Source organism: Burkholderia sp. 22PA0106 (assembly GCF_047497155.1).
Classification (GTDB): Bacteria; Pseudomonadota; Gammaproteobacteria; order Burkholderiales; family Burkholderiaceae; genus Burkholderia.
Genome location: NZ_CP163163.1, coordinates 3,084,460 through 3,141,560 on the forward strand (window position 1 = coordinate 3,084,460; position 57,101 = coordinate 3,141,560).

The window sequence follows — 57,101 nt, forward strand, 5'->3', positions numbered from 1 at the left end:
GTCGCGATTGACCGTGAGCCGCGACATCAGCTTCTTGCTGACGAGCGAGAACAGGCCGTTCTTATGGACGGTGTCGCCGCTTTCCTCGATCGTTCCACTCAGCGGCTTGCCTTCGGCATCGGTCAGGAAGCCGCTGTAGATCATGCTGATATCGACACGCGCCGATGCCGAATAGAGCTGCCCGGGATGCGCGCGCACCACGTTCGCAGGCACCTCGATATTCATGTCGAGATCCTGGCTGTTGCTGAACACCCGCGCGAACGGGACGTCCTGGTAAGCGGGCAGCGGCACCGCGTAGGTACCGTTGCCGGCCACCGGGTTGCCTTCGACATTGAAGCCGTATTTCGTGCCTTCGATATCGGGTGTTTTCAGCAACATCGCGCTGCCGCTGCCGCTGTACCGGCCGAGTGCAGCGCCATGCCGGTTCGCGGCCGACATGCCCCGGTAATTGAAATCGACATTGGTGGTGCCCGCCGCGTGGCCGATGTTCAGCGACGCGTCGCCCCGCGTGCCCGACCGGCTGCCATAGACGTTGGCGCCGAAATCGTTGCCCACGCGATTGGCGTTCATCCCGATCGTGGAGGTGCCGAACCCGTCCTGGAAATCCTTGCGTACGTCGGCGTTCAACTGGGTCTGCCCGCCGGAATGCGCGGCCCCGAAGCTCGCCTGCACCTTTTCCAGCGTCATCGTCATGTTCAGATAAACACCGTAGCCTTTTCGATCACGCTGGAAGCCGCCCTTCTGCACGCCCAGCGCAAAGGTGGCCCACAGGCCGTTCGGGCGATAGTTCCAGCGCACCTCGGCCTGGTGAGAACGGCCGAAGTTCGATTGCTGATAGGTGTAGCCGAAGCTGGCCTTGCGGAGGTTCCGGCTGTACGAGGCCGCCATGCTCGGTTGCCCGCGATAGAAACGCGAGACATCGGTGTTCTGATAGCGGCTGAACGACAGCGTGCCGAGCGTTTCGTGCGACACGCCGATATTCGCGTAGGCGCCCGCGCCGCGTTCGCCGGCCAGGATGCCCAACGTGGGCGTCACCTCGGCACCGGCAATTTGCGTCGGACGCGTCACGTTCACTTCGGCGGCCCACTTGCCGCCCTGTCCGCCCAATACGGTCGTGTTCAGATAGAACTGCTTAAGGTTGCGGCTCATCGCCGCCTCGAGCAGATATCCTCCGAATTGCTGCTCCTTGCCGGCCGTCACGTGCCAGGCATTGCCGCCCGACTGGCCGAAGCTCAGATTGTTGATCTCGCGCGTCTCGCGGCTCACGATGTTGCCGTTGCGGTCGACCAGCCGCACTTCCATCGTGTAATAGCCGCCCGGGAGATCGGCGAAACTGATTTCGTTGCGTCCGATCACGGCCGGCCGCTTGGTCAGGAGACGGCCGCCCCGATAGAACTCGTAATTGCCGTCCGCCGTGGCGTAGAGGATCATCGATCCCGTATTGCTGCTGACTTTCAGATGCGACTGGCTTCCCACCGTCACGAACTGGTCGAAACTCGGCGACAGCAGCGTGCCCACCGATCCCGACGCGTAATCGATGCTGTTCTGCCGGCCCGCCCGGACATAGGTGTTCGCGAAGTTTTTCTGCAAGTAGTACGACGACACGCCGCGCGTGCCGCCGCGATAATCGCGAGACCACGTATTGTTCACATACCAGCTCGCATAGCCGAAGCTCTGCGACGGCAAACCCACCCAGGTATTGCCGTTGATGTTCGCCGCGCGATAACCGTCGGAGGCCGCGCGCAAATCCACCGCATGGTTGTTGACGATGCCGAGGTGCGTGGGCGGGGCGATGTAATCGTTGCGTGAATCGCGGATGACGATCGACCGCCTGAGCTTGTCGACGCTCACGAAATAACCGTCGACCTGCGTGTCGCAGCCGTCGCGGCAACGCTTGTAATCCAGTTGCGAAACGATCCGTTTCAGCGTCTCCACGTCATTCGCCGAAATCCCGTTTGCCCGATATTTTTCTTCGTCGAATTCAAGCGCGTTCGTCACGGACGAATAGGAGACGAAACCCGGCAGGGTGCGACCATCGAATGTCGCCACATAATGCGCGCGATCGTCGAGTTCGGCCTCGCTAAATCCTTCCGGAACGCCATAGGAAACCTTCAGGTTCCCGAATGCGCTCGACGAAATGAAAATGAAGGCCCCGACCCAAATCGTATTGAGCCGAAACGGAACGGAATTGGAAAGCACTTGGATTTATCGGACGGTCACGGTCTGGAGAATGACGGGAACCTCGCGAGCGCGAGATTCCCGTGCTAATGGACGATTTACTCGGACGGCGAAGCCGCTGCCACCGGCTCGAACACCATCACGAGATCGCCGCTGTAACTGCCGTTCGTGCTCGTGTTGCCAATTTGCGTCGGTGCGTCGACGTTGATCGCCAGGTTGTGGATTTCGTCGAAACCGCCATTGCCCGCCGTCGTCTGCGTGATTTTCTGCTGTGCACCGAACTTCACTTCGCTGTCACCGGCATTGCTCGACAGCATGACCGAGGGATTCGCCATTTCATAGCGCCCGCTCGCCAGCTTCAGCGGTTGCGCGAGCGAGATGTTGAAATCCTTGTTCTTCGACCAAACGCGCACGGGCAGCGTCTTGGTGAACTTGGCCTGCGTGTAGTCGGTCGCCTCCAGCTCTTCGGTGCTGTACCACGTCGAACCATCCGGCTTCGAAACGAAAATGCCATCGTTGATCTGTGCAGTCAGCGTGATTTTTTTCTGGATCGTATCGGCCTGAGCCACATTTACCGCGCCCAAAAACAACATTGCCACACCAACCGCCACGCCCATCTTTTCAATCTTCATGATTCATCCCTTAGATAATTAAATTACTGCAAATAAAATATTTTGCACAACACCGCATATCGAATTGATGTTTTGCAAATTTGCAGCAGACCGAATCATCGATGAAACAGGGTAGTTACATCAATCAGATAATTCTGATTATTTAAAAAATATCCCTTATTAACAACATAAGGGATAAATATCTCAATTACAACTCGGCGCGGTCGAATGCGGTCTGATATTCGACCCAGCCGCCGGATGGCATCGATCGTCTGCGCTGATTCGCTTGGCCCAAGCATCGAGCGTGAACGAGCCGTTTAGGAAAGCGTCGCGCTTTTTCTGGGAACCGGCTCGAAACGCCGCGCCGCCCGCGCGCCCATGAAAAAACCGCGCGGCCCCGATACGAGGCACGCGCGGTTTCGCACGGCAGGCCGGCACGCTCGCGCGCGCCGGCGGGACAGGCTTACTTGGCCGCGTTCGCGACGCCTTCCGTGATTTCCTTGTGGGCGGCGTCGATGTCGGCCCAGCCTTCGACCTTGACCCACTTGCCCTTTTCGAGCGCCTTGTATTGCTCGAAGAAGTGCTTGATCTGGTCCTTCAGGTAGGCCGGCACGTCGTCGAGCGACTTGAGGCTGGCCGTCATCGGGCAGACCTTGTCGTGCGGCACGGCGATCAGCTTCGCGTCGACGCCCGATTCGTCGGTCATCTGCAACATGCCCAGCGCGCGCGAACGCACCACCGAGCCGGCCAGCAGCGGGAACGGCGTGATCACCAGCACGTCGACCGGGTCGCCATCGCCCGACAGCGTCTGCGGAATGAAGCCGTAGTTGACCGGGTAGCGCATGCCGGTGCCGACGAAACGGTCGACCACGAGCAGGCCGAGATCCTTGTCGGCTTCGTACTTGACCGGATCGCTTTGCGCCGGGATTTCGATGATCACGTTGAAGTCGTGCGGCAGATCCTTGCCGGCGGGAACATTGCTGAAGCTCATGAGCGCTCTCTGCTTGACGATGGGAAATCGGGACGGGGCGCGGCAACCGACCGGGCGGGCGCGCCTTCGCGAGGAGCCGCCATTATAGCCAATCACCCGATGGCGCTCCGGTGAAGTTCGGCGCACACTTGCCCGTCGCGCGATCCAATCGGCGCGCGCCGCCATCGCCGTGGGCAGCATCCGCAACACCTGAATCACGCATCGATACCAACGAGCCGGGAGCAGGCATGGAAGAGGCAAGGCACTTCATCGCGGGCGAATGGGTCGCGCCCGCGAACGGCGAGACGCTCGCCGTCATCGATCCGTCCGACGGCGCGCCGTTCGCGCGCCTGGCACGCGGCACCGCTGCCGACATCGACGCCGCGGTGCAGGCCGCCCGCGCCGCCTGCGAAGGCGCCTGGGGCGCCACCAGCGCAGCCGAACGCGGCCGGCTGCTGTACCGGCTCTCGCAACGCGTGGCCGACCACCAGGAAGCGCTCGCGCAGCTCGAATGCCGCGATACCGGCAAGCCGCTCAAGCAGGCCCGCGCCGACGCCGCCGCGCTCGCGCGCTATTTCGAGTTCTATGCCGGCGCGGCCGACAAGCTCCACGGCGAAACGCTGCCCTATCAGGCCGGCTACACCGTGCTGACCGTGCGCGAGCCGCACGGCGTGACCGGCCACATCGTGCCGTGGAACTACCCGATGCAGATCTTCGGCCGCAGCGTGGGCGCGGCGCTCGCCACCGGCAACGCCTGCGTCGTCAAGCCGGCCGAGGATGCCTGCCTGTCGCTGCTCTACGTGGCGCGGCTGGCGGCGGAGGCCGGGCTGCCGGCCGGCGCGCTGAACATCGTCACCGGCTACGGCCACGAGGCCGGCGCCGCGCTGTCGGCCCATCCGGGCATCGATCACATCTCGTTTACCGGCTCGCCCGACACCGGCCGGCTCGTCGCGCTGGCCGCCGCCGAGCGGCATGTGCCGGTCACGCTCGAACTGGGCGGCAAGTCGCCGCAAATCGTGTTCGCGGATGCCGATCTCGACGCTGCGCTGCCGGTGCTGGTGTCCGCGATCATCCAGAATGGCGGGCAGACGTGCTCGGCCGGCAGCCGCGTGCTGATCGAGCGCGGCATCTACGAGCCGCTGCTCGACCGGCTCGCCGGCGCGTTCGCCGCGCTGCGCGTCGGCCCCGGCCGCGCCGATCTCGATTGCGGGCCGCTGATCAACGCCAAGCAGCAGCAGCGCGTCTGGGATTTCCTGTCCGACGCGCAGCACGACGGCATCGCGATGGCCGCGCAGGGCGAGGTGGTGCCGGACGCGCCCGAAAGCGGCTTCTATCAGGCGCCCACGCTGCTGCGCGACGTCCCGCCCGACCACCGCCTCGCGCAGGAAGAAGTGTTCGGCCCGGTGCTGGCCGCGATGCGCTTCCACGACGAGGACGAGGCGCTCGCGCTCGCCAACGGCACCGCCTACGGGCTGGTGGCGGGCGTCTGGACTCGCGACGGCGCGCGCCAGATGCGGCTCGCGCGGCGCGTGCGGGCCGGCCAGGTGTTCGTCAACAACTACGGCGCGGGCGGCGGTGTCGAACTGCCGTTCGGCGGCAGCGGCCGCTCGGGGCATGGCCGCGAGAAGGGCTTCGAGGCGCTGTACGGCTTCACGGTGCTCAAGACCATCGCATTCAGGCACGGCTAGCCAAGCCGGCGCCTACCACGCAAAAAGCACGCAGCAACACGCAGCAACCACGCGACGCGCGGGCCGGATTCGCGCGCCAGGCGCAGGATCATCCATCATCGGAGACACTTCATGCGGCTTGCAGGCAAGACAGCCATCGTCACGGGCGGCGGCTCGGGGTTCGGCGAAGGCATTGCGAAAACCTACGCGCGCGAGGGCGCGAACGTGGTCGTCAACGATCTGAACGGCGCGGCCGCCGAGCGCGTGGCCAGCGAGATCGCGGTGGCCGGCGGCAAGGCGATCGCGATCGCCGGCGACGTGTCGAAGGGCGAGGACTGGCAGGCGCTGCTGGCCGCCGCGCTGGCGGATTTCCAGCGCGTCCACGTGATCGTCAACAACGCCGGCACCACTCACCGCAACAAGCCGGTGCTGGAAGTGACCGAAGCCGAGTACGACCGCGTCTACGCCGTCAACATGAAAAGCCTGTTCTGGAGCGTGCAAACACTGGTGCCGTATTTCCGCCAGGCCGGCGGCGGCGTGTTCGTCAACATCGCCTCGACGGCCGGCATCCGGCCGCGCCCCGGGCTCGTCTGGTACAACAGCACGAAGGGCGCGATGATCACCGCCAGCAAGACGCTGGCCGCCGAACTCGGCGCCGACCGCATCCGCGTGAACTGCATCAATCCGGTGCTCGGCGAAACCGGGCTGATGACCGAATTCATGGGCGTGGCCGATACCCCCGAGAACCGCCAGCGCTTTCTCGCGACGATCCCGCTCGGCCGGCTCTCGACGCCGCAGGACATCGCCAATGCGGCGCTCTACCTGGCCTCGGACGAGGCGGAATTCATCACCGGCGTGTGCCTGGAGGTGGACGGCGGCCGCTGCATCTGAAGCGTCGCAAAACTACACAAACAGACAGACAGTCATCTGGCAGGATGCGAGCCGCCGTCCGATACATGATCGGCAGCGGCTCAGAGACACAGCGCGCGACAGCGTGCACAATAAAAAGGAGAACGAAGCAAATGACCATTGCCGCACGCACTGCCTCCGGCCAGCCGTCCGCTTTCGAGGCGGCCACCTATCGCAAGGTCACCCTGCGGCTCGCGCCGCTGTTGATGCTCTGCTACGTGGTCGCCTATCTCGACCGCGTCAACGTCGGCTTCGCCAAGCTGCAGATGGCGACCGCACTGAACCTCTCGGACACCGTCTACGGCCTCGGCGCCGGGATCTTCTTCTTCGGCTATTTCCTGTTCGAGGTGCCGAGCAACATCATCCTGCACCGCCTCGGCGCGCGGGTCTGGATCGCGCGGATCATGATCACCTGGGGCGTGATTTCCGCGGCGATGATGTTCGTCACCACGCCCGCCATGTTCTACGTGATGCGCTTTTTGCTCGGCATTGCCGAAGCGGGCTTCTTCCCCGGCGTGATCCTCTACCTGACGTATTGGTATCCGGCCAACCGGCGCGGGCGCATGACCACCTTCTTCATGACGGCGATCGCGCTGTCGGGCGTGATCGGCGGCCCGGTGTCGGGCTACATCCTGAAGAGCTTCCACGGCCTGAACGGCTGGGCCGGCTGGCAGTGGCTGTTCCTGATCGAAGGCATTCCGTCGATCATCGTCGGCGTGCTGGTGCTGATCTGGCTGGAAGACCGGATCGCCGGCGCGCGCTGGCTGACCGACGAGGAGAAGGCGCTGCTGTCGCGCAACGTGCAGGCCGAGGAGGCGCTCAAGGACGACGCCCCGATCGGCCGCGTGCTGGCCAGCCCGCGCGTCTGGCTGATGGCGCTGATCTACTTCTCGTTCGTGATGGGGCTGTACGGCGTGGGCTTCTGGCTGCCGACCATCATCAAGTCCACCGGCGTGACCGATTCGTTCACGATCGGGCTGCTGTCGTCGATCCCGTACGCGGCGGCCGTGGTCGGCATGATCCTGATCTCGCGCAGCGCCGATCGCCGCCGCGAGCGCCGCTGGCACGTGGCGATTCCGGCCGCGCTCGGAGCGATCGGGCTGCTGCTGTCGGTAGCCTGGGCCGACCAGACGGCGCTCGCGATGGTGGGCCTGACGCTCGCGACGATCGGCATCCTGACCACGCTGCCGCTGTTCTGGAGCCTGCCGACCGCCTTCCTCGGCGGCACCGCGGCCGCGGCCGGCATCGCGCTGGTCAATTCGATCGGCAACCTGGCCGGCTTCCTGAGCCCGTACATGATCGGCTGGCTCAAACAGGCCACGGGCAGCAACAACGCGGGGATGTTCATGCTGGCGGGGTTCTGCGTGCTCGGCGGCCTGCTGGCGCTGTCGGTGCCGAAGGCGCTGGTCAATCGCTGAACTGAACTGAACGCGCGAGGGCACGGCCGCCTTTCGGGTCGCCCCTCCATGCGAAACGGCAGCCCGAGGGCTGCCGTTTCGCATGGATGCCGCGCTTAACGTAGCGCGGTGTGTCAACCGACCTGCATCGCCAGCGCGCTTTCGCGATAGTGGCGCGCGGCTTTTTCCTGGTCGCCGAGATTCTCGAACAGGCGCGCCAGCGCACGGTGCGCACGCACCTTCAGCGCGTCGTTGTCGGACAGCTTGAGCGCCGCTTCGAGGAACGACTGCGACTTGCCCCACAGCTGTTGCTTCTCGCAGAGCCGGCCCAATGCGACCAGCAGGTCGGCGTCGTCGGGGTGATCGCGCTTCCAGCCCTCGGCCTTCTGGATCAGCGGCAGCGCATCGACGCCAGCCGTATCGGGATAGCGGCGCAGCAGGCGCGCATCCCAGTGATGGGCCAGCGCATCCTCGACGATGCGGCGCGCTTCGGGCAGGCGCTCCAGCGCCACCAGCAGCTCGGCGGCCAGATCGGCCAGGCGCGGCGACTGCCGCTCCACGGCCGACAGCGATTGCCAGACTTCGAGCAGCGCGTCGGCATCGTGGCGACGGTCGCGCAGCAGATGCTCGGCGGCCTGCTGGCGCATCCGCACCGCGGCGGCCGGGTGCAGCGCATCGCGCTTTTCGAGCACCTTGGCGAGCTTCAGCACCTCGGCCCAGTTCTTCAGTTGCTGTTGGGCGCGCAGCGCGACCTGCTGCGCATGAATGCGCTTGCCGCCCGAGGCCTGCATTTCGGCCAGCGCGGCCAGCGCGCCCTCGGCATCGCGCGCTTCGGCGCGCATGTCGGCAGTGGCCAGCAGCCGCGCCTCCTGCCATTCGTTCGCATCGACCTTCGCGAGCCATTCGTCGCGGCGCGCGTATTCGTGCATCCGGTGCGCGGCCACCGCGCCCACCAGGCCGGCGGCGCTCTGGTTGGCATCGACGGCCAGCGCGTCGCGCGCGGCCTTCTCGGCGCGCGAGAAGCGGCCGGCATACAGGTTGGAGATCGCGTCGCGCAGCGAGCCCTGCGCCTTCTCGTTGCGCATGCGTGCACGGTAGGCCGCCACGCGATGCGGCATGCGCCAGATGTTGCGCACGATGCGCAGCACGGCGTAGATCACGATGAACAGCACGACGATCGCGACGATGAACAGGTTCAGCGATACGTCCACGCGATACGGCGGATAGACGATCAGCACCTGCCCGCCGTCGAAGCGGCCGACCGTGGCCAGCGCCACGGCGATCGCGAACAGCACGGCCAACCAGAGGATTCCTCGCAACGTCATGTCACCCCCGGCTCTTGAACTGTTGGATCGCGGACAGGCTGGTGTTCAGGTTCGGCACCGCCACCGCCAGCGACGCGCCATCGACCTGCTTGAGCAGATCCTCGACCGTGTGCGTGTCCTTCGACGACGCATCGAAGTAGCGCGCGAGCGCCGCTTGCGCCGCGTGCAGATCCGACTTCATGGCCGGCTCGTTGCGCGCGAGCAGCGACAGGCGCGCGGTCAGCAGGCGCAGCTTGATGTTCTCGCGCAGGAAATAGCCCTGCTGGGGCGAATTGAGCATCGCGTCGGCGTTGTCGATGCGGCGCACCTGCACGAGGCTGGTGAGTTGCGCGCCGATGCCGGCCGTGATGTCGTGCCACCAGATCTTCCAGCTCGGCTGGCCGGTGGCGGCGGCTTCGCTCGCCACGTCGCCAGGATGCGCGGTGCGCGGCTGCGCGCGCGCGATCGGCGCTTCGCCCGACAGCGGCAGCGCGTCGATGCGGCCGATTGCGTCGTCGAGCTTGATCGCCATGCCGGTGAGATCGACCGACGGCGCGGCCTTGAGCTTGTCGATGTCTTGTGCGATGGCCTTGCGCACGGCGATCGCCTGCGCACCCTGCGACGTCGCCAGTTGCGAATCGGCGTTTTGCAGCGCCACCAGCGCGAGTTGGGTGTCGCCGGTCAGTTGCAGTTGCTGGCTCGCGCCCTGCAGGGTTTGCTCGACCTGATCGAGCAGCCAGGCGTCGCGGTTGCGCGACAGGTCCTGATATTGCTGTTGCAGCGCGTCCTGGTGCGCCTGCGCGTCGGCGAGCTTGCCCGCGAACTGCGCGACCTGCTCGTCAACCTGATGCGCCTGCGCCAGCGCCTGGGCCGACTGCGTGCGCACATCGGCGGTGGCGGCGTCGGCGGCCTTCTGACGAGCCAGCGTGGCCTGATCGAGCTTCTCGATCTTGCGGTTCAGCACGAAGCCGCCCGCGCCGGCGCCGCAGGCGAGCACCACCACGAGGCACCACAGCAGCACGCCGGCAGCGCCACCGCCGGAACGTCGCGCGGATTTCGCCTCGAACGGCGTGAACGGTTGATTGGGGGGCGTGACCGGTGCGGCAGGACGCGCGGCGGCGCTGCCGGTACCCGGCGAGGAAGCCTTGCTGGAATCGTTGGTATCTGTCATGCGGGAGGGCACCGATGCGGCTTGCGCCGCGTGAGCGGCCGAGTCGGCCAACGTTCGGAATGCGCGGACGATGCGTTCGTCGCCCGCGCCGGACAGCGTAATCGTATCAAAACCGAGTGCCCGAGCCGTGTCCGCGATCCGCGGGTGCGGCGTTACGACCGGGGCATGCTTGAGCGCTTCGGTTTCGGTGGAAGTGAGGTGATCGACGGCCAGTTCGTGCAGGTTGCGCACGCCTTCCGAGCTGGTGACGAGCCACGCGTGCGGCGCACCGGCCAGCAGCGTATGCACGCGCTCCCAGGCGCCGATCGACGGCTCCGGCGCGATGCGGCGGTAGGCAGCCACCCGGTCGACTTCGGCGCCGGCGTCGCGCAGCGCCGTCGACAGCCATTCGCGGCCGCCGTCGCCGCGCACGATCAGCACACGCTTGCCGGCCAGCGGGCCGGAGGCGGGCGTGGAAGCGGCCGGGGCCGGCGTTTCGTCGGATGATTGATGCGGCGATTCTTGATCCGGCGATTCGAGGGAATCCGAAGCAATCGCGGCGGCAGCCGAAGCGCCCGGTGCGCGGCCGCTCGCGGCGAACGCGCGCTCGATCTGCGCGAACAGGCTTTCGGAGTCGTAGCGCGGGGCATCGTCGGTGCCGCTCTCGTCGTCCGGCCCGGCAACGGGTGCGATCACGCGATGCGCGGGCGCCGCGATGCCGTGCCGCGCCAGCGCGGCCACGCTGCCCGGCCCGACCACGCCGATCGGCAGCGAATGCGGCCAGATCGCGTTGTAGCGGGCGAGCGCGCGATCGATCGCGTTCGGCGAGACGAACACCACCAGCGCATACGCATCGAGCCGCGCGAACGCCGCGTCGAGCGGCGCCGGATCGGCCACGGGGGCGATGTCGATCAGCGGGAAATCGAAGGCTTCGATGCCGGCGGCCGCGAGTTGCGCGGCGAGCGCCGCCGATTGCCCTTCGGGCTTCGTCAGCACCGCCGTGAACGCGCGGGCGGCCATCAGGTTTGCGCTCCGGTCAGCGCTTCGATGATTTCGAAGGCGCCTTGCTGCACGAGGTCGTCGGACACCTCGCGGCCAAGCGCGAGCGCCTGCTCCGGCGTGCCGATCGCCGCACGGCGGCGGGCGTTCAACACGCGTGCGCCGTTGACCGACGACACCCGGCCGGTCAGTTCGAGCTGATCGCCGTGCCAGACGGCGTGCGCCGCGAGCGGCACCGAGCAACTGCCGCCCAGCGCGCGCGACACCATCCGTTCGGCTTCGGCGGCCAGCGCCGTGGGCGTGTCGTGCAGCGGCGCGAGCCAGCGCGCGACATCGGCGCGGTTCGCGGCGGTCTCGATGCCGAGCGCGCCCTGGCCGGCGGCGGGCGGGCTGGTCTCCACGTCGATCAGCGAGCGGATCCGGTCGCCGAGGCCGAGCCGCTTGAGGCCGGCGGCGGCCAGGATGATCCCCGCGTATTCGCCGCGATCGAGCTTGGCGAGCCGCGTGTCGAGATTGCCGCGCAGCGCACGCACGTCGAAATCGAGGTAGCGGGCGCGCAGCATCGCCTCGCGGCGCAGGCTGGAGGTGCCGACGATTGCGCCCGTGGGCAGCTCGTCGAGCGAGGCGTAGTGATTGGAGACGAAGGCGTCGCGCGGATCTTCGCGGCTCATCACGGCTGTCAGCGCGAAGCCCTCGGGCAGCGACATCGGCACGTCCTTCAGCGAATGCACGGCCAGATCGGCGCGGCCGTCGGCCAGCGCATTCTCCAGCTCTTTGACGAACAGGCCCTTGCCGCCGACCTTCGACAAGGTGCGATCGAGAATCTGATCGCCTCGTGTCGTCATGCCGAGGATTTTCACGTCGCAAGCTGGATATAATTTGCGCAGCGCATCACGCACATGTTCAGCCTGCCACATCGCCAGGCGGCTCTCCCGCGAAGCGATCGTGAGGGTCGCCGGCGCGTCGGCCGTAAGAGTCTCGGAATTCATTGCAGCGGCATCGAAGGACGGGAACCAGGATCGGACAATGGTAGCACGCACGCCCGTCCCCCTTTTACGGGCGGCGCGGCGCGCGAGCACGGCCGCCCGCCGGCGGCCGACGTGATGCGCGGCGGTCCGCCGCCCGCAATCGTCAGTACCGCAGTCAGTGCCCGAAATCCCTGCTCACTCGTGCTTTCCCAAGGAAACCCATCGTGAAGTCCTCCGGATCGGCGCGCACCGCGCGCCGCAATACTGCCTCGTCCACCGCCGACACCGAAACTGCCGCCCCCGCCCGCGGCGCATCGGCCACCCAGAAAGCCACGAAGACGGTCGCCACGAAAGCCGCCAAGACCACGGCCACGACCGCCGCGACGAAGCCGGCCGCCACGAAGCCCCGGACCGCCCGCACCGCAGTCAAGCCGGATGCGAAGGCCGCCGACGCCGCCGTGAAACCGGCCGCCGCACAGCGCGCCACCGCCAAGACCGCAGCCCGGGCCGCCGTCGAAAAGGCGGCAGCAGCGCCGGCTCGCGCCGCAGGCAAGACCAAGGCCGCGCCGAAAACGAACGGCCGTACGCGCGACGACAAGGATCAGCCGCTGTTCGAGGACATCCGCTATCTGGGACGCCTGCTGGGCGACGTGGTGCGCGAGCAGGAAGGCGACGCCGTGTTCGACGTGGTCGAGACGATCCGCCAGCACGCCGTGAAATTCCGCCGCGAGGACGACCGCGAGGCCGCCACCACGCTCGACCGCATGCTGCGCAAGCTCACGCCCGAGCAAACGGTCAGCGTGGTGCGCGCGTTCAGCTACTTCTCGCACCTGGCCAATATCGCCGAGGATCGCCATCACAACCGCCGCCGCCGCATCCACGCGCTGGCCGGCTCGGCGCCGCAGGCCGGCACGGTGGCGTTCGCGCTGCAATCGCTGAAGGCGGCGGGCGACGCGTCCGCCGAGGTGGTCCGCCGCTTCTTCGACGAGGCGCTGATCGTGCCGGTGCTGACCGCGCACCCGACCGAAGTGCAGCGCAAGAGCATTCTCGATGCGCAGCACGACATCGCGCGCCTGCTGGCCCAGCGCGATCAGGAACTGACCGCCCGCGAGCGTTCGCACAACGAAGCGCTGCTGCGCGCCCGCGTCACGACGCTGTGGCAAACCCGCATGCTGCGCGACGCGCGCCTGACGGTCGGCGACGAAATCGACAACGCCCTCTCCTATTACCGCGCGACCTTCCTCGACGAGCTGCCGGCGCTCTACGCCGACATCGAGGAAGCGCTGGCCGAGCACGGCCTCGACGCGCGCGTGCCGGCGTTCTTCCAGATGGGCAGCTGGATCGGCGGCGACCGCGACGGCAATCCGAACGTGACGGCCGCCACGCTCGAAGAGGCGATCCATCGCCAGGGCACGGTGATCCTCGAGCACTACCTGGAACAGGTGCACAAGCTCGGCGCCGAGCTGTCGGTCTCGCATCTGCTGGTGGGCGCGAGCGACGACGTCAAGGCGCTGGCCGCCGCCTCGCCCGACCAGTCGCCGCACCGCGTCGACGAGCCGTACCGCCGCGCGCTGATCGGCATCTACACGCGCGTCGCCGCGAGCGCGCGCGTGCGCCTCGGCGAAGGCGCGGTGGCCGTGCGCAGCGCGGGCCGCGGCGCGCCGCCCGTGCGGGCCACGCCGTACCCCGATTCGGAAGCGTTCGCGCGCGACCTGCGCGTGCTGCACGAATCGCTGATCGCCCACCACGGCGCCTCGCTCGCCACGCCGCGCCTCGCGCCGCTGGTGCGGGCCGCCGAGGTGTTCGGCTTCCATCTCGCCAGCATCGACCTGCGCCAGAGCTCGGACATCCACGAAGCGGTGATCGCCGAACTGTTCGCGCGCGCCGGCGTGGAGGCCGATTACGCCGCGCTGGCCGAAGCCGACAAGCTGCGCGTGCTGCTGGCGGCCCTGGCCGACCCGCGCCCGTTGCGCATTCCTTATCTCGATTACTCGGCACTGGCGACCAGCGAACTCGGCGTGCTGGAGAAGGCGCGCGAGGTGCGCGCGATGTTCGGCGCGCGCGCCGTGCGCAACTACATCATCTCGCACACCGAAACGGTGTCGGATCTGGTCGAGGTGCTGCTGCTGCAGAAGGAAACCGGCCTGCTCGACGGCACCTTCGGCGCGAACGGCAACGCGAAGCACGGCCTGATGGTGATTCCGCTGTTCGAAACCATTGCCGACCTGCGCAACGCCGCGGACATCATGCGCGACTACTTCGCGCTGCCGGGCGCCGGGGCGATGGTGGCCCACCAGGGCGGCGAGCAGGAAGTCATGCTCGGCTACTCGGACAGCAACAAGGACGGCGGCTTCCTGACCTCGAACTGGGAGCTGTACCACGCCGAACTCGCGCTGGTCGAACTGTTCAGCGGGCACGACATCAAGCTGCGCCTGTTCCACGGCCGGGGCGGCACGGTCGGCCGCGGCGGCGGCCCGACCTATCAGGCGATCCTGTCGCAGCCGCCGGGCACGGTGAACGGCCAGATCCGCCTGACCGAGCAGGGCGAGGTGATCGCCAGCAAGTTCGCGAACCCGGAAATCGGCCGCCGCAACCTCGAAACGGTGGTGGCCGCCACGCTGGAGGCCTCGCTGCTGCCGCGCAACAACGCCCCGGCGCAGTTGCCGGCGTTCGAGGCGGCGATGCAGACGCTGTCGGACGCGGCGATGGCCGCGTATCGCGCGCTCGTCTACGAAACCCCGGGCTTCAAGGATTACTTCTTCGCCTCCACGCCAATCAGCGAAATCGCCGAGCTGAACATCGGCAGCCGCCCGGCCTCGCGCAAGCTGCAGGACCCGAAGAACCGCAAGATCGAGGACCTGCGCGCGATTCCGTGGGGCTTCTCGTGGGGCCAGTGCCGCCTGCTGCTGACGGGCTGGTACGGCTTCGGCAGCGCGTTCGCCGCCTATCTGGACGGCGCCGCGAACGAGGCCGAGCGCGCCAAGCGCCTCGCGCTGCTGCAGAAGATGAACAAGACCTGGCCGTTCTTCTCGCACCTGCTGTCGAACATGGACATGGTGCTGGCCAAGACCGACCTGGCCGTGGCCTCGCGCTACGCCGAGCTGGTGGCGGACCGCAAGCTGCGCAAGCAGGTGTTCGGGCGGATCGTGGCCGAATGGGAACGCACGGCGGCGGCGCTGGCCCAGATCACCGGGCACGAGGTGCGGCTCGCGGCCAACCCGCTGCTGGCGCGCTCGATCCAGAACCGCTTCCCGTACCTCGACCCGCTCAACCACTTGCAGGTCGAACTGCTCAAGCGCCACCGCGCCGGCGACACCAACGCGCGCGTGCGCCGCGGGATTCACCTGAGCATCAACGGGATCGCGGCCGGCCTGCGCAACACCGGCTAAGCCGATCCGGGCGTGCAGTGGTTCGCACGCCCCGGTTTCGGCCCCGGCCCGCCACGGCGCGGACATCGGCAACGGTGTCCGCGCCGTGTTCTTTTGCCGCGCCGGTTGCCGCGCCGGTTGCCGCGCCGGTTGCAGGCCCGCTTGCAGCCCCGGTTGCAGCCCGTTCGCTGCCCCGGTTCGCGGCATCGCACCCGGCGATCCGCTACAATCGCGCTCGCACGGGTACCAGTACCAGGGCCGGCACTATCCCGGTATCGACAGCACCCGTTTCCGTCGCTTTCCAAGTTTTCGAGTTTCCGATCCCCCGCCGCATCGCGATCCGATGAGCCCGTCCCGTTCCGCCCCGCCCCCGCTCGACGCCACGCCCGCCCGCGCGCTCGGCGATTTCATCCGCGCCCACCGCGAGCGCCTCACGCCCGAAGCCGTCGGCCTGCCGCCCGGCCCGCGCCGCCGCACGCCGGGCCTGCGCCGCGAGGAAGTCGCGCAACTCTGCGGCGTCAGCCCGACCTGGTACACCTGGATCGAGCAAGGCCGGCAGGTCTCGGCCTCCGCCGACGCGCTGGCGCGCATCGCCGTGGCGCTGCGCCTGTCGCGCGCCGAACGCGCCTACCTGTTCGAACTGGCCGCCCAGCGCGATCCGGCCGAGCCGGAGCTGGCCACCGCCGACGTGCCCGACACGCTGGTGGCGGCTGTCCGGCTGGTCGCCGCACCGGCCTACGTGCTCGATCGCCAATGGAACGCACTGGCCTGGAACGAGCCGGCCGCCGCGCTGTTTACGGGCTGGCTCGACCAGCCGGGCGACCTTGGCAACGGCGGAGGACCGGATCGCAACCTGCTGCGCTTCACGTTCATGTCGCCGGCCGCACGTACGCTGATCGTCGATTGGAATACGCGCGCGCGCCGGCTGGTGGCCGAATTCCGCGCCGATTCGATCCGCCACCTGAACGACGCGCCCACCCGCACGCTGATCGATTCGCTGGTGGCCGGCAGCGAAGCGTTCGCGCACTACTGGGCTTCGCAGGACGTGGTCGAGCGCGAGGGCGGCGAGCGGGCATTCGACCATCCGCGCGACGGCCGCGTCGTCTATCAGCAGACCACGCTGAAGCCCGCCCATCGTGAAGATCTGAAATTCGTCATGCTGATTCCCGGCACGCCGCAGGCCACCGTAAAACCGCCCACACCGTAGGCAACCGCACGCGCCAACCGCCCGCTGCGGGCCGGCCCGCGCACCGCCGAATGCTAGAATCCGCATCTGCTCTGCGGCTCGCGCCGCTCCACTCTCCTTACGAATCGCCATGACGTCCCAATTGCACAAAAAGGGCGAGGCCTGGTCGGCCCGCTTCTCGGAACCGATGTCGGAGCTGGTCAAGCGCTACACGTCGTCGGTGTTCTTCGACAAGCGCCTGGCCCTCGTCGACATCGCCGGCTCGCTCGCGCACGCGAAGATGCTCGCCGCGCAGAAGATCATCCACGCCGACGACTTCGCCGCGATCGAGCGCGGCATGACGCAGATCCAGGGCGAAATCGAGCGTGGCGAATTCGAATGGCAGCTCGACCTCGAAGACGTCCACCTCAACATCGAAGCGCGCCTGACCGCGCTGATCGGCGACGCCGGCAAGCGCCTGCACACGGGCCGTTCGCGCAACGACCAGGTGGCCACCGACATCCGCCTGTGGCTGCGCGGCGAAATCGACCGCATCGGCGGCCTGCTGAGCGACCTGCGCGGCGCCCTGCTCGACCTCGCCGAGCAACACGCCGCCACGATCATGCCGGGCTTCACGCACCTGCAGGTCGCGCAGCCGGTCACGTTCGGCCATCACCTGCTCGCCTACGTGGAAATGTTCACGCGCGACGCCGGCCGCATGCGCGACTGCCGCGCCCGCGTGAACCGCCTGCCGCTGGGCGCCGCCGCGCTGGCCGGCACCAGCTACCCGATCGATCGTCACGCCGTGGCCGCCACGCTCGGCTTCGACGGCATCTGCACGAACTCGCTCGACGCCGTGTCGGATCGCGATTTCGCGATCGAATTCACGGCCGCGGCCGCACTCGTCATGACGCACGTCTCGCGCTTCTCGGAAGAACTCGTGCTGTGGATGAGCCCGCGCGTCGGCTTCATCGACATCGCCGACCGCTTCTGCACCGGCTCGTCGATCATGCCGCAGAAGAAGAACCCGGACGTGCCCGAACTCGCGCGCGGCAAGACCGGCCGCGTGAACGGCCACCTGATGGCGCTGCTGACGCTGATGAAGGGCCAGCCGCTCGCGTACAACAAGGACAACCAGGAAGACAAGGAACCGCTGTTCGACACGGTCGATACCGTTGCCGACACGCTGCGGATCTTCGCCGAAATGGTGGCCGGCATCACGGTCAAGGCCGAGGCGATGCGCGCCGCCGCGCTGCAGGGCTTCTCGACCGCCACCGATCTCGCCGACTACCTCGTCAAGCGCGGCCTGCCGTTCCGCGATGCGCACGAAGCCGTCGCGCACGCCGTGAAGATCTGCGACGACCGCGGCATCGACCTGGCCGACCTGACGCTCGAACAGATGAAGCAGGATCTGCCGAACGTCGCGCCTCTGCTCGGCGACGACGTGTTTGGCTACCTGACCCTCGAAGGCTCGGTGGCAAGCCGCAATCATCCGGGGGGCACCGCGCCCGACCAGGTGCGCGCGGCCATCGCCGCGGCGCGCGCTGCGCTCGCCTGAACCGGCAGCCACGCGCACCGGTTTCGACCCCACGTTCTGCGGAACGTGGGGTTTTGTTTTTTGCGCCGGCGTTTTGCACGAGGCATAACGGCAACGCCCTCATCAATTGCGAACGCAATTGATTACGCAAAAACCCTCTCCTGCCAGAACTGACAGTTATTGCCCGCGCGCCGATGTGTTTACATGGTCGCGAATTTAGTTGGCAATCCAAATCATCCTTATCGGAAAATCGACGAACCTTATATCGAATATGCACGTCATCTCGCAGAACCGCATGCCGAACGACGGCTATGTCCGGCTTCCCCGGCATCAATTGCGGGTGCTCAGCTTCGCGCACCGCGCGACCGAACTCGACCGCAGCCTGCTCGACGAACTGAACGTCGGCAACATCATGGCGCGCTGCGCCGGCATCACGGAATGGGAATGCCGCAGCGACACCTGCCGCTACATCACGGTGGGCTGGGACTGGTTCGTCGACGAATGCGGGCGCACCGCGCTGGCCGACGACGACGTGCGCAGCAACGTGATGCTGCTCGATGAAACGGGTCGCGATCTCGGCATGCGTCAGACGGCCAACGCGTTCCGCGACGTGATCGAGCGGCTCGACTGGCAACGCGTGGTGGGGGAATTCGCCGCCGACAGCGCGGTGGGGCGCCCGGGCTGAAGCGAAAGCAGGCGCATGACGCGCCCGCCGTCACTTGTTGTTGACCGTCTCGGACAGACGCTTGAGCGTGGCCACGCGCGCGCCGATCAGATCGACGCGCTGCTGCTCGCTGATCATCGGCGTGGTGCCGTCACGGAAGCTGACCCAGGCGCGCTGCGCCCGCACCAGCACCGGCCGGCCGCGCGCCGGCATGCGCTTTTGCAGCTTCACGTAATAGCGGTTCAGGTCGAACAGCGCGTGCTCGCAAGCGGCATCGTCCGAACAGGCGCGCACGCGATGCACGGCGTCGGCGCCGCCGTTCGGCTTGCTGTAGCGATCGGCCGCGTCGCGCAGCGACAGCGCGCGATCGCGCACCGGCTGGATGCGCATGTCGGCGCTGGCCAGCGCATACATCGTGCCGGAGGTGGTGGCATACACCGCCTGCGTCAGCAGCGTCTCGTCATTGCGCCACAGCAGCCAGCGCCGCTGGCTTTCCTGCCAGCCCCGCCTGGCGCTGGCCGGCTCCACCGTGCCCAATTGCTTGAACGCGTCGTCCACGGCACTCAGCCACTGCGCGCGGGCCTCGTCCATGCACTGGATCTGGCCGACCGTCGAGGAACGGTCGCGCCGTGCCAGACACTGGCGCATCGCGACATCGATCGGATCGGCGGCCGCCACCTCGGCATGCGCCGGCACCGGCGCCGCCGCGCCGAGCCAGCCGGCCAGGGCCAGCGCCGCCGCGGCCACCGCCCGCGCACGCAGCGCGCGGCGGCCCGGACTGAAGATCGCGAAGCCGCTCATCGTCAGTCGCGCACGCAATCGACGTAGTACTCGACGCGCCCGTTCACTTCCTCGGCCACCAGCCCGTGCACATCGGTATGGAAGCCCGGGAAGCGCTCGTTGAAGTCGCGCGCGAACCGCAGGTAGCTGACGATGGTCGCGTTGAAGCGCTCGCCCGGGATCAGCAGCGGAATGCCCGGCGGGTACGGCGTCAGCAGGATGCTGGTGACGCGGCCTTCGAGTTCGTCGAGCGGCACGCGGTCGATCTCGCGGTGCGCGAGCTTGGCGAACGCGTCGGACGCCTTCATCGCCGGCTCCATGTCCGACAGGTACATCTCGGTCGTCAGGCGGGCGATGTCGTTGGCGCGGTACACGTCGTGGATCTGCGCGCACAGGTCGCGCAGGCCCACGCGCTCGTAGATCGGATACTGCGCGACGAATTCCGGCAGCACGCGCCACAGCGGCTGGTTGTTGTCGTAATCGTCCTTGAACTGCTGCAGCTCGGTCACCATCGAGTTCCAGCGGCCCTTCGTGATGCCGATCGTGAACATGATGAAGAACGAGTACAGGCCGGTTTTCTCGACGATGATGCCGTGCTCGGCCAGATACTTCGTGACGATCGCGGCCGGGATGCCCGTTTCGCCGAATTCGCCATCCACGTCGAGCCCCGGCGTGATGATCGTCGCCTTGATCGGGTCGAGCATGTTGAAGCCTTCGGCCAGATTGCCGAAGCCGTGCCAGCGGTCGTTCGGGCGCAGGATCCAGTCCTCGCGCGAGCCGATGCCTTCGTCCGGCAGCGTGTCCGGGCCCCACACCGAGAAGAACCAGTCGTCGCCGTATTCGGCATCGACCTTGCGCATCGCACGGCGGAAATCGATCGCCTCGGCGATCGACTCCTCCACCAGCGCCGGGCCGCCGGGCGCCTCCATCATCGCGGCCGCGACGTCGCACGAGGCGATGATCGCGTACTGCGGGCTGGTGGAGGTGTGCATCAGGTAAGCCTCGTTGAAGCGATGCTTGTCGAACGTGCGGTTTTCCGAATCCTGCACGACGATCTGCGAGGCCTGCGAGATGCCGGCCAGCAGCTTGTGCGTGGAGTGCGTCGCGAACACCAGCGAACCGGTGCGCGGGCGGCCCGCGCCGATCGCGTGCATGTCCTGGTAGAACTCGTGGAATTCGGCGTGCGGCAGCCACGCTTCGTCGAAGTGCAGCGTGTCGAGCAGATCGCCGAGCAGATCCTTGATCTGTTCGACGTTGTAGATCACGCCGTCGTACGTGCTCTGCGTGATCGTCAGGATGCGCGGCTTCGCGTTCGGGTTCTTCTTCAGCGCCTCGCGCGCGAACGGGTTCGCCTCGATCTTCTTGCGGATGTTTTCCGGCTTGAATTCGTCGCGCGGAATCGGGCCGATGATGCCGAAGTGATTGCGCGTGGGCGTCAGGAACACGGGAATCGCGTGCGTCATGGTGATCGCATGCAGGATCGACTTGTGACAGTTGCGGTCGACCAGCACGATGTCGCCCGGCGCCACGGTGGCGTGCCAGACGATCTTGTTCGAGGTGGACGTGCCGTTGGTCACGAAGAACAGGTGATCGGCGCTGAAGATGCGCGCGGCGTTGCGCTCGGACGCAGCCACCGGCCCGGTGTGGTCGAGCAGCTGGCCGAGTTCGTCCACGGCGTTGCACACGTCGGCGCGCAGCATGTTCTCGCCGAAGAACTGGTGGAACATCTGGCCGAGCGGGTTCTTCAGGAACGCCACGCCGCCCGAGTGCCCCGGGCAGTGCCACGAGTACGAACCTTCGTCGGCGTACTTGACCAGTTCCTTGAAGAACGGCGGCGCCAGCGAATCGAGGTACACCTTGGTTTCGCGGATGATGTGGCGCGCGACGAACTCGGGCGTGTCCTCGAACATGTGGATGAAGCCGTGCAGCTCGCGCAGCACGTCGTTCGGGATATGGCGCGAGGTGCGCGTCTCGCCGTACAGGAAAATCGGAATGTCGGCATTGCGGCGGCGCACTTCGGTCACGAACGCGCGCAGCTCGATGATCGCCGTGGCCAGTTCGGGCAGCTCGCCGTCCGGGCCGGTTTCGCCGAGCATCAGCTCGTCGTCGTCGATCGACAGGATGAAGCACGACGCCCGGCTCGACTGTTGCGCGAACGACGTCAGATCGCCATAGCTCGTCAGACCGTTGACCTCGACGCCCTCTTTTTCGAGCGCTTCGGCCAATGCGCGAATGCCGGAGCCCGAAATGTTCTCGGAGCGGAAGTCTTCATCGATGATGACGACGGGGAAGCGAAACTTCATGGGCGAATCTCCAAAAAGAACGACCGCGGCGCGTCAAGCGCAGCGGTCACCCGGTAACCGGTTGGCAAAACGTGTATCCAACCAGATCAGGTTTTCGGCAGCGTGACACCACGCTGGCCCTGGTATTTGCCGCCGCGATCGGCGTAGGACACTTCGCACACTTCGTCGCTCTCGAAGAACAGCACCTGCGCGACGCCTTCGTTCGCGTAGATCTTCGCCGGCAGCGGCGTGGTGTTCGAGAATTCGAGCGTCACGTAGCCTTCCCATTCGGGCTCGAACGGCGTGACGTTGACGATGATGCCGCAACGCGCGTAGGTCGACTTGCCGAGGCAGACGGTCAGCACCGTGCGCGGAATGCGGAAATATTCGACGGTGCGGGCCAGCGCGAACGAATTCGGCGGGATGATGCACACATCGCCCTTGAAGTCGACGAACGAGCCTTCGTCGAAGTTCTTCGGGTCGACGATGGTCGAATTGATGTTGGTGAAGATCTTGAATTCGTCCGCGCAGCGGATGTCGTAGCCGTAGCTCGAGGTGCCGTAGCTGACGATCCTGCGGCCGTCCTCGGACTCGCGCACCTGACCGGGCACGAACGGCTCGATCATCTTGTGTTGTTCGGCCATGCGCCGAATCCACTTGTCGGACTTGATGCTCATAAGAAGGCGCCAGATAAGGCTACAGATCGGGGTCGCGCCACCGGGCATGCCCGGTGGCAAGGAAAGGCGCACATTTTACGCGATCACGGCCGGCGCGCGAGCTTGCGTCACGGCCTGACGACGCCACACGCCAGGCCGGGGCCGGGGCCGTGCTGCGGGAAGGCGGGGTCGCCCGCGTCGCGGTGGATCAGCACCGAGCGGCCGAACACCGAGCGCACGCCGTCGAGCGCCACGTCGGGCGCGACGATGAAGCCGGCGGCGACGCCGTTGGAATCCGCGTGGATATTGCCGAGATCGCCCGCCACCCGCGCGCCGGCGCGCAGCCGGTCGGCCGAGGGCGCGAACACCGGGCCGGCGCTGGCGCCGTCCACGGCGTTGCAGTCGCCGCGGTCGTGCACCTGCAGCGCGTGATCGGTATCGGGCGGCAAGCCGACGAAGTTGTAGGACACCTGCACGCCGTCGGGGCGCTCGACGAAGGTCAGCGCGCCGCGCGTCTGGCTGCCGAACGTGGGTTGCAGCAGCGCGGTGGCGCGCTTTTCGTGGGTCGACGCGAAGGACGTGCAGCCGTTCAGCACGACCATCGCGGCCAGGACGGCGAGCGCGGTAGCGCAGGCCGTCCCGTCGAATCGTTGTTTCATGCGATCCTCACGCCGGCGCACGCGCCGGATAAGCGCGCCCGCAGGCCTGAAAAAAGGGGGACCAGGGGAAAGTCGCCATCATACCCCGGGTTCCGGCGCGCGAAACAGCGTGGCGGCCCGGGTTTTACGTATTCTGAACCACGATCGACGGAAATTTCGACGTCATGTCCTTCGAACGCTCCGCGATCGCGATCGCCACCTTGCGCGCGATCTCGCGATAACGCGCCGCCACGGCCGAATCGGGCGCGGCCACCACGGTGGGCGTGCCGCTGTCGGCCTGCTGGCGGATCGCGATGTCGAGCGGCAGGCTGCCGAGCACCGGCGCGCCGTATTCGGTCGCCATCTGTGCCGCGCCGCCCGAGCCGAAGATGTGCTCTTCGTGCCCGCAGTTCGAGCACACGTGAATGCTCATGTTCTCGACCAGCCCGAGGATCGGGATGCCGACCTTCTCGAACATCTTCAAGCCCTTCTTGGCGTCGAGCAACGCGATGTCCTGCGGCGTGGTGACGATCACCGCGCCCGTCACCGGCACGCGCTGGGCCAGCGTCAACTGGATGTCGCCGGTGCCCGGCGGCATGTCGACGATCAGGTAATCGAGGTCGCGCCAGTTGGTCTGTCGCAGCAATTGTTCCAGCGCCGAGGTGGCCATCGGGCCGCGCCAGACCATCGGGTTGTCCTCGTCGATCAGGAAGCCGATCGAGTTGGCCTGCAGGCCGTGGCCCATCATCGGGTTCATCGACTGGTTGTCGGGCGACTCGGGGCGGCCCTGCACGCCGAGCATGGTCGGCAGCGACGGGCCGTAGATGTCCGCATCGAGGATGCCGACCGTGGCGCCTTCCTGGGCCAGCGCGAGCGCCAGGTTGACGGCGGTGGTGCTCTTGCCCACGCCGCCCTTGCCCGAGGCCACCGCGACGATGTTCTTGACGTTCGGCAGCAACTTCACGCCGCGCTGCACGGTGTGCGTCACGATGTCCTGCTCGACCGCCACGCGCGCCGCGCGCACGCCCGGCACCCGAGCCAGCGCCTCGGCCATGCACTGGCGCACCGCCTCGTGCTGGCTGCGCGCCGGATAGCCGAGCACCACCGTCAGCGTGACGGTGTCGCCATCGATCGCGACGTCGCGAATACCCTTGCCCGCCGCGTAGGGGCGGTTCGTGTTGGGATCGACGAGCGCCGCGAGCGCGGCGTCGACAGTGGCCCGTTCAATACTCATCGAAACTCCGTGGAATCGTGGTTCACCATGCCGCGCGAGGCGTGCCGCGCAGCCGGCGATGCTGCCGTCGCCACGCCGTCAATCCTCTGACGAGAGCGCGGCAGGCAAGAAAAGTGAAAGAATTTATTGCACGTCATTGCGCGAAAACGGCCGGGGCGCAATGATCGCCAGCGGTGCACCTCGGGGCCACATCGGCCCCGCAACGCCTATATTGTAGAGGCTGGACGCTGCTTCGTCCGAACAGCCTTGGTCTCGAACGGGGCATGCAGCCTGCCGGCGGCGTCTCGTTGCCGAGGCGTCGCACCGCGTAGTGACCGACTCGTTCAATTCAGAGAGGAACTCGACATGAATACCAAAATCGCGACGCGCTTGTCCGTCTTCGCTATTGCCGGCGCGCTGCTCGCCGGTTGCGCCTCCCCGCAGGGCAACAACACCGCGGTCGGCACCGGTGCCGGCGCCGCGCTCGGCGCCGGCATCGGCGCGCTGGCGGGCGGCGGCAAGGGCGCGGCGATCGGCGCCGGCATCGGCGCGCTGGCAGGCGGCGTGACCGGCTACAACTGGCAGGCGATCAAGAACCGCATCGCCCCGTCGGCGCAACGCACCGGCACGCAAGTGACGGAACAGCCGGACGGCTCGCTGAAGCTGAACGTGCCGAGCTCGGTGACGTTCGCAACCGATCAATACGCGATCACGCCGGCCTTCGCGCCGCTGCTCAACGATCTGTCTTCCTCGCTGAACCAGAACCCGCAGATCACCGCGGCGGTGGTGGGCTACACCGACAGCACCGGCTCGGCCGCGCATAACCAGACGCTGTCGCAGAACCGCGCGCAAAGCGTCGTGACGGCGATGGTGCAGCGCGGCGTTAACGGTGGCCGCCTGTCGGCCCAGGGCATGGGTGCCTCGAACCCGGTGGCCGACAACGCCACCGAAGCCGGCCGCGCCCAGAACCGCCGCGTCGAAATCTACCTGCGCGCGCCGCAGCAACCGCAACAGTAACGACACGCGAGGCACACCGGGCAAGGACTTTGGGCTAATCGGCGCCGATTCGAAGAAATTTCGAACTTATTGATTTTGCCTTGGTCTTTCCTTACGGTACGCGTCTGTTGCATTGCAGATGCGTCACCATTCTCCTCTTGTCGTTGTTGCTCCGGGGCACCAGTCGCCCCGGTTTTTTTTGCCTGAAATTCGGCTGCTGCCCTGCAACAATTTCCGCGTCGCGCGCATACGGAAAGCCATTCGAAAGACTGTTGCGGCGATGTCCGCGCGATGCACGAATTCAACCGATTTCGGTTTGAATCGCACCGAATCCAGCGAAAAATCCACGACACGATGGCGGCGGCACCGTTCGGGCCACCCGCGCCACGATCGATTGTGTCGTGCCTGCTAGAATCGCAGGTTCCAACGCGTTTCCCCCCGTACCATGCCGCGCCCGCCGCGGCTTTCCTGACGACCCTATGTCCGCATCCGATCTCAATACCGTGCCGGCCGGCGCTCCCGCGAGCCGCCGCCAGATCCTCGTCACGTCCGCCCTGCCCTACGCCAACGGGCAAATCCACATCGGCCATCTGGTCGAGTACATCCAGACGGACATCTGGGTGCGGACGATGCGAATGCACGGTCACGAGATCTATTACATCGGCGCCGACGACACGCACGGCACGCCGATCATGCTGCGCGCCGAACAGGAAGGCCTGACGCCGCGGCAGCTGATCGAGCGCGTCTGGGGCGAGCACAAGCGCGATTTCGACAGCTTCGGCGTGTCGTTCGACAATTTCTATTCGACCGATTCCGAGGAAAACCGCGTCCTCAGCGAGAACATCTACCTGGCGCTGAAGCAGGCCGGGCTGATCGCCGAGCGCGACATCGAGCAGGCCTACGATCCGGTCAAGGAAATGTTCCTGCCGGACCGCTTCATCAAGGGCGAGTGCCCGAAGTGCCACGCCAAGGATCAATACGGCGACAACTGCGAAGTGTGCGGCTCGACCTACCTGCCGACCGATCTGCTGAATCCGTACTCGGTGGTGTCGGGCGCCAAGCCGATCCGCAAGACTTCCACGCACCACTTCTTCAAGCTGTCCGATCCGCGCTGCGAATCGTTCCTGCGCGGCTGGGTGGGCGGCCTCGCCCAGCCCGAAGCCACCAACAAGATGCGCGAATGGCTCGGCGACGACGGCGAAGCCAAGCTCGCCGACTGGGACATCTCGCGCGACGCGCCCTACTTCGGCTTCGAGATCCCCGGCGCGCCGGGCAAGTATTTCTACGTCTGGCTCGATGCGCCGGTGGGCTACTACGCGAGCTTCAAGAACCTGGCCGACAGGCTCGGCCTCGATTTCGACGCGTGGACGCGCCCCGGTTCGAACGCCGAGCAGTATCACTTCATCGGCAAGGACATCCTCTACTTCCACACGCTGTTCTGGCCGGCGATGCTCGAATTCTCGGGCCATCGCACGCCGACCAACGTGTTCGCGCACGGTTTCCTGACCGTCGACGGCGCGAAGATGTCGAAGTCGCGCGGCACCTTCATCACGGCCAAGAGCGTGATCGACACCGGCCTGAACCCGGAATGGCTGCGCTACTACTTCGCCGCGAAGCTGAACGCGACGATGGAAGACATCGATCTGAACCTCGACGATTTCCAGGCGCGCGTGAACAGCGACCTGGTCGGCAAGTACGTGAACATCGCGAGCCGGGCGGCGAACTTCCTGTTCAAGCGCTTCGGCGGCCGCGTGCAGGACAGCGCGATGAACCACCCGCTGATCGCCTCGCTGCGCGACGCGATCCCGCAGATCGCCGCGCACTACGAAGCGCGCGAATACGGCCGCGCGCTGCGCCAGACGATGGAGCTGGCCGACGCGGTGAACGTCTACGTGGATACCGCCAAGCCGTGGGAGCAGGCCAAGGATCCGGCCAACGCCGTGGCGCTGCATGAAACCTGCAGCGTGAGCCTCGAATCGTTCCGCCTGCTGTCGCTCGCGCTGAAGCCGGTGCTGCCGAAGCTGGTGGAATCGGTCGAACGCTTCCTCGGCATCGCGCCGCTGACCTGGGCCGATGCGGCCACGCCGCTGTCGTCCACGCAACCGGTCAATGCGTATCAGCACCTGACCACCCGCGTCGATCCGAAGCAGATCGAGGCGCTGCTGGCCGCCAACCGCAGCTCGCTCGCCCCGGCGGCCGAAGCCGGCGCGGCCGCCACGGCTACCGCCAAGGACGGCAAGGACGCGAAGAAGAAGCCCGCCAAGGAAGCCGCCGCGCCGGCCGGCGACGGCATCATCTCGATCGACGATTTCACGAAGATCGACCTGCGCATCGCGAAGATCGTCGCGTGTCAGGCCGTGGAAGGTTCGGACAAGCTGCTGCAGCTCACGCTCGACGTCGGCGAGGAACAAACCCGCAACGTGTTCTCGGGCATCAAGTCCGCCTACAAGCCGGAGGATCTGGTCGGCAAGCTGACGGTGATGGTCGCGAACCTCGCGCCGCGCAAGATGAAGTTCGGCATGTCGGAAGGGATGGTGCTGGCGGCTTCGTCGAAGGACGAGAACGCCGAACCGGGCCTGTATATTCTCGAGCCGCACAGCGGCGCGAAGCCGGGCATGCGCGTGAGCTGACGCCCGGCGCCGGCCCTGCAAAAAACCCGCTCGTTGCCGAGCGGGTTTTTTATTGCCTGCGCCCCCGCGCCCACCACCACTTGTCGAAGCGCCGCGTGTAGTTCAGATCCACGCCCTGGAACGTCCCGCCGTACGCCGACACGGCCCAGAACCGCGACAGGTTCAGCGTCGCCTTGAACGCGTTGCTGGCCGACTGCAGCCCCTGCTCGTAGCCGAGCACGAAGCGCTCGTTGATCGCCTTCGAGATCTGCACCACCTGCGGATCGGTCAGGCCCACGTCGCTGCGGCCCACCGTGAACTCGTCGAGCCCCACCGTCTGCGCGATGCGCTTGCCGCTCGCGCTGCCCAACAGCGCGAGCGCGGTGGTCATGGTGTTCTGCTGGCCGAGGTTGTTGCCGGTGTCGGTGCCATGGCCGAACAGCAGCCACGACAGCTTCTCGTTGTCGGTCACGTTCGGCTCGGATACCAGCTTCGCGGTGGGTGCCTGCACGGTGCCGGTCACCTGCACGCCGGCTTCCACCTCCTGGTTGCGGCGCATCGCGAGGATGTTGATGCCGGGGTTCGAGATCGGCCCGTTGAACGTGAAGAAACCGTTTTCGATCGACAGCTTGCGGCCGAACGTCGAGTAGGTCGAGCCTTCGGTCACGCGCACGTTGCCGACCGCGCGCAGCGGATTGCCCGGCGCGCTCATCACGGTGATGGTGCCGCGCAGGCCGAGATCGGCGCCATGCCCCTTGAACCGGAAGCGGTCGCCGAGGTCGATGTCGATGTTGGCGCGCGGGCCGAGCGCGGGTGCGGGCTTGTCGGCAACCGACTTCGGCAGGCCGGCCGCGTTCTTCGATTCGCCCGGCACTGTGCCGTCGGGCCGCACGATCACGACGTCGTCGGACAGCGACGGCGCCGACGATTCTGGCAGGTCGAACAGCGCCTGGTCGACGGCGAACTTGCCGTCGATCGCGAGCTGGCCGCGCGGGCCGTCGTTCTTGATGCTGGCGCTGCCCGACAGCGACAGCTTGCGGTCGGGCGAGGCGAACAGTTCGAGCTTGTCGGCCACGATGCTGGCCTTCAGGTCGGGCGCGTTGCCGTCGAGCCGCACCTGGCCGAGCGCGCGCAGCGTGCCGTCGGCGCCGTGGAACTCCACCTGCTGGAACTCGACGAGATTGTCGGTCAGCTTGACGCGGATGATGCCGTCCTTCAACTGCACGCCCTGATCGACCACCGTGACCGACAGCTTGTCGCCGGTCAGGTCGCCCGACAGATCGGGCTTGGCCGGCGTGCCGGCCACCGTCAGCTTCAGCGCGGCACGGCCATCGAACAGGTAGCTCGGCCCGAGCAGGCCGCCGGTGGTGCGCAGCGCGGGCACGTCGACGGCGATGTTGCCCGACAGCGGCCCGTTCTCGGCCACGCCGATGGTGCCGTCGTTCATCGCGAACGGGATGCCGAGCGTGGCGTCGGCGGTGCCGATCCGGCTTGCCTTCGCGTGCAGCGTGGCGTTCAGGCGGTTGCCCGCGCCGAATTCGGCGCGCGCGTTCAGGTCGGTGATGCCGAGCGAGGCGATGCCGCGCCCGGCCTCGATCGTCACGTCGCCCGAGCGGCGGCGAATCTGCACATGCCCGCTGGCCGTATTGGCGAGCGACAGGTCCCAGTCGCCGTCGAGCACGAGATCGGTGCGCACCGGCGCGCGCTCGCCGGTCAGGAATTCGCGCACCTGCAACGCGCGCGCGATCGACAGGTTGGTCAGCGTGCCGGCCGTGCGCAGCGCGCCGTGATCCAGCACGAAGCTGCGCAGGTCGAGCACCGCGCCCTCGATCGTCAGCTTGCTGGCGCCGAGCACCACGCGGCCCGCGCCGGCCGACACGGTGAGCGGCGCGTCGAGCGATACCGCCGGCGTGCCGCGGTTGACGAGCTGCGAGACGGTGCCGTCCCAGCGGCTCGCGCCGCCCGCTTCGATCAGGCCGCCGGCCGCCGCCACGTGCAGGTTGATGACGCGGCCGTCGGCGCTGCCGAGCGCGGTGGCGTCAAGCGTGTGTTTCGCGCGCGTGCCGTCGAGCTTGGCCTTGACCGATTTCAGGTCGAGCGAGCCGAGCGCCAGGTCGTTCGCATCGACGCTGAACGCCAGCGCGCCGTTCGCGCCGTCGCGAATCTCGGCACTGCCCTGCGCCGAGCCGATCCGGTTGCTGCCGATCACCACGCCGGTGGCGCGGTAGTCGGCGGCAAGGTTCGGATGCGCGATGCTGCCGGTCAGCTCGCCGTGCGCCGACACCAGCCCTTGCAGGCCGAAGCCGAGACGCTCGAGTTGCGGCGCGTCGATCGCGAAGCGCAGCCGGTCGCCGGGTGCGCCGAAGCTGCCGTTCAGCGAGACGCGATTGCCGGCCACCGACAGGTCGGCCGTGCTCGGCAGCAGGCGCATGCCGGCCACCTGCAAGGTGCCCTGCCCGGTCATCGGCACGCCGTCGTAGACGCTCTCGCCGAGCTTGAACTGAAGCTTGCTCGACAGCGCCGGCGCGAGCGCACCGGTGGCGGTCAACGTGCCGTTCACGCGCGCATCGACCGGGCGGCCGGCGGGCTTTGCCGCGGCCTTCACCGCCGGCTTGCCGCCCTTGGCGACCGGGGCGCTTTTGGCGGCCGGCGTCAGCGTCGAGAACGCCAGCGGGTTGAAATCGACGAGCGCGGCCTTGAGGTCGTAGCTCGACGTCTTGTCGTGCTTGAGCACGCCGCTCAGATCGACACGGCCCTTGCCGGCCGACACGCGCGCGCGCTTGATCGTGGTGGCGTTGGCGTCGGTCGTGACGTCGGCGCTCAGGCCGAGCGCGAGCTTCGGGTCCTTGAGATCGACGGTGGCGCGCTGCGAGCCGTTGTCGAGCGTCACGGCGACCGGGCCGCCGAGCCGCATCGGCCGCACCGCGCTGGAGAACAGCGTCGGATCGAGGTCGGCGACGTTCAGGTCGAAGCGGCCGCGCGGCGAAGCCAGCGCGCCGCCGCCCGTCACGCTGCCGTTGCGCAGCAGGCGCAGCGCGAAATCGTCGATGCGTTGGGCGTGGGCGTCGAGGTGGAGGTTCGCGTGGATGTCGACCAGCGGCAGCTTGCCTTCGGCCAGCGTGCCCGGCTTCGCGTTGACGATGGCGAGCTTGCCGACCACGACGAGCGCGCGCGAGTTCGCGGTGGACACGGCTTGAGGCCCGCTGGCGCTGGAAGCGAGGCTGGCCGCTGCTTGCGATTGGACTTGCGCATGTGCAGCCGACGCAGCGGATGCCCCGGCCGACGCAGCCGACGCAGCCGACGCGGCCGACGCAGCCGAAGCTCCGGAAGCTCCGGAAGCGCCAGAAGCCCCGGAGGCCTCCGAAGCCATGATCGCCGCCAGCGCCTTCGCCGACACGCTGTCGTTCGCGTCGACCGCCGCCTCGCCCGCCGGGGCGAGATCGGCACGAATGCTCAGGTCGGCCTCGGGCGCGCTCGGCACCAGCACGCGCGGGTTCACGTGATCGAACGCCAGCGTGGCGCGCGTGAGCGGCACCGCGCCGAACGGCGCGGCCTCGATATGCGCGCGCCCGGCCAGCTTCATCCCCGATGCGTCGAGATCGACGCCGAGCGCCTCCAGCGAGCCGGACAGCGTGGCATGCGCATCGACCTGCTCCTTCGACACCTTGCCCGAGTAGGTAGCCTCACCTTCGATCGCGAACGGCCGCTGGCCGTCGAGCCGCGCGTTCGCGCTCACCGCGCCGAACGGCGTGTCGAGCCGCTCGACCGCCAGCGTATGGTGACGGCCGTCGCTGTCGCCGTGCAGCAGGAAATGCGACAGCTCGGTCGTGGAACCGGCCTGGTGGATGCGCAGCGTATCGAAACGCACCTCGCGCAGCACCAGTTGCAGCGGCAGGTTCAGGTTCTGCGGCAGCACGGTCGGCGTGGTGCTCGGCGGCGACGGCACGACGCTCACGTCGATCGTGCCGGCCCGCAGGTAATCGAGCGTGAAGCGCAGCGGCGCGCGCGTCAGCGCCCAGCGCGCCTCCACCCGGTCGATCCGCACGTCGGTGCCGGTGCCGCCCGGCGACAGCCAGGCCAGCCTGTCGATCCGCACGCCGTGCGCGAGCGAGCCGCCTTCGAGCGTGCCGGCCAGCCGGCCGCCCAGCACCGAGACCGCCGTGTTCCAGGCCAGCCGCGTGCCGCGCTCGGTCAGCACGGCGGCGGCCAGCGCTCCCACCAGCAACACCACGAGCAGCACCAGCACGCCGGCCGTCCAGGCCAGCGCGCGGCCGGGCCGGCCCCGGCGCCGGTTCGATGCGGGCGGCTCGGTCGACGGCGGCTGCGGCGGCTCGCCCGGTGGCGGGCCGCCCGGCGTGGCGCCGGCCGGCGGTACGGTGGAATCGTCCTTCGTCATGCTGGAATCCGGAAAACCCTGGTCAGAATGCAATGCCGAGCGTCAGGTACGGACGCACGCTGCGGTTGCGGATGCCGTAGGCCAGGTCGACATTGACCGGCCCCACCGGGCTGCGCCAGCGCGCGCCGACGCCCACGCCCTGATAGAACACCTTCTCGCCCCAATCGTCGGTCGCGGTGCCGAGATCGTAGAAGGTGGCCATGCCCCAATCGTGGTTGAACCAGTGCTGGTATTCGGCGGTGGCGGTCATCAGGTATTTGGTCGGCAGCACCGAGCCGTCGACGTTGTTGCCGATGCTCTGATAGCCGTAGCCGCGCACCGAGTTCGAGCCGCCCGCGCGGAACAGCAGCGAGGCCGGCACGCCGGCCGACCCGCCGCTCGTGAACACGCCGCCCAGCTCCGCGCGGAACAGCACCAGATCGCGCTTGCCGACCGGCAGGTATTGCTGGCCGCGTGCATAGCCGCGGATGAAGGTCTGGTCGGTCGCCACGCCCTTGATCGCGAAGCCGGCCTCGGCGTGGATCAGGTTGCCCGAGCGCGGGAACAGCGGATCGTCGACGTTGCGGCGCGTCCACGACCATTGCGGCACCAGCGCGCGGCTGGTGGTCGGGCCGGCGGCGTTCTGGTCGAGCCGGTCCTGGTAATACATGATCGAGTACGTGTAATCGATGTTCTGGCTGGTCTTGGTGCGCTGCACGCCGAGCCGCGCACTGTAGATCCGCACATCCGACACGTTGGTGTTGGTGTACGACGCCAGCACGCTGTTGGTCCACGCGTGCGGGCTCGGCGGCATCGACAGCTGCACCTGCCCATATTGCTGGATCTGGTCGATGCGCCCCGAGATCTGCAGCGGCCAGGCGCGGCCGAACGTGTCGAGATAGGTGTACGAACCCTGCACGTGCGGCCCGGTGTCGGTGGCATAACCGACCCCGCCGCGCACGCTGTTGTACGGATACTCGCTGACCTTCACGTGCACCGGCGTCTGGTCAGGCTTCGACGTGTCGTCGCCGACATCGATCGCCACGCTCGCGTAATACGGCGTGTTCTGCAATTGCCGCTGCAGTTCGTTGATGCGCTGCACGTCGTAGATCTCGCCCACTCCGAGCGGATCGACGTTGTCGATGATCTGCCCCGGGTAGCGGCGCACGCCCGACACGTCGAGCTTGCCGATCGTGAAGGTCGGGCCGCTGTCGTATGTGACCGACAGCTTCGCCGTGCGCGTGCGCGGATCGATGCGCGCCTGCGAGGCGAGGATCTTCGCGCCGAGATAGCGGCGCGATTGCAGTTGCCGCAGCGCCGCGTTCTTCGCGTCGTCCCAGCCCGATTGCGTGAACGGTTCGCCCTCGTGCAGCGAGAACGCCAGCCGCGCGGCCGTCTCCTGTTTCGGATCTTCGGTGCCCACCGGGCCGTGGAATTGCAGATCGACGCCCGACACGTCGGTTTGCGGCCCCGGATCGACCTTGATCGTTACCGAGCGCTTGCCGTCGCGCGTGCGCACGTCGGTCGACACCACCGGCGAGAAATAGCCGGCCGTGGCCGTCAGGTCGCGCACCTGTTGCGGCGTGGCGGTAATCAGGAACTCGAACTGGTCGTCGGAGATATCGTCGCGCTTGGCGAAGCGCGACAGGTCGAGATGCTGCTTGAGCAGGCTGCGCACCGAGCGCGGCGCGTCGATGTTCACCTCGAACTTGGCCCAGGCCGGCATCGCGAACGCGGCGGCCAGGCAGCCGCCGAGCGTGAGCCTGGCCAGGCGCGGCAGCGACAGCAACGAAGGGGACGGCCGCAAGGCCGTGCGAGCGCATGCGGCCGCGCACCCGGCGCGACGCTCGTCTGGTGGAATGGCCAGCCCTGTCAAATACCGCCCCCTCGAGGATAGATCGGATAAAAGCCCACATTTGACCACAGCGCCATCGCGCTTCCGTGGGCAAAGCTTGAAAGATGTTCAAAAGTCCTGACGTTCGGGCAAGCTGCGCATTCGACGCGGATTGGCGCCGGCTGTTCCCGCGATGCGGTAAAATCCCGCCATCCCCACCTCGGGCGGCCCGCGAACGCGCGGCTGGCCTGTCCAGAACGGAATCCACCATGTCGTATCAGTCCGACGTCACGCAATTTCTGAACCAGCTCAAGCAACAGAAGCCGGCGCTCGAAGACGAACAGCGCAAGGGCCGCGCGCTGCTGTGGGACAAGCAGCCGATCGACCTCGACGAACGTTCGGCCCAGCAAACCTCGCGCGTCAAGCAAACGTCCTACGTCTACTACCAGAACTTCTGATCCCGTGAGCGCCGCCGACGAGGCCGCCCGGCCGGAAGACGCACTCGCCGCGCGCGCCGGCGTCGATACGACGCCCGACACGGTCGACGGCATCGCGGCCTTCGCACGCCTGTACGGCGAGCCGCTCTTCAAGCTGCCGCAGGATCTCTACATCCCGCCCGATGCGCTCGAGGTGTTCCTCGAAACCTTCGAAGGCCCGCTCGACCTGCTGCTGTACCTGATCCGCAAGCAGAACTTCAACGTCCTCGACATTCCGATGGCCGAGGTCACCGCGCAGTATCTGGGCTACGTGGATCAAATCCGCGAGTCGAATCTCGAACTGGCGGCCGAATACCTGCTGATGGCCGCGATGCTCATCGAGATCAAGTCGCGCATGCTGCTGCCGGTCAAGAAGGCCGACACCGGCGACGAAGCCGAGGATCCACGGGCCGAGCTGGTGCGCCGCCTGCTCGAATACGAGCAGATGAAGCTGGCCTCGCAGCGGCTCGACCAATTGCCGCAGCTCGGCCGCGATTTCCTGCGCGCCGATGTCTATATCGAGCAGAGCATCACGCCGCGCTTCCCCGACGTCGATTCGGACGACCTGCGCGCCGCCTGGGCCGACGTGCTCAAGCGCGCCAAGCTGGTTCAGCATCACAAGATCTCGCGCGAGGAACTGTCGGTGCGCGAGCACATGAGCCTGATCCTGCGCCAGTTGCAGAACGTGCGCTTCATGGAGTTCGCCGAATTGTTCGACACCTCGCGCGGCGTGCGCGTGGTGGTGGTCAACTTCATCGCCATGCTCGAACTCGCGCGCGAATCGCTCATCGAGATCACCCAGCCCGAACCGTTCGCGCCGATCTACGTGCGGCTCGCGTACCTGCCCGCCTGAACCCCGCCGTCCCGCGCGGCGCGGCCAGCCCGGTTTTGCGGGGCGGCCGACGTGCCCGGCGGCCTCGCCCCTGCCTCGTTCGATCCCGCGCCAGCCTCCGTTGCCCGGCCGCGAAACGCCGCGCCGATCGGCCCATCTCCCGGCCAATAACAGAATAAAAAGCGAACGATCGTGCGTTTATCGATGCGTCGCAACGGCAAATCCTCTACAATCGCCGACGCTCGCCACCCCGCCCGGTCGCGGGCGAACCGTTCGATCACGACGCCGCGCCCCCGCGCGGCGGCAACGCGCCACTCGCGCGAGGAACCGCCTTACCGATCATGAAAGTCATCAGCACGATCCAGGAGTTGCGCGACCAGTTGCGCGGCCAGAACCGGACGGCCTTCGTGCCGACCATGGGCAACCTGCACGAAGGCCACCTGTCGCTGATGCGGCTCGCGCGCCAGCACGGCGACCCGGTGGTCGCGAGCATCTTCGTGAACCGGCTGCAATTCGGCCCGAACGAGGATTTCGACAAATACCCGCGCACGCTCCAGGACGATATCGACAAGCTGCAGAACGAAGGCGTCTACGTGGTGTTCGCGCCGACCGAGCGCGATCTGTATCCGGAACCGCAGGAATACCGCGTGCAGCCGCCCGACGACCTCGGCGGCATTCTGGAGGGCGAGTTCCGCCCCGGCTTCTTCACCGGCGTGTGCACCGTCGTCACCAAGCTGATGGCCTGCGTGCAGCCGAAGGTAGCCGTGTTCGGCAAGAAGGATTACCAGCAACTGATGATCGTGCGCCGCATGTGTCATCAGCTGGCGCTGCCGGTGGACATCGTGGCCGCCGAAACGGTGCGCGACGAGGACGGCCTCGCGATGTCCTCGCGCAACCGCTTCCTGTCGGCCGCCGAGCGCGCCGAGGCGCCCGAGCTGGCGCGGGCGCTGCACCAGGTGCGCGACGCGATGCTGGGCGGCGCGCGCGATATCGCCCGGGTCGAGACGGCCGCCCGCGAGGCGCTGGCCGCACGCGGCTGGCAGCCCGACTACATCTCGGTGCGCCGCCGCGCCAACCTGGTCGCGCCGAGCGCCGAGCAGCTCGAAGCCGGCGAACCGCTGGTGGTGCTGGCCGCCGCCAAGCTGGGCGCCACGCGCCTCATCGACAACCTCGAAATCTGACGGCCGACGGCCGCCGTTTCTGCCCAACCCGCATCAGGACACGCCATGCAGCGTCACATGCTGAAATCGAAGATCCACCGCGCCACGGTCACGCACTGCGAGCTGCACTACGAAGGCTCGTGCGCGATCGACGAAGATTTGCTCGAAGCGTCGAACATCGTCGAAAACGAACGGATCGACATCTGGAACATCAACAACGGCGAGCGCTTCTCGACCTACGCGATCAAGGGCGAGCGCGGCAGCGGCATGATCTCGCTGAACGGCTCGGCCGCGCGGCGCGCGCAGCTCGGCGACCTGGTGATCATCGCCGCGTTCGCGGTGGTGGACGAGGCCGACCTGAAGGCCGGCTGGAAGCCGGACCTGGTGTTCGTCGACGAGGCCAACAAGATCAAGGGCAGCCGCGATCACGTCCCGACCCAGACCTGGACCTGAACCGGCGCGGTATTCGGCCGGCCGCCCCCCAAGAAAAAACCCGTCGTCCTCGCGGACGGCGGGTTTTTTTTGCTTTGTGAAGCGGAACACGCGGCGGCCGGCAAACCGGCCCGGCTCAGTCGCCCTTGGCCGGTTTCGCCTGCGCCCATTCGACGATCGGCTGCCACTGTTCGAGATCCTTTTCGACGCGGCTCCTGGCGACATCCCACAGCGTCAGGCCATGCGCGGCGAGCTGGACGTAGTTCTGCGTGTCGCGCACGTAGCCGAGCACCGGCAGCTTCAGGCCCTCGACAAAGCGCTGGAGCTGTTCGGCCGAGCGCGTGCGCGCATCGACGCGCATGCCGACGATGCCGACCTGCACATGCCCCTTGCGCACGGCCTTTTCGGTGGCCAGGCGTTCGAGAAATTGCTGGGTCGCGAGAATATCGAACATCGACGGCTGGAGCGGCACGATCACCTTGTCGGCCAGATCGAGCGCGACGTCGAGCCGGTTGCCGTGCAGGCCGGCCGGCGTGTCGATCACGGCGTATTCGAGGCCGCGCGGCGGCTTGGCCGGCGAGGAGGGATCGAGCGCCCAGGCCTCGATCGCCGGCAGCGTGGCCGGCCGCAGGCCGAGCCAGCCGTGCGAGGATTGCTGGCGATCGAGATCGGCCAGCGCCACCCAGGCGCCCTGGGCCGCGAAAAAGCCCGCCAGATTGGTGGACAGCGTGCTCTTGCCGACGCCGCCCTTCGGATTTGCCACCACGATCACCGTCATGTACACCCCCGGAATGCCACGCGGCGCCGGTGGGGGCGCCGCGAAAAGTTGCGGATACAGGGAGCGATGATATCGGCAAAACGCCCTGCACCGTGATGGCGCGAGGCGTTTTGCCGATCGGACGAGGCGCGGGCCGGCGAAGCCGGTGCCGACGCTTGAGCTTCACGGGCCGGCCAGCGAAGCGGGTGAGGACGCGTGAGCTTCACGGCCCGGCCGGCGAAGCGGGCGCCGACGCCTGAGCCTCACGGCCCGGCCAGCAAAACGGGTGCCGACGCGTGAGCCTCAGGCCCGCCGCGCCGGCCCCGCCCGCTCAGGCCGCGTGCCGCGCCGCGGCCGGGTTCGCCCCGGCCCGCTTGCCGCCGAGCGCATAGGCGCCCGCGCCGAGCAGCGCCTGCACCGCCAGCGCGGCCGCCCAGAACGCCGGGTATTCCCAGCCGCCGTTCGGCGACGCGAAGCCGAAGCCGTTCGGGAAATGCGCGTGCGCGGCGCCGAGCATGAACGGCAGCAGCACGATCGCCGCGATCCGAACCTGAATACCGGTCAGCAGCGCGAGCCCGCCGAGCAATTCGACGGCCGTCGTCAGGTACGCCAGCCAGCCCGGCAGGCCGAGCGAGACGAAGAACTGCGCGGTGCCCGGCAGCGTGAACACGAACACCTTCTGGGCGACGTGGGCGAGATACCAGATGCCGAGCACCACGCGCAGCAGCGTGGCGCCCAGGTCGGCGGATCGGTTGGGATTCATGGCGAACTCCTGTTTCGGATGGGATGGAGCGAACTGTATTCGAACCATGACAACCGAAAAATCGCCAACCAGACTTAAATTACTTCCCAACAGGAATCAATCGAGCCGCCGCGCCAGCCTCACGCAAATGCGCCGAACACGCGGTCGAGGTCGAGATGCGCGCCGAGCGTATCGGCCAGCCGCTCGATCGACGCCTCGCGCAGCGCGGCCCAGTCCACCGCTTCGGCGCCATCGAGCCCGGCCCAGTCGAGCAGCGCGGCGCAGGCGGCCGGCGCATCGAACAGGCCGTGCACGTAGGTGGCGAGGATCTGGCCATCGGCCGAGCGCGCACCGTCGCCACGCACGCCGTGCTCGCCGTGAGGTGGGTCCAGCAGCAGCGCCGGCGCATCGAGCGCCGGACCGCGCGTCTCGCCCATGTGGATCTCGTAGCCGGCCACGTTCGCGCCGCCGTCGGCCAGGTGGCCGGTGACGTTCACGAGCGTCTTGCGCGCCAGCAATTCGGTCTCGAAATCGAGCAGCCCGAGCCCGTCGACACGGCCCGGCTCGCCCTCGACGCCGTGCGGATCGTCGATGCCGCGCCCGAGCATCTGCATCCCGCCGCAAATGCCGATCACCTTGCCGCCGTAGCGCAGGTGCCGCTTCAGCGCGGTATCCCAGCCGTTCGCGCGCAGCCATGCCAGATCGCGCTGCACGCTCTTGGAGCCGGGCAGGATCACCAGATCGGCGGCCGGAATCGGGCCGCTCTTCCAGTAGCTGAAATCGACGCGCGGATGGGCGCGCAACGCGTCGTAATCGGTGTGGTTGCTGATGCGCGGCACGGCCGGCACCACCACCCGCAGCACCCCGGCCGCGCGGTCGGAGGCCTCGGTGCGCGCGAGGCTCGGCAGCATGTCCTCGGCGTCGAGCGCGAGCCCGTGCAGATACGGCACCACGCCGAGCACCGGCTTGCCGGTTTGCGCCTCCAGCCAGTCGAGGCCGGGCTTCAGCAAGGCCGGATCGCCGCGAAAGCGGTTGATGACGAAGCCGCGCACGCGCGCGCACTCGCTGTCGGACAGGCACGCGAGCGTGCCGAGCAGATGCGCGAACACGCCGCCGCGATCGATGTCGGCCACCAGCACCACCGGGCAATCGACGCGCTCGGCGAACCCCATGTTGGCGATGTCGCCCTCGCGCAGGTTGATCTCGGCCGGGCTGCCCGCGCCTTCGACGATCACCGCGTCGTAGCCGCCGCGCAGGCGCCCGAACGATTCGAGCACCGCCTGGAAGGCCACCGGCTTGTAGGCGTGATAGGCCCGCGCGTCGAGATTGGCGCGCGCATGGCCGTGGATGATGACCTGCGAGCCGCGATCGCTGGTGGGCTTGAGCAGCACCGGGTTCAGGTCGGTATGCGCGGCAATGCCGGCGGCCAGCGCCTGCAGCGCCTGCGCGCGGCCGATCTCGCCGCCGTCGATCGTCACCGCGCTGTTGAGCGCCATGTTCTGCGGCTTGAACGGCGCGACGCGCCCTCCCGCACGCCGCACCAGCCGGCACAGCCCGGCCACCAGCGTGCTCTTGCCGGCATCGGAGGTGGTGCCCTGGATCATCAGCGCGCCGCGCGGAAACGGGGGAAGCGGGCGATCGGGAGCGGTCATGGTGCGGGGCGGCCAGGCGGAAAGCGAAGGCCGCATTATCGCCCGCGCCGTTACAATCACGCGATGACTTCGCATGACCTCACCTTCGTCCTCGGCGGCGCGCGCTCCGGCAAGAGCGCGCACGCCGAACGGCTCGCCGCCGACAGCGGCCGAGCCGTCACCTATGTCGCGACCGCGCGCACGGTCGGCGACGCCGAATTCGACACCCGCATCGCCCATCATCGCGCACGCCGGCCCGCAGCCTGGGCGCTGGTCGAGGCGCCCGACACGCTGGCCGAGGCGGTCGCCGCGCTCGACGATCCGCACGGCTGCGTGCTGATCGACTGCCTGACGCTGTGGCTCGCCAACCTGCTCTGCCCGGCCGACGGCGTGGGCGTGGACGACGCCACGCTGCAGGCCCGCATCGGCGCGCTCGAAGCCGCGCTGCTCGCCTCGCGCGCACGCGTGATCGTGGTCGGCAACGAGATCGGGCTCGGCGTGGTGCCGCTCGGCGCCGAAACGCGCCGCTACGTCGATGAACTGGGCCGCCTGAACCAGCGCATCGCCGCGCTCGCCACGCGCGTGACGCTGGTGGTGGCGGGCCTGCCGATGGCCGTCAAGGGTGCGGAGCCGCGATGCTGATGCTCTCGTTGCCGGCCGTCGCGATCCTCGCCGTCGCCGCGTTTCTGGTGGACTGGCGGTTCGGCGAGCCGCGCCGCGCGCATCCGCTCGTCGCGTTCGGAAAGCTGGCGCAGGCGATCGAGGCGCGGCTCAATCAAGGCCGGCTCGGCCGCCCGTTCGGCGTCGCGGCCTGGTGTCTCGCCGTGCTGCCGCCGGTGCTGGCCTCGCTGCTGCTGATCGCCCTGCTGCCCTGGCCGTTCGCGGCGGCCGTGCACGTCGCGCTGCTGTGGTTCGCGCTCGGCGCGCGCAGCCTGACCGAACACATCGCGCCGATCGGCCTGGCGCTCGCGCGCGGCGATCTCGACGCGGCGCGCACACTGACCGGCCGCATCGTCTCGCGCGACACGCGCGACGCCGACGCCTCGGCGCTGTCGCGCGCGGCCGTCGAGTCGGCGCTGGAAAACGGCAACGACGCGATCTTCGGCGCGCTGTTCTGGTTCGCGGTGGCCGGCGGCCCGGGTGCGCTGATGTTCCGGCTCGCCAACACGCTCGATGCGATGTGGGGCTATCGCACGCCGCGCCTGCTGCGCTTCGGCTGGGCCGCCGCGCGCATCGACGACGCCCTGAACTGGGTGCCGGCCCGGCTGACGGCCGCGAGCTACGCGCTGCTCGGCGACACCGTCAACGCATGGCGCTGCTGGCGCACCCAGGCGCGCCACTGGGACAGCCCGAACGCCGGCCCGGTGATGGCCGCGGGCGCGGGCAGCCTCAACGTGCTGCTCGGCGGCCCGGCCGTCTATCACGGCGAACTCGAATCGCGCCCGACGCTCGGCTCGGGCGAACCGGCCGCGCCGGGCCACGTGCGCGCGGCGTTATCGCTGGTGATGCGCACCGTCGTCCTCTGGCTCGCGCTGCTGCTCGCCTGCGCGGCGATCGCGGTCGCCACCCATCATGGCTGAGGCCCGAGCCGCCACGCGCGGCCTCGCTCCTCGCCGCCTGCGTCGCGTCCTTCCTCGCGCCTTTGCTCGCGCCTTTCCTCGCTGCCTCCCGCGTCGCCCTCTTCGTCCCGCGTCATGAACGATTCCCCGCCGATCCCGCCCGCCATCACGCATGGCGGCAACCCGCACGACGCCGCGCGCCGCTACGGCATCGCGCTCGAGCACTGGCTCGACCTGTCGACCGGCATCAATCCGATCGGCTATCCGGTGCCGCCGGTGCCGGCCGCCGCGTGGCGGCAACTGCCGGGCGACGATGCACCACTCGCCGCGCTGGCCGCCCGCCATTACGGCGCGCCCGACGCGGCGCACGTGCTGCCGGTGGCCGGCAGCCAGGCCGCGATCCGCGCGCTGCCCGCGCTGTTCGAGCCGGGCACGGCCGGCGTCGCGGCGCTGGCCTACAGCGAATACGCGCCGGCCTTCATGCGGCACGGCCACGCCGTCGAGCGCTTCTCGATCGGCGCCGCGCGCCTGCCCGATGCGCTGCGCTACGTGATCGTCGGCAATCCGAACAACCCGACGGCCGAACGCATCGAGCGCGCGCAGTTGCTCGACTGGCACGCGCAACTGGCCGCGCGTGACGGCGCCTTGATCGTCGACGAAGCGTTCGCCGATACGGCCGGCGCGCACGAACCGGCCACGCTCGCCGCCGACACGCACCTGGCGGGGCTGTTCGTGCTGCGCTCGATCGGCAAGTTCTTCGGGCTGGCCGGCGTACGCGTCGGCTTCGTGCTGGCCGAGCCGGCGCGGCTCGCGCAATTGCGCGGCGCGCTGGGCGCGTGGACCGTCAGCGGCCCGGCCCAGCATGCGGCCACGGCCGCGCTGGCCGACACCGCATGGCAAGAGGCGGCACGCACCCGCCTGGCGGCCGACGGCGCGCGGCTTGCCGCGCTGCTGGCCGCGCACGGCTTCGCGGTACAGGCCACGCCGCTGTTCTGCTGGACCGACGACGCGCGTGCGCTCGCGCTGCACGAGGCGCTGGCCGCGCAAGGCATCTGGACGCGCTTCTTCGCGCACGCGCCGAGCATCCGGATCGGCCTGCCCGGCACGCCGGACCAATGGCAACGGCTCGAAGCCGCGCTCGCCGGCTATTCGGCGCAAGCCGCTGCATCGGAATCCTGAACGATGGCGCGCATTCACGTTGCCGCACTCGCCGTCGCGCTGTGGGCGGCGTCCGCTTCCGCATCGGCTTGCGCATCGACTTCGGCCGGCATCGCCGTGACCGACGACGCCGGCCGTACCGTCACGCTCGCCGCGCCGGCGCAGCGCGTGATCAGCGTCGCGCCGCACGCCACCGAGCTGCTCTACGCGGCCGGCGGCGGCCCGGCGATGGTCGGCGCGGTGTCGTACAGCGACTATCCCGAGGCGGCCCGCGCGCTGCCGCGCGTCGGCGACAACCGCTCGCTCGATCTCGAACGGATCGTCGCGCTGAAGCCCGACCTGATCGTGGTCTGGCGCCACGGCAACGCCGACCGGCAAACGGCGCAGCTCGAAGCGCTCGGCATCCCCGTCTACGTCAGCGAACCGAAGCGGCTCGACGACGTGGCCGTCTCGCTCGACAAGCTTGGCCGCCTGCTCGGCACGCGCGACACGGCGGACGCGGCCGCCGCCACGTATCGGCAGCGGATCGCCGCGCTGCGTGAGCGTTACGCGTCGAAACCACCCGTCGACGTGTTCCTGCAGATCTGGGATCGCCCGCTGACCACGCTGAACGGCTCGCAGATCGTCAGCGATGTCTTGAATCTGTGCGGCGGCCGCAACGTGTTCGCGGCGCTGAAGCCGGTCGCGCCGACCGTCGACGACGAAGCCGTGCTGGCCGCCAACCCCGAAGCGATCGTGGCGACGGCGCAAGGCGCGACCGTCGGCGACGCCGCGCTGCCGAGCCTCGATCGCTGGCGGCGCTGGCCGCAACTGACGGCGGTCGCGCGCGGCAACCTGTTCGCGATCGATGGAGATTGGTTGACGCGGCCGACACCACGGCTCGCGCTCGGTGCGGAGCAGGTGTGCCGCGATCTGGATGTGGCGCGCTCGCGCCGGCGTTGACGTCGAACACCGACGCCATCGTTACGCGATGGTGTCGTCCCACCAGCGCAGTTGCCAGCCTTGCGCGGCGTCGTGCGTGAACCACAGACATCCGCCATGGGCGATGCGGCGCGCGAGCAAACTCGCGAGCGGCACGCCGAGCCATTGCGCGGCCAGCGCACGCATCACGCCCGCATGCGTGACGCACACGGCGCTGCCCTGCGCCGCGCCTTCGAGCCACTCGGCGCCGAGCGGCGCCACCCGCGCCATCAACTGCGTCGCGCTTTCGCCGCCATGTTCGCGTGCGCCCATCAAATCGGACTGCCAACGATCGAGCGCGTCGCCGCCGATCGCGTCCCAACTGCGCATTTCCCACGCACCGAAATCGATCTCGCGCAGGCGCGCATCGACGCGCACCTCGCATTGCAACGCCTCGCCCATCGCCCGCGCCACCGATGCGCAACGCACGAGCGGGCTGCTGCCGATCACGCCGGGCCACGCCAACCCGCGCGCATCGAGCCGCGCGACGATCGCGCGCGCCTCGCTTGCGGCATCGCCGGCCAGCGGCACGTCCGACGCGCCATAGCAGAGGCCCGCCTCGACGGCCGGCGCCGGATGGCGGATCAGGACGACATCCATCCGAGCACCGTCAGGATGATCGCGAGTTCGGCCAGTTGCTGCGCGAAGCCGAGGCAATCGCCGGTATAGCCGCCGAGCCGCCGCAGCAGGTAACGGGCGACGGCCGCGCGCAGCAACACCAGCACGCCGAGCGTCAGCAGCCCGAGCCGCCAGTCCGGCCAGAACAGCCAGGGCAGCCCGCACGCCGCAGCGAACGCGAACGCGCGCACCGACATGCGCTGCGCGACCGGCTTGGCCTTGCCCTCGCTGCGCACGTAATCGAGCGACACCAGCAGGCTGACCGCGGCGACGCGGCTCGCCGCGTGCGCGGCCAGCAAGACCCAGGCCGCCCGCCACGGCGGCAGCGCCGCGAGCGCCTGCCATTTCAGCGCGAGCGACACCACCAGCGCCACCGCGCCGAACGTGCCGATCCGCGAATCGTGCATGATCCGCAGCACGTCCTCGCGCGTGTAGCCGCCGCCGAAGCCGTCGCAACTGTCGGCCAGGCCATCCTCGTGAAACGCGCCGGTCGCGATCAGCGTGGCCGCCATCGACAGCAGCACCGCCACGCCCGGCGGCCAGACCCGCACCGCCAGCCCGTAGACGAGCGCGGCCAGCGCACCGATGCACACGCCGATCAACGGGAAATAGCGCGCCGCATGATCGAGGTCGCCGGATGCATAACCGATCCGCTTCGGGACCGGCACGCGCGTGAAATAGCCGAGCGCAACGAAGAAATAGCGAAGTTCGGCGGATGCGCGCATCGTGTGTCTCGCCTCAGGCGTCGTCGCGATTGTCGACGCCGGCCGCGTCGAAGCTCGCCATCTCGTTGACGAACGCGGTGGCCGCACGCAACAGCGGCAAGGCCAGCGCCGCGCCGGTGCCCTCGCCGAGCCGCAGGTCGAGCGCGAGCAGCGGCTCGGCGCCGAAATGCGCCAGCATGCGGCGATGGCCGTTCTCGTCCGACACATGCGAGAACACGCAGTAGTCGCGCACGGCCGGTTCGAGCGCCACCGCCACCAGCAGCGCCGAGCTGGCGATGAAGCCGTCCACCACGATCGTCATGCGCGCCTGCGCGGCGGCCAGGAACGCGCCCGTCATCATCGCGATCTCGAAGCCGCCGAACGCGGCCAGCACGTCGAGCGGCGCGACCGCCCCGGCGTCGCGCGCGAGCGCCTTTTCGAGCACCGCGCGCTTGTGGGCCAGCCCGCGATCGTCGAGGCCGGTGCCGCGACCCACGCAGTCGGCCAGCGGCACGCCGACCAGGCGGCTCATCAGGCAGGCGGCCGCCGAAGTATTGGCGATGCCCATCTCGCCGAACGCGATCACGTTGGTGCCGAGCGCCGCGTGGTACGCGACGCGCGCCGCGCCCGCCGCCAGCGCGGCATGCAGTTGCGCCGTGCTCATCGCCGGCTCCCGCGCGAAGTTGCGCGTACCCGGCGCGACCGGCACCGACACCAGCGCCGGCGAAGCCGGCAGCGGCGTGGCCACGCCCGCGTCGACGATCTCCAGCTCGCAGCCGCCGACCTTCGAGAACGCGTTGATCGCCGCGCCGCCGGCCAGGAAGTTCGCCACCATCTGCGCGGTCACGGCCTGCGGATACGGGCTCACGCCCTCGGCCGCGATGCCGTGATCGGCCGCGAACACGATCACCACCGGGCGCTCGATGCGCGGCGTCGTGCTCTGCTGGATCAGGCCCAGTTGCAGCGCCAGCGCTTCGAGCTTGCCGAGGCTGCCGGGCGGCTTGGTCTTGGTGTCGATCAGATGCTGGAGCGTCGCGCGCAGCGCCGGGTCCGGCACGGCGATCGGGGGAACGGCGTAGGAAATCGATTGAGGGTTCATGCGGACATCGTCGGTTCGGTTGGCATGCGGCGCGCGGGGCGCGCCGGGCTGAGTCGGAAATCGGGCAAGCGTGGGTCGTGACGGTTCATCGTGCGTGCTCGGCCGGCCACGCCGGCACCAGCGCTTCATGGCCGTCGCGCTCGATCAGCACGAGCGGATAGCCGAACGCGGCGCTGGCCGCCTCGGCCGACAGCACCGTGCGCGCGGGGCCGGCCTGCGCGCCGCCGCGGCCATCGAGCAGCAGCGCGTGGGTGGCGAAGCGGCGCGCCAGATTCAGATCGTGGCACGACACGATCGCCGTGCGCGGCGCGGCGTGCAGCCAGCGCACGAGCGCGGCGAAACAGTCGGCCTGATGATGCAGGTCGAGGTGCGCGAACGGCTCGTCGAGCAGCAGCAGCGGCGCATCCTGGCACAGCGCGCCGGCCAGCGCGACACGTTGCCGTTCGCCGCCCGACAGCGTCAGCACGTCGCGCGCGGCCAGGGCGTCGAGGCCGAGCGATGCCAGCGCGTCGTGGGCGGCGGCCAGATCGGCGTCGCGCTCCCAGCCCCAGCCGGCCAGATGGGGGAAGCGATGGGCGAGCACGGTGTCGAACACGCTGGCCGAGAACGCGTCGTGCTGGGCCTGCGCCATCACCGCGCGGCGACGCGCCAGCGCGTCGGGCCGCCATGCGTGCAACGGTTGCCCGTCGCCTTCGACATGGCCGGCAGCCGGTGCGCGCAAGCCCGCGAGCGCGGCCAGCAAGGTGGTCTTGCCCGCGCCGTTCGGCCCGGCGATGCACCACAGCTCGCCCGGCGCGAAGCGCAGCGACAAGCCTTCGACGAGACGGCGCTCGCCCGCGGTCAGCGTCAAATCGCGGGCGCGCCATTCGTGTGGGGCAAAGGACGCTGGCGTGTTCATCGGCTCGGCCTGCGCAACAGCATCCATAGAAACGCCGGCACGCCGATCAGCGCGGTCATCGCGCCCACCGGCAGTTGCGCGGGTGCGATCGCCGTGCGCGCGACGAGGTCGGCCGCCATCACGCCCGCGCCGCCCGCCAGCATCGACGCCGGCAACAGCATGCGCTGGTCGTTGCCGAACGCGAGCCGCAGCGCATGCGGCGCGACCAGCCCGACGAAGCCGATGGTGCCCGCCGTGGTCACCGCCGCGGCGGCGGCGAGCGAGGCGATCAGGTAGATGCGCAAGCGCAGCCGCGCCACCGGCACACCGAGCGAGGCGGCCGCCACGTCACCGCGCAGCAGCGCGTTCAGTTGCGGCGCGACCGGCAGCGCTGCCGCGGCAACGCACGCCAGCGCGCCGAGCGCGACCCACGGCGGCGCGGCGCTCGACAAATCGCCCGCCAGCCAGAACACGATGCCGCGCAGCCGGTTGTCGGGCGCGATCGACAGCATCAGCGTGACGAGCGCGCCCCAGCCGGACGCGATCACCACGCCCGTCAGCAGCAAGCGGGGCGAGGCGTCGCGCGCGCCATCGTGCAGGCCACCGGCCAGCACCAGCGAGCGGCGCGCCAGGCCGAGCACGAGCGCGATCGACAGCAACGCGCCGGCAAACGACGCGGCATCGACGAACCACCACGCGCCGCCCGCGATCATCGCCGCGAGCGCGAAACCGGCCGCGCCGCCCGACACGCCGAGCACGTACGGCTCGGCCAGCGGATTGCGCAGCAGCACCTGCAACAACGCGCCGGCCAGCGCCAGCAGCGCGCCGCAACCGAAGCCGGCCAACGCACGCGGCAGCCGCAGGCTGCGCACGATTTCGCCCGTCAGCGGGTCGCCGCCGGCCGGCGCGACCAACGCACCGAGCGCGCGCCACGGCGACACCGGCACGCTGCCGAGCGCAAGCGACGCCACGAACACGAGCGCCGCCGCCACGGCGAGCCCGGCCCAGATCGTCATGGCACGGGCGCGCGTCATGGTCGCCGCGCGCGGCATCGGGGCGTTCATCGGGCGCTCCGGGCTTGGCTCAGGACGCGTTGCATGCCGTCATCCCTGTCACGCTCCATGACGCGCCGCCGTCACGGCTGCCGCCAGCCGATCGTGACGTAGGCGCCGCGCCGCGGCGTGTTGTACGCATAGGCAAGCTGATAATCCTTGTCGAACAGGTTGTCGAGATGCGCGCTGACGTACCACGCCTTCGTGATGTCGTAGCGCGCCGTCAGGTTCACCACGCCGTAGCCGCCGAGCCGCTCGCCGAAATCGTCGCGCGCGCCGCTGACGAGCCATTCGCCGCCGACGCGCCAGCCGCCGAACGGATGGCTCGCCGAGAACGCCGCGAACCGCCGCGCGCGCCGCACGAGATCCTGATCCGCGCTCTGGTCGACCGGGTTTTGCAGCGTGGCCGACACGCGCAAATCAGTGCGCCCGAGCTGCCCCTGCCACGATGCCTCCAGCCCCTGCACCTTGGCGCGACCCGCGTTCTCGGCCGTGTAGATGAAGCCGCCCGGGCCCGGCACGTATTGAATCAGATTCGCGTAGCGCGTCTGGAACAGGTTCAGGCGCAGCAAGCCGAGCGCATCGGACGCGTATTGCAGGCCCGCCTCCACCGAATGACTGCGCTCGGGCAGGATCGCCGGATTGCCCGACAGCGGATAGTACAGATCGTTGAAGGTCGGCGCGCGAAACGCATCCGAGTAGCTGGCCGTGACCTTCCAGTGCTCGCCCAGATCGAGCCCGTAGCCGAGATAGTAGCTGTTGGCGCCGCCGAAATCGGAGTACTGATCGCGCCGCACGTTGGCCTGGAACTGGCTGTTGCCGACACGGCCCGTATAGCCGAGCCAGCCCGAATTCACATGCCGCTGCGGCGCCGAATAGAGATCCGAATCGAACGACTGATCGAGCCGCTCGTAGCCGGCCTGGATCGTCTGGCCGTGCGCGATCGTGAAATCGTTCTGCCAGGTGTATTGGCGATTGTCGGTGTTGAAGCGGTCGGTGTAGGCGCCGTTCAGCCAGTTCTGGCTGCGATCGTTGCCGGTCGACACGCGCAGGCGGGTGGTCCACCAGTCGGCCAGTTTGCCGTCGGCGAAGGCCGAGATCTGCTGCACGCAGCTGTAGAGCGTGTTGAGATCGGTGGGCGCGCCGTAGGCGTTGTCGAAGCTGTTGGTGTCGTTCGCCTGGAACCAGCTCACGCCGGCTGTCCAGCCGTTCGTGAAGCGATGCCGCAGCGTGGCCGACACGCTTTCGTTCAGGTTGCCGTTCGCGTTCGGGTTCGCGCCGGGTTGCAGCGCCGGATCGATCGCCGAGAAGCCGTCGGTCTTCTCGCGCGACAGCGACAGCGAGAACGTGGTGCGCCCGTCGGCGTCGAGCCGGCCCGACACGCCGGCCTGCTGCGTTTGCGTGTGATAGCTGCCGTAGCCCACCGAGAAATCGAAGCGCGGCGGATGATTGCCGCCATCCTTGGTGAACACCTGCACCACGCCGCCGATCGCGCCCGAGCCGTACAGCGACGACACGTTGCCGTTGACGATCTCGACATGGTCGATCTGGTCGAGCGGCAGGTCGGCGATCTGCGCCGCGCCGAGGCTGCCCGAATCCACCCGCACGCCGTCGACCAGCACCAGCGACTGAGTCGATTGCGCGCCGCGCAGGAACAGCGAGGCCGTCGAGCCGGGGCCGCCGTTGCGCACGATCTGCGCGCCCGGTGCCAGCGCGAGCAGGCCCGGCAGATCGGTGGCGCTGCTGCGGGCGATGTCGTCGCGCGAGAACAGCGTGGTTTGCGGCAAGGCGTCGGCGAGCTTTTGCGGGCCGCGGCTCGCGGTCACGACCACCGGGTCGAGTGCGGTGGCGGCGGGATTCGCGGCAGGGGTAACGGCGGCGGTTGCCTGGGCCGTTGCATTCGGCACGGCGGCAGACACCGCCTGCGGCGCATCGACCTGCGCGCTCGCAAGACAGGGGAGCCCGCACGTCGCGGCAAGCGCGGCGCGGACAATCGGGGTACGCATCGAGAACATCCTGTGGGCCAGCGCGGCGCCTGCCTCCCCGCAGGTCCCGCCTCCGGAAGCCGCGCGCGGCGCGCTTCCCCGCTTCGGCCGGTATCCGGGCTGGCGACCGGCACGCCCCGCCTTCCCGCGCGACAGGCAGCGCAGTGGCCACGGCCGCCAGGCGGCCGATCGAGGGACGGCTTGCGTCGGCGTTCATGCTGAAAACGTCGACGCGGTCGCTTACCGTTGCGGGGGCAGCGCAGGTTGACGCGCCGTTGCCGGCATCGCACCCTGCTTCCCGTTTAACCGCGCGCCACGCCGAGGCATGACGCGCGAGCACCGAAGCGGCGCCAGTGTAGGAGCGGCAAAACCGCGCGTCAAGAAAGCCGCCCGGCCCCGCCATCGTGTCGTGCAACGAATCAAATGCCGTGCTTTGCAGCGCATTTCACGTCAGGAAGGGGGGTGTTACGTCTGGATACGTTACAAATGTCGGTACGGCGGGCTTTCCGCGCTAAAATGCCGGGTCTTTAGAGGACGCAGCACATGCTTAACGAACTCGAAACCCTATCTCAGAATATCGGCCGCCTGATCGCGCTGAATCAACGCCATCACACCGAGCGGCTCGCGCTCGAGGAACAGGTCGCGCAATTGCGCGCCGATTCCGAAGCGGTGCGCGTCGAGCTCGAACAATTGCGCGATGAACGCAATGGTCTCGTCTCCGAGCGCGACACGCTCTCCGCGAAGATCGACGATGCGCAGATCAAGCTCAACGCGATCCTCGAGAAACTGCCGCGCTCGAAGCAGGCCGCCGACGGCGACAGCCAGCTCGATCTGCTCGGCGCCGCGGAACCGGCCGGTGGCAAGGATAACGACGCGGCCAGCCACGGAGAACATGCATGACCACGAAGCAGATCGAAGTATCGATTCTCGGCCAGTCGTACCGCCTCGCCTGCTCGCCCGAAACGGAAGCGGCGCTGCTCGAAGCGGTGGCGCGCGTCGATGCCGAGATGTCGAAGATCCGCACCAACAGCTCCGTGCGCGGCACCGATCGCATCGCGGTCATGGCTGCGCTGTCGCTGGCTTCGGAGTTGCTCCGGCTGCAACAAAGCGTTCGTCACGGCGAAGCATTTCCCGCGGAAGAAATCCGGCGTACAATGCACCACATGAATGAGCAGCTCGGTGCGGTGCTGGCCCAGCAAGAGGCGCGATAAGCGGCTCGTCGGAACGGCCTCAGGGCTGCTCCGAATCAAGCGGTTCATACGGGTCCGGTCCACAAGATCGAATCCACAAGGTTCTCTCAGCTTCCCTGCCTGGTTCGCCAAGGTCATATATTCCTTGAACCAATAGCCTTCGTGCACGGTTGCGGAAATTTGTAGCACGGGCGAGCGCGTCACTCTGTCTGATGTACCCGAAGTGCTGCTAACTGCGACCAATTCTGAACCCCTGGTTCAGGATGCCGGCCTAGCGGCCAAGGCGGGGACCTATTCAACGGCATCGGGCCACGCCCGGTGCCGTTTTTCATTGGCGGCCGCGTTTTCTCGCGCGTCATGCCGCTCTCTCGCCTCTTCAGCCCCCTCTTTCAGCGAGCGCATCCATGCAATTCTGGCTGATGAAATCCGAACCGGACGAAGCGAGCATCGACGATCTCGCCAAGGCGCCGCAGCACACGCTGCCGTGGACCGGCGTGCGCAACTATCAGGCACGCAACTTCATGCGCGACACGATGCGGATCGGCGACGGCGTGCTGTTCTATCACTCGAGCTGCCCCGAACCGGGCATCGCGGGGCTGGCCGAAGTGTCGTCCACCCCCTACCCCGATCCCACCCAGTTCGATGCGGCCAGCCCGTATCACGATCCGAAGTCGACGCACGAGAACCCGCGCTGGACGCTCGTCGACGTGCGCTTCGTGAAGAAGAGCCCACTGATCGCACTGGCCGCGCTGCGCGAGCACGATGCGCTGGCCGAGATGCGCGTGCTCGCTAAAGGCAACCGCCTGTCGATCACGCCGGTCACGCGCGCGGAATGGCGCTTCATCACCGAGAAGCTGATGAAGTGACGCACCGATGCTGCGCTCGGTCAGACATCGTCAAATCGCCCGCACAGCGCCGGAACTCGATGCGTCTTTCATCTGCCTAACGCTCGCGCAATCGCGGGCCACGGCTGCCCGCGGCTGCCTCGACAAGACGCGCGGCCCCGGCGAACCTGCCTCGCGCCGCGCACCAACAGGAGCTCATACGATGAAAAAATCCGCTGCCGCACTGGCACTCGCGCTGTCCGCCATGATCCCCGCCGTCCACGCCCAGGTCGCGCCGCAGCCGGCCGGCGTGCTGTCGCTGTCGGCACAAGCCAGCATCGACGTGCCGCAGGACGTGGTCGACATCACGCTGTTCTACGAACAGGAAGCGAAGGATCCGGGCAGCCTGACCGCCGAGTTGAACCGCCGCGCCGATGCGGCGCTGTCGCGTGCGCGCGGCGTGTCGGGCGTCACCGCGCGCACCGGCGGCTTCTCGGTCTATCCGAGCACCGATCGCGACGGCAAGATTTCCGCCTGGCGCGGCCGCACCGAGGTCGTGCTGGAGTCGCGCGATTTCACGGCCGCCTCGAAGCTCGCGGGCGACCTGTCGAGCTCGCTGCAGGTCGGCAACGTCGCGTTCTCGCTGTCGCCGGAAGCGCAGCGCACGGCCGAGCAGAAGCTGACGACGCAGGCGATCCAGTCGTTCCGCGACCGTGCCGCCGAAGCGGCCAAGGCGTTCGGCTACGGCGGCTTCGCGATTCGTGAAGTCAGCGTGGGCGGCGGGCGCAGCGTGCAGCCGTACCCGCGCATGATGGCGATGGATTCGGCGCCGATGATGTCGGCCAAGGCCGCCGCGCCGATCGCCGTGGAAGGCGGCAAGGCCACCGTCACCGTCAACGTGAACGGCTCGGTGCAGATGAAGTAACGCATGGCGTCGAGCGGGTGGCGCGCATCGGCGCGGCCCGCAAGACAAACGGCCCGACCGGCGCAAGCCGGTCGGGCCGTTTTCGTATCGGGCGTCGAATCCGGCGCCGCGCTCAGGCCGCCGCGGTGCGACGCGCCTTGCGATAAGACCACACGAGCAGCAGCACGCCGGCCACCACCATCGGCAGCGACAGCCATTGCCCCATCGATAGCCCCAGCGCCAGCAGGCCCAGGAAGTCGTCCGGCTCGCGCGCGAACTCCACCGTGAAGCGCGCGAGGCCATAACCGATCAGGAACAGCGCCGACACCGCGCCCACCGGCCGCGGCTTGCGCGCGAAGAAGAACAGCACGAGGAACAGCGCGATGCCTTCCAGCGCGATCTCGTACAGTTGCGACGGATGGCGCGGCAGCATCTGGTATTGCAGGAACACGTCGTTCAGATGCCACTTGGCGGCCAGCGCCGGATGCTGCGACAGCCAGATCGCGTCGTCGCGCGAGGCGCCCGGGAACAGCATCGCCCACGGCGAATCGGGGCTCGTCACGCGGCCCCACAGCTCGCCGTTGATGAAGTTGCCGAAGCGGCCGGCGGCAAGGCCCGTCGGCACCATCGGCGCAACGAAATCGGTGACCTGCAGCCAGGTGCGCTTGCGCTGCCACGCGAACAGCACCATCGCGAACAGCACGCCGAGGAAACCGCCGTGGAACGACATCCCGCCTTCCCACACGCGGAAGATGTCGAGCGGATGCGCGAAGTAGTAATCGGCCTTGTAGAACAGCACGTAGCCGAGACGCCCGCCGAGCACGACGCCGAGCACGCCGTAGAACATCATGTCGTCGATGTCCTTGGCGGTCCAGCCTTGCGCGGCGACATACGGCAGCTTCAGCCGCACGCGGCCGACGACGATCGCCGCGATGAAGCCCAGCAGATACATGAGCCCGTACCAGCGCACGGCCAGCGGTCCGAGATGGATCGCGACGGGGTCGAAATTGGGGTGAATGATCATGAGTCGGTGTGGAGAGTTGCTGAATCGGCGCGGCCTACGTGAGCCGCGCCTGCCATTTGACGTTCGTATCCCGCGCGCGTTCACCGCGCATCTTAATCAGTAGCCGCCAGGCGCCGCACGATGTCGACGAAGCCCGCGAGCACCGGACCGACTTCCTGCGTGCGCCAGACCAGGCCGGTTTCGACGACCGGCGCGCCGCCCGCGAGCGGACGGTAGGCAACGCCCGTGCGGCGCAGGTTACGCAGCGATTGCGGCACCAGTGCGACGCCCATGCCGGCCGACACCAGGCTGACGATGGTCTGCATCTGGATCGCCTCCTGCCCGATGCGCGGCGTGAGGCCGAGCGCGCCGTAGCAGCCCGTAATGATGTCATAAAAGCCGGGCGCCAAACGACGCGGGAAGATCACGAGCGGCAGATCGGCCAGCGCGTCGAGCCGGACCGGCTCCGCCTCGGCGCCGGGCGCGGCCTGCTCGGGCATCGCCAGCACCAGCGGCTCGCGCGCCACCGTCAGGTACGACAGCCCGGCCGCGTGGCGCGGCGGCAGCGGCGCGATCACGAGGCCGGCGTCGATCGCGCCGGCCGCCAGCATCTCCAGTTGCACGTCGCTGGTGGCCTCGGTCAGCTTGAGCCGCACGCGCGGGTAGCGCGCGCCGAACTCGCGCAGCAGCGCCGGCAGCAGGCCGTAATCGGCCGTCGACACGAACGCCAGCGCCAGCGTGCCGGCCTCGCCGCGCGCCAGGCTGGTGGCCAGCGGCGGCAGGGCGTCGGCCGCCGCCAGCAGCCGGCGCACGTCGGGCAGCAGCGCCGCGCCCACCGCCGACAGCGCCACCGAGCGACGCGTGCGCACGAACAGTTCGACGCCCAGCGCCGCCTCCAGCGCGCGAATCGCCTGCGACAGCGGCGGCTGCGTCATGGACAGCCGCGTGGCCGCGCGGCCGAAGTGGCGCTCGTCGGCCACTGCGACGAAATAGCGCCACTGCCGTAAATCGGGGGTCGGTTCAGCCATGATCGATATGTTCTGCGACTCAATAAGCGATGAATAATATATTGGACACGCACTTCCGGAGCCACCATCCTTGCCGGATCCCCGGCCGTGCCTCGCGACCGGTCACGAGAATCCCGAGATGGAGCCCCTCATGTCCCACAACCGTCGCTCGAAAAACATCACGCAAGGCGTCGCCCGCTCCCCGAATCGTTCGATGTACTACGCGCTCGGCTACGAGAAGGCGGATTTCGACAAGCCGATGATCGGCATCGCCAACGGCCACTCCACCATCACGCCGTGCAACGCGGGCCTGCAGCGGCTGTCCGATGCGGCCGTCGAGGCCGTCAGGGCGGCCGGCGCGAATCCGCAGATCTTCGGCACGCCCACCATTTCCGACGGCATGTCGATGGGCACCGAGGGCATGAAGTATTCGCTCGTGTCGCGCGAGGTGATCGCCGATTGCATCGAGACCTGCGTGCAGGGGCAGTGGATGGACGGCGTGGTGGTGGTCGGCGGCTGCGACAAGAACATGCCCGGCGGCATGATCGCGCTGGCGCGCCTGAACGTGCCGGGCATCTACGTGTACGGCGGCACGATCCGCCCCGGCAACTGGAAGGGGCACGATCTGACGATCGTGTCGGCGTTCGAGGCAGTGGGCGAGTTCACGGCCGGGCGCATGTCGCAGGAGGATTTCGACGGCATCGAGCGCAATGCCTGCCCGTCCACCGGCTCGTGCGGCGGCATGTACACGGCCAACACGATGAGCTCGTCGTTCGAGGCGCTCGGCATGGCGCTGCCCTATTCGTCGACGATGGCCAACCCCGACCAGGAAACCGTCGATTCGGCCGCCGAATCGGCGCGCGTGCTGGTGGAAGCCGTCAAGCGCGACCTGAAGCCGCGCGACATCATCACCCGGCGCTCGATCGAGAACGCGGTGTCGGTGCTGATGGCCACCGGCGGCTCGACCAATGCCGTGCTGCACTACCTGGCGATCGCGCACGCCGCCGAGATTGACTGGACCATCGACGATTTCGAACGAATCCGCCAGCGCGTGCCGGTGATCTGCGACCTGAAGCCGTCGGGGCGCTTCGTCGCGACCGACCTGCACAAGGCCGGCGGCATCCCGCAGGTGATGCGGCTCCTGCTCGACGCGGGGCTGCTGCACGGCGATTGCCTGACCATCACCGGCAAGACCATCGAGGAGACGCTGCGCGACGTGCCGCCCGTGCCGCGCGCCGACCAGCAGGTGATCTTCCCGATCGACCGGGCGCTCTATGCGCAGGGCCATCTGGCGATCCTCAAGGGCAACCTGGCCGAGGACGGCGCGGTCGCCAAGATCACCGGCCTCAAGAACCCGGTGATCACCGGCCCGGCGCGCGTGTTCGACGACGAGCAAAGCGCGATGCAGGCGATCCTCGACGACCGGATCCGCGCCGGCGACGTGGTGGTGCTGCGCTATCTCGGCCCGCAAGGCGGCCCCGGCATGCCGGAGATGCTCGCGCCGACCTCCGCCATCATCGGCAAGGGGCTCGGCGAATCGGTCGGGCTGATCACCGACGGGCGCTTCTCGGGCGGCACCTGGGGCATGGTGGTGGGGCACGTCGCACCCGAGGCGTTCGCCGGCGGCACGATCGCGCTGGTGCAGGAAGGCGATTCGATCACGATCGACGCGCACCGGCTGCTGCTGCAATTGAACGTGGAGGAGGCCGAAATCGCGCGCCGCCGCGCCGCCTGGCAACGCCCCGCGCCGCGTTATACGCGCGGCGTGCTGGCAAAATTCGCGGCGCTGGCGCTGCCGGCCAATCGGGGGGCCGTGACGGGGTAAGCCTGCGGCAGGCGCGCGTTTGCGGGACGATGCGCG

Annotated in this window: 46 protein-coding genes, 1 other RNA gene and 1 riboswitch (1 of these 48 running past the window's edge); of the genes, 23 read left to right on the top strand and 24 right to left on the bottom strand. The window is 68.3% G+C overall.

All coding sequences use genetic code 11. The features are described 5' to 3' along the window. The 3 genes from AB4850_RS28690 to ppa form a co-directional block, all read right to left on the bottom strand. Positions 1-2,199: the 5' portion of a TcfC E-set like domain-containing protein gene (locus tag AB4850_RS28690; RefSeq protein WP_414442800.1), read on the bottom strand. It extends 60 nt beyond the left edge of the window; 2,199 of the gene's 2,259 nt are visible here — the first part of the coding sequence; the start codon lies at positions 2,197-2,199; its stop codon lies beyond the left edge, outside the window. A gap of 77 nt (positions 2,200-2,276) precedes the next feature. Continuing rightward, positions 2,277-2,810, bottom strand: coding sequence for a fimbrial assembly protein (locus AB4850_RS28695; protein WP_414442801.1), 534 nt, complete (start codon positions 2,808-2,810; stop codon positions 2,277-2,279). Between the two features lie 442 nt (positions 2,811-3,252). Beyond that, positions 3,253-3,780: an inorganic diphosphatase gene (gene ppa, locus AB4850_RS28700; protein ID WP_414442802.1), complete on the bottom strand. Its 528-nt coding sequence runs from the start codon at positions 3,778-3,780 to the stop codon at positions 3,253-3,255. Between the two features lie 227 nt (positions 3,781-4,007). Between ppa and AB4850_RS28705 the strand changes: the two genes are divergently transcribed. The 3 genes from AB4850_RS28705 to AB4850_RS28715 all read left to right on the top strand — a co-directional run bounded on the left by AB4850_RS28705 (position 4,008) and on the right by AB4850_RS28715 (position 7,753). Continuing rightward, entirely contained in the window at positions 4,008-5,447 is a 1,440-nt protein-coding gene (locus AB4850_RS28705) for an aldehyde dehydrogenase family protein (RefSeq protein ID WP_414442803.1), read from the top strand. A gap of 111 nt (positions 5,448-5,558) precedes the next feature. Beyond that, positions 5,559-6,317, top strand: coding sequence for an SDR family oxidoreductase (locus AB4850_RS28710; RefSeq protein ID WP_414442804.1), 759 nt, complete (start codon positions 5,559-5,561; stop codon positions 6,315-6,317). A gap of 131 nt (positions 6,318-6,448) precedes the next feature. Beyond that, entirely contained in the window at positions 6,449-7,753 is a 1,305-nt protein-coding gene (locus AB4850_RS28715; protein WP_414442805.1) for an MFS transporter, read from the top strand. Positions 7,754-7,866: 113 nt separating this feature from the next. On the opposite strand, the gene AB4850_RS28720 is transcribed toward AB4850_RS28715, so the two are convergent. Genes AB4850_RS28720 through hemC form a run of 3 tightly spaced genes read right to left on the bottom strand, consistent with a single transcriptional unit; the run spans position 7,867 to position 12,174 of the window. Next, the gene (locus AB4850_RS28720; RefSeq protein ID WP_414442806.1) at positions 7,867-9,057 is read right to left on the bottom strand and encodes a heme biosynthesis protein HemY; all 1,191 of its coding nucleotides are present in this window, start codon (positions 9,055-9,057) and stop codon (positions 7,867-7,869) included. A gap of 1 nt (position 9,058) precedes the next feature. Further along, on the bottom strand, positions 9,059-11,206 hold the full coding sequence (gene hemDX / locus AB4850_RS28725; protein WP_414442807.1) for a fused uroporphyrinogen-III synthase HemD/membrane protein HemX: 2,148 nt from the start codon (positions 11,204-11,206) through the stop codon (positions 9,059-9,061). Further along, positions 11,206-12,174 (bottom strand): hydroxymethylbilane synthase, encoded by a 969-nt coding sequence (gene hemC / locus AB4850_RS28730; protein ID WP_414442808.1) that lies wholly within the window; start codon positions 12,172-12,174, stop codon positions 11,206-11,208. Before hemC ends, hemDX begins: the two co-directional genes overlap by 1 nt. Before the next feature lie 203 nt (positions 12,175-12,377). Between hemC and ppc the strand changes: the two genes are divergently transcribed. The 4 genes from ppc (at position 12,378) to AB4850_RS28750 (ending at position 18,908) form a co-directional block, all read left to right on the top strand. Then, positions 12,378-15,542 carry a phosphoenolpyruvate carboxylase gene (gene ppc, locus AB4850_RS28735; RefSeq protein ID WP_414442809.1) on the top strand — a complete coding sequence of 1,055 codons (3,165 nt, stop codon included), beginning with the start codon at positions 12,378-12,380 and terminating at the stop codon, positions 15,540-15,542. Positions 15,543-15,864: 322 nt separating this feature from the next. After that, the gene (locus AB4850_RS28740; RefSeq protein ID WP_414442810.1) at positions 15,865-16,728 is read left to right on the top strand and encodes a helix-turn-helix transcriptional regulator; all 864 of its coding nucleotides are present in this window, start codon (positions 15,865-15,867) and stop codon (positions 16,726-16,728) included. 109 nt (positions 16,729-16,837) lie between these two features. Further along, positions 16,838-18,244, top strand: coding sequence for an argininosuccinate lyase (gene argH / locus AB4850_RS28745; RefSeq protein WP_414442811.1), 1,407 nt, complete (start codon positions 16,838-16,840; stop codon positions 18,242-18,244). A 250-nt stretch (positions 18,245-18,494) separates the two neighbouring features. Beyond that, complete coding sequence (locus tag AB4850_RS28750) at positions 18,495-18,908, top strand: DUF4902 domain-containing protein (RefSeq protein WP_414442812.1); 414 nt, start codon at positions 18,495-18,497, stop codon at positions 18,906-18,908. 30 nt (positions 18,909-18,938) lie between these two features. Here the strand turns inward: AB4850_RS28750 and AB4850_RS28755 are convergent, their stop codons facing one another. The 5 genes from AB4850_RS28755 to apbC all read right to left on the bottom strand — a co-directional run bounded on the left by AB4850_RS28755 (position 18,939) and on the right by apbC (position 24,477). Next, positions 18,939-19,688 carry a lysozyme inhibitor LprI family protein gene (locus tag AB4850_RS28755; protein WP_414445641.1) on the bottom strand — a complete coding sequence of 250 codons (750 nt, stop codon included), beginning with the start codon at positions 19,686-19,688 and terminating at the stop codon, positions 18,939-18,941. Between the two features lie 2 nt (positions 19,689-19,690). After that, on the bottom strand, positions 19,691-21,970 hold the full coding sequence (locus tag AB4850_RS28760) for an Orn/Lys/Arg decarboxylase N-terminal domain-containing protein (protein WP_414442813.1): 2,280 nt from the start codon (positions 21,968-21,970) through the stop codon (positions 19,691-19,693). Positions 21,971-22,056: 86 nt separating this feature from the next. Continuing rightward, a complete protein-coding gene (gene dcd, locus AB4850_RS28765; RefSeq protein WP_414442814.1) occupies positions 22,057-22,626 on the bottom strand; it encodes a dCTP deaminase in 570 nt (189 codons plus the stop codon). A gap of 107 nt (positions 22,627-22,733) precedes the next feature. Continuing rightward, positions 22,734-23,264 carry a superoxide dismutase family protein gene (locus AB4850_RS28770; RefSeq protein WP_414442815.1) on the bottom strand — a complete coding sequence of 177 codons (531 nt, stop codon included), beginning with the start codon at positions 23,262-23,264 and terminating at the stop codon, positions 22,734-22,736. 124 nt (positions 23,265-23,388) lie between these two features. Further along, positions 23,389-24,477: an iron-sulfur cluster carrier protein ApbC gene (apbC, locus tag AB4850_RS28775; protein ID WP_414442816.1), complete on the bottom strand. Its 1,089-nt coding sequence runs from the start codon at positions 24,475-24,477 to the stop codon at positions 23,389-23,391. Between the two features lie 345 nt (positions 24,478-24,822). Between apbC and AB4850_RS28780 the strand changes: the two genes are divergently transcribed. After that, on the top strand, positions 24,823-25,473 hold the full coding sequence (locus AB4850_RS28780; RefSeq protein ID WP_414442817.1) for an OmpA family protein: 651 nt from the start codon (positions 24,823-24,825) through the stop codon (positions 25,471-25,473). A 458-nt stretch (positions 25,474-25,931) separates the two neighbouring features. Beyond that, positions 25,932-28,082, top strand: coding sequence for a methionine--tRNA ligase (gene metG, locus AB4850_RS28785; RefSeq protein ID WP_414442818.1), 2,151 nt, complete (start codon positions 25,932-25,934; stop codon positions 28,080-28,082). 49 nt (positions 28,083-28,131) lie between these two features. On the opposite strand, the gene AB4850_RS28790 is transcribed toward metG, so the two are convergent. Together AB4850_RS28790 and AB4850_RS28795 are read right to left on the bottom strand one after the other, a co-directional pair. After that, positions 28,132-32,457, bottom strand: a complete 4,326-nt coding sequence (locus tag AB4850_RS28790) for a translocation/assembly module TamB domain-containing protein (protein ID WP_414442819.1) — start codon at positions 32,455-32,457, stop codon at positions 28,132-28,134. 22 nt (positions 32,458-32,479) lie between these two features. Further along, complete coding sequence (locus tag AB4850_RS28795; protein ID WP_414445642.1) at positions 32,480-34,162, bottom strand: autotransporter assembly complex protein TamA; 1,683 nt, start codon at positions 34,160-34,162, stop codon at positions 32,480-32,482. A 377-nt stretch (positions 34,163-34,539) separates the two neighbouring features. On the opposite strand from AB4850_RS28795, the gene AB4850_RS28800 reads away from it, so the two are divergent. The 4 genes from AB4850_RS28800 (at position 34,540) to panD (ending at position 37,191) form a co-directional block, all read left to right on the top strand. Then, positions 34,540-34,728 (top strand): DUF3460 family protein, encoded by a 189-nt coding sequence (locus tag AB4850_RS28800; RefSeq protein ID WP_414442820.1) that lies wholly within the window; start codon positions 34,540-34,542, stop codon positions 34,726-34,728. A gap of 4 nt (positions 34,729-34,732) precedes the next feature. Continuing rightward, complete coding sequence (locus tag AB4850_RS28805) at positions 34,733-35,599, top strand: segregation and condensation protein A (RefSeq protein WP_414442821.1); 867 nt, start codon at positions 34,733-34,735, stop codon at positions 35,597-35,599. A gap of 320 nt (positions 35,600-35,919) precedes the next feature. Further along, positions 35,920-36,759, top strand: a complete 840-nt coding sequence (panC, locus tag AB4850_RS28810; RefSeq protein ID WP_414442822.1) for a pantoate--beta-alanine ligase — start codon at positions 35,920-35,922, stop codon at positions 36,757-36,759. A gap of 45 nt (positions 36,760-36,804) precedes the next feature. Further along, positions 36,805-37,191 (top strand): aspartate 1-decarboxylase, encoded by a 387-nt coding sequence (panD, locus tag AB4850_RS28815; protein WP_414442823.1) that lies wholly within the window; start codon positions 36,805-36,807, stop codon positions 37,189-37,191. A 115-nt stretch (positions 37,192-37,306) separates the two neighbouring features. On the opposite strand, the gene AB4850_RS28820 is transcribed toward panD, so the two are convergent. From AB4850_RS28820 to AB4850_RS28830, 3 genes are all read right to left on the bottom strand, one after another. Next, positions 37,307-37,948, bottom strand: coding sequence for a ParA family protein (locus AB4850_RS28820; protein ID WP_414442824.1), 642 nt, complete (start codon positions 37,946-37,948; stop codon positions 37,307-37,309). A gap of 310 nt (positions 37,949-38,258) precedes the next feature. Next, positions 38,259-38,690 (bottom strand): DoxX family protein, encoded by a 432-nt coding sequence (locus AB4850_RS28825; RefSeq protein ID WP_414442825.1) that lies wholly within the window; start codon positions 38,688-38,690, stop codon positions 38,259-38,261. 119 nt (positions 38,691-38,809) lie between these two features. After that, positions 38,810-40,321, bottom strand: coding sequence for a cobyric acid synthase (locus tag AB4850_RS28830; protein ID WP_414442826.1), 1,512 nt, complete (start codon positions 40,319-40,321; stop codon positions 38,810-38,812). Between the two features lie 63 nt (positions 40,322-40,384). Between AB4850_RS28830 and cobU the strand changes: the two genes are divergently transcribed. The 4 genes from cobU to AB4850_RS28850 all read left to right on the top strand — a co-directional run bounded on the left by cobU (position 40,385) and on the right by AB4850_RS28850 (position 43,959). After that, the gene (gene cobU / locus AB4850_RS28835; RefSeq protein WP_414442827.1) at positions 40,385-40,942 is read left to right on the top strand and encodes a bifunctional adenosylcobinamide kinase/adenosylcobinamide-phosphate guanylyltransferase; all 558 of its coding nucleotides are present in this window, start codon (positions 40,385-40,387) and stop codon (positions 40,940-40,942) included. Further along, the gene (gene cbiB, locus AB4850_RS28840; protein ID WP_414442828.1) at positions 40,936-41,880 is read left to right on the top strand and encodes an adenosylcobinamide-phosphate synthase CbiB; all 945 of its coding nucleotides are present in this window, start codon (positions 40,936-40,938) and stop codon (positions 41,878-41,880) included. Before cobU ends, cbiB begins: the two co-directional genes overlap by 7 nt. 114 nt (positions 41,881-41,994) lie before the next feature. Continuing rightward, positions 41,995-43,038: a threonine-phosphate decarboxylase CobD gene (gene cobD / locus AB4850_RS28845; RefSeq protein WP_414442829.1), complete on the top strand. Its 1,044-nt coding sequence runs from the start codon at positions 41,995-41,997 to the stop codon at positions 43,036-43,038. 3 nt (positions 43,039-43,041) lie between these two features. Further along, on the top strand, positions 43,042-43,959 hold the full coding sequence (locus AB4850_RS28850) for a cobalamin-binding protein (RefSeq protein WP_414442830.1): 918 nt from the start codon (positions 43,042-43,044) through the stop codon (positions 43,957-43,959). Between the two features lie 21 nt (positions 43,960-43,980). Here the strand turns inward: AB4850_RS28850 and cobC are convergent, their stop codons facing one another. From cobC to AB4850_RS28880, 6 genes are all read right to left on the bottom strand, one after another. Then, the gene (cobC, locus tag AB4850_RS28855; protein WP_414442831.1) at positions 43,981-44,577 is read right to left on the bottom strand and encodes an alpha-ribazole phosphatase family protein; all 597 of its coding nucleotides are present in this window, start codon (positions 44,575-44,577) and stop codon (positions 43,981-43,983) included. Continuing rightward, positions 44,562-45,320 (bottom strand): adenosylcobinamide-GDP ribazoletransferase, encoded by a 759-nt coding sequence (locus tag AB4850_RS28860; RefSeq protein WP_414442832.1) that lies wholly within the window; start codon positions 45,318-45,320, stop codon positions 44,562-44,564. Before AB4850_RS28860 ends, cobC begins: the two co-directional genes overlap by 16 nt. Before the next feature lie 13 nt (positions 45,321-45,333). Next, complete coding sequence (cobT, locus tag AB4850_RS28865; RefSeq protein ID WP_414442833.1) at positions 45,334-46,398, bottom strand: nicotinate-nucleotide--dimethylbenzimidazole phosphoribosyltransferase; 1,065 nt, start codon at positions 46,396-46,398, stop codon at positions 45,334-45,336. A gap of 85 nt (positions 46,399-46,483) precedes the next feature. Next, entirely contained in the window at positions 46,484-47,296 is an 813-nt protein-coding gene (locus AB4850_RS28870; RefSeq protein ID WP_414442834.1) for an ABC transporter ATP-binding protein, read from the bottom strand. Continuing rightward, a complete protein-coding gene (locus tag AB4850_RS28875) occupies positions 47,293-48,339 on the bottom strand; it encodes a FecCD family ABC transporter permease (protein ID WP_414442835.1) in 1,047 nt (348 codons plus the stop codon). The genes AB4850_RS28870 and AB4850_RS28875 overlap by 4 nt, the downstream gene beginning before the upstream one ends. Before the next feature lie 71 nt (positions 48,340-48,410). Next, positions 48,411-50,333 carry a TonB-dependent receptor domain-containing protein gene (locus AB4850_RS28880; RefSeq protein WP_414442836.1) on the bottom strand — a complete coding sequence of 641 codons (1,923 nt, stop codon included), beginning with the start codon at positions 50,331-50,333 and terminating at the stop codon, positions 48,411-48,413. 67 nt (positions 50,334-50,400) lie between these two features. Next, positions 50,401-50,671: riboswitch (cobalamin riboswitch) on the bottom strand. A 184-nt stretch (positions 50,672-50,855) separates the two neighbouring features. Between AB4850_RS28880 and AB4850_RS28885 the strand changes: the two genes are divergently transcribed. The 5 genes from AB4850_RS28885 (at position 50,856) to AB4850_RS28905 (ending at position 53,251) form a co-directional block, all read left to right on the top strand. Further along, entirely contained in the window at positions 50,856-51,212 is a 357-nt protein-coding gene (locus AB4850_RS28885) for an ATPase (RefSeq protein WP_414442837.1), read from the top strand. Beyond that, complete coding sequence (locus tag AB4850_RS28890) at positions 51,209-51,523, top strand: cell division protein ZapA (protein ID WP_414442838.1); 315 nt, start codon at positions 51,209-51,211, stop codon at positions 51,521-51,523. Before AB4850_RS28885 ends, AB4850_RS28890 begins: the two co-directional genes overlap by 4 nt. Positions 51,524-51,612: 89 nt before the next feature. Further along, a non-coding RNA gene (gene ssrS / locus AB4850_RS28895) (6S RNA) lies at positions 51,613-51,796 on the top strand. 110 nt (positions 51,797-51,906) lie between these two features. Next, the gene (locus tag AB4850_RS28900) at positions 51,907-52,368 is read left to right on the top strand and encodes an EVE domain-containing protein (protein WP_414442839.1); all 462 of its coding nucleotides are present in this window, start codon (positions 51,907-51,909) and stop codon (positions 52,366-52,368) included. 181 nt (positions 52,369-52,549) lie between these two features. Beyond that, positions 52,550-53,251, top strand: a complete 702-nt coding sequence (locus AB4850_RS28905) for an SIMPL domain-containing protein (RefSeq protein ID WP_414442840.1) — start codon at positions 52,550-52,552, stop codon at positions 53,249-53,251. 112 nt (positions 53,252-53,363) lie between these two features. On the opposite strand, the gene lgt is transcribed toward AB4850_RS28905, so the two are convergent. Continuing rightward, a complete protein-coding gene (gene lgt, locus AB4850_RS28910; protein WP_414442841.1) occupies positions 53,364-54,254 on the bottom strand; it encodes a prolipoprotein diacylglyceryl transferase in 891 nt (296 codons plus the stop codon). A 92-nt stretch (positions 54,255-54,346) separates the two neighbouring features. Beyond that, positions 54,347-55,261, bottom strand: a complete 915-nt coding sequence (locus AB4850_RS28915; protein ID WP_414442842.1) for a LysR family transcriptional regulator — start codon at positions 55,259-55,261, stop codon at positions 54,347-54,349. A 130-nt stretch (positions 55,262-55,391) separates the two neighbouring features. Between AB4850_RS28915 and ilvD the strand changes: the two genes are divergently transcribed. Next, positions 55,392-57,065, top strand: a complete 1,674-nt coding sequence (ilvD, locus tag AB4850_RS28920) for a dihydroxy-acid dehydratase (RefSeq protein ID WP_414442843.1) — start codon at positions 55,392-55,394, stop codon at positions 57,063-57,065. Positions 57,066-57,101 lie beyond the last annotated feature (36 nt).

Coding starts and splice junctions, on each gene's coding strand:
- AB4850_RS28780 (WP_414442817.1), top strand. CDS start 24,823: ATGAATACCAAAATCGCGACGCGCTTGTCCGTCTTCGCTATTGCCGGC.
- apbC (WP_414442816.1), bottom strand. CDS start 24,477: ATGAGTATTGAACGGGCCACTGTCGACGCCGCGCTCGCGGCGCTCGTC.
- AB4850_RS28860 (WP_414442832.1), bottom strand. CDS start 45,320: ATGCGCGCATCCGCCGAACTTCGCTATTTCTTCGTTGCGCTCGGCTAT.
- cobU (WP_414442827.1), top strand. CDS start 40,385: ATGACTTCGCATGACCTCACCTTCGTCCTCGGCGGCGCGCGCTCCGGC.
- argH (WP_414442811.1), top strand. CDS start 16,838: ATGACGTCCCAATTGCACAAAAAGGGCGAGGCCTGGTCGGCCCGCTTC.
- AB4850_RS28900 (WP_414442839.1), top strand. CDS start 51,907: ATGCAATTCTGGCTGATGAAATCCGAACCGGACGAAGCGAGCATCGAC.
- cobT (WP_414442833.1), bottom strand. CDS start 46,398: ATGAACCCTCAATCGATTTCCTACGCCGTTCCCCCGATCGCCGTGCCG.
- lgt (WP_414442841.1), bottom strand. CDS start 54,254: ATGATCATTCACCCCAATTTCGACCCCGTCGCGATCCATCTCGGACCG.
- AB4850_RS28850 (WP_414442830.1), top strand. CDS start 43,042: ATGGCGCGCATTCACGTTGCCGCACTCGCCGTCGCGCTGTGGGCGGCG.
- dcd (WP_414442814.1), bottom strand. CDS start 22,626: ATGAGCATCAAGTCCGACAAGTGGATTCGGCGCATGGCCGAACAACAC.
- ppa (WP_414442802.1), bottom strand. CDS start 3,780: ATGAGCTTCAGCAATGTTCCCGCCGGCAAGGATCTGCCGCACGACTTC.
- AB4850_RS28720 (WP_414442806.1), bottom strand. CDS start 9,057: ATGACGTTGCGAGGAATCCTCTGGTTGGCCGTGCTGTTCGCGATCGCC.
- AB4850_RS28830 (WP_414442826.1), bottom strand. CDS start 40,321: ATGACCGCTCCCGATCGCCCGCTTCCCCCGTTTCCGCGCGGCGCGCTG.
- AB4850_RS28755 (WP_414445641.1), bottom strand. CDS start 19,688: ATGAGCGGCTTCGCGATCTTCAGTCCGGGCCGCCGCGCGCTGCGTGCG.
- ilvD (WP_414442843.1), top strand. CDS start 55,392: ATGTCCCACAACCGTCGCTCGAAAAACATCACGCAAGGCGTCGCCCGC.
- AB4850_RS28880 (WP_414442836.1), bottom strand. CDS start 50,333: ATGCGTACCCCGATTGTCCGCGCCGCGCTTGCCGCGACGTGCGGGCTC.
- AB4850_RS28760 (WP_414442813.1), bottom strand. CDS start 21,970: ATGAAGTTTCGCTTCCCCGTCGTCATCATCGATGAAGACTTCCGCTCC.
- AB4850_RS28890 (WP_414442838.1), top strand. CDS start 51,209: ATGACCACGAAGCAGATCGAAGTATCGATTCTCGGCCAGTCGTACCGC.
- AB4850_RS28790 (WP_414442819.1), bottom strand. CDS start 32,457: ATGACGAAGGACGATTCCACCGTACCGCCGGCCGGCGCCACGCCGGGC.
- AB4850_RS28715 (WP_414442805.1), top strand. CDS start 6,449: ATGACCATTGCCGCACGCACTGCCTCCGGCCAGCCGTCCGCTTTCGAG.
- AB4850_RS28770 (WP_414442815.1), bottom strand. CDS start 23,264: ATGAAACAACGATTCGACGGGACGGCCTGCGCTACCGCGCTCGCCGTC.
- AB4850_RS28875 (WP_414442835.1), bottom strand. CDS start 48,339: ATGAACGCCCCGATGCCGCGCGCGGCGACCATGACGCGCGCCCGTGCC.
- AB4850_RS28905 (WP_414442840.1), top strand. CDS start 52,550: ATGAAAAAATCCGCTGCCGCACTGGCACTCGCGCTGTCCGCCATGATC.
- cbiB (WP_414442828.1), top strand. CDS start 40,936: ATGCTGATGCTCTCGTTGCCGGCCGTCGCGATCCTCGCCGTCGCCGCG.
- metG (WP_414442818.1), top strand. CDS start 25,932: ATGTCCGCATCCGATCTCAATACCGTGCCGGCCGGCGCTCCCGCGAGC.
- AB4850_RS28870 (WP_414442834.1), bottom strand. CDS start 47,296: ATGAACACGCCAGCGTCCTTTGCCCCACACGAATGGCGCGCCCGCGAT.
- AB4850_RS28795 (WP_414445642.1), bottom strand. CDS start 34,162: ATGCCGGCCTGGGCCAAGTTCGAGGTGAACATCGACGCGCCGCGCTCG.
- panD (WP_414442823.1), top strand. CDS start 36,805: ATGCAGCGTCACATGCTGAAATCGAAGATCCACCGCGCCACGGTCACG.
- AB4850_RS28825 (WP_414442825.1), bottom strand. CDS start 38,690: ATGAATCCCAACCGATCCGCCGACCTGGGCGCCACGCTGCTGCGCGTG.
- cobC (WP_414442831.1), bottom strand. CDS start 44,577: ATGGATGTCGTCCTGATCCGCCATCCGGCGCCGGCCGTCGAGGCGGGC.
- AB4850_RS28695 (WP_414442801.1), bottom strand. CDS start 2,810: ATGAAGATTGAAAAGATGGGCGTGGCGGTTGGTGTGGCAATGTTGTTT.
- hemDX (WP_414442807.1), bottom strand. CDS start 11,206: ATGGCCGCCCGCGCGTTCACGGCGGTGCTGACGAAGCCCGAAGGGCAA.
- cobD (WP_414442829.1), top strand. CDS start 41,995: ATGAACGATTCCCCGCCGATCCCGCCCGCCATCACGCATGGCGGCAAC.
- AB4850_RS28750 (WP_414442812.1), top strand. CDS start 18,495: ATGCACGTCATCTCGCAGAACCGCATGCCGAACGACGGCTATGTCCGG.
- AB4850_RS28740 (WP_414442810.1), top strand. CDS start 15,865: ATGAGCCCGTCCCGTTCCGCCCCGCCCCCGCTCGACGCCACGCCCGCC.
- hemC (WP_414442808.1), bottom strand. CDS start 12,174: ATGAATTCCGAGACTCTTACGGCCGACGCGCCGGCGACCCTCACGATC.
- AB4850_RS28915 (WP_414442842.1), bottom strand. CDS start 55,261: ATGGCTGAACCGACCCCCGATTTACGGCAGTGGCGCTATTTCGTCGCA.
- panC (WP_414442822.1), top strand. CDS start 35,920: ATGAAAGTCATCAGCACGATCCAGGAGTTGCGCGACCAGTTGCGCGGC.
- AB4850_RS28705 (WP_414442803.1), top strand. CDS start 4,008: ATGGAAGAGGCAAGGCACTTCATCGCGGGCGAATGGGTCGCGCCCGCG.
- AB4850_RS28710 (WP_414442804.1), top strand. CDS start 5,559: ATGCGGCTTGCAGGCAAGACAGCCATCGTCACGGGCGGCGGCTCGGGG.
- AB4850_RS28885 (WP_414442837.1), top strand. CDS start 50,856: ATGCTTAACGAACTCGAAACCCTATCTCAGAATATCGGCCGCCTGATC.
- AB4850_RS28820 (WP_414442824.1), bottom strand. CDS start 37,948: ATGACGGTGATCGTGGTGGCAAATCCGAAGGGCGGCGTCGGCAAGAGC.
- AB4850_RS28800 (WP_414442820.1), top strand. CDS start 34,540: ATGTCGTATCAGTCCGACGTCACGCAATTTCTGAACCAGCTCAAGCAA.